The organism is Aureimonas sp. Leaf454, from assembly GCF_001424685.1.
GTDB lineage: Bacteria > Pseudomonadota > Alphaproteobacteria > Rhizobiales > Rhizobiaceae > Plantimonas.
The window spans coordinates 339,452-395,552 of the sequence record NZ_LMQT01000019.1 but is presented as its reverse complement, the minus strand read 5'-3'; the positions used below and the strand labels follow the sequence as shown (position 1 = coordinate 395,552).

Sequence of the window (56,101 nt, the reverse complement as noted above, 5' to 3'; positions counted from 1 at the left end):
GATCGAGCTGGTCGGCGATTACTTCGACGATTGCTACGCCGCCGCCAAGGCCTATGCCGCCTCGTCGGGCGCGCAGATGGTGCCGCCCTTCGACCACGAGGACATCATCGAGGGTCAGGCGACGGTCGGCCGCGAGATCGAGCGCGAGCTCGGCATGGCGCCGGACATGCTGGTCATGCCGGTGGGCGGCGGGGGCCTCGCCTCCGGCGTCACGCGCTATTTCGCGGCGCGCGGCGAACCGATGCCCGACATCCGCCTCGTCGAGCCGCTCGGCGCCCCGAGCCTCCACACGAGCCTGTCGCGCGGCGAACTGGTGCGCCTCCCGCAGATGGAAGGCTTCGTCGACGGCGCTGCGGTCGCGGAGATCGGCACGATCCCCTTCGAGACGCTGAAGCGCTTTTCGCCGGACAAGGTCGTGCTGTCGCCGGAGGGCCGGCTCTGCAAGACCATGCTGGAGATGCTGAATATCGAGGGGATCGTGCTGGAGCCGGCCGGCGCGCTCGCCATCGACGCGCTGAACGCGCTCGCCGATGAGATCCGCGGCAAGACGGTGGCGCTCGTCGTGTCCGGCTCGAACTTCGATTTCGAGCGGTTGCCGGATGTGAAGGAACGGGCGCTGCGCTTCGAGGGTCTGAAGAAATACTTCATCCTGCGCCTCGCCCAGCGGCCGGGCGCCCTTCGCGACTTCCTCGACCTCCTCGGACCGGAGGACGACGTCGCGCGCTTCGAATATCTGAAGAAGTCGGCGCGCGATTTCGGCTCGATCCTGCTCGGCATCGAAACCAAGAAACCGGAGAGCTTCGTCGCCTTGTTCGAGCGTTTCGAGGCGGCCGGCATCGCCTATCAGGACATCACGGAGAACCGCATCATGGCCGATCTCCTCATCTGATCGCCTGATTTAGCGTCGTCGGGCGAGCGTTCGGATGGAGCGCTCGCCGTCAGATCTCACCGTCGTAGCCGGCGACGCCGCTGTCCAGCAGACGTCGAAGCAGCGCGAAACCGACGCGAACCTCCTCGACGCCGCCGGACGAGAAGGCGACGCGGGCCCGATGATAGGTCCGCTCGATCCGGTCCGCCTTGAACTCGTCCTCGTCGTCGATGATGGCCCCCTCGCGCAACGCCGCGTTCTTGAACGTGCCGGACAGCCAGGGCGAGGGGAGTTTCAGCCATAGGAACGGCACGTGGGGATGCGACGTGAAGTCGTAGCCTTCGAACATCTCCCGCGCCATCGCCTCGCGTCGCGCGACCTCGGCGCGGCTTTGACGCTCGATCTCGCGCGCTTGCCCGGAGACGACGAGGCGCGCGCCGGCCTCGGCGAGGATGAAGGAAAGGCCACCCGTCATCATCTTGTGCGTCGTTCGGATCCGTTTCGCGTAGTGCGCGGGGCAAGCGACCCAACCGCCGCGCAGGCCCGCCGCCACCGACTTGGATAGACCGCCGACGACGAAGGTGCGCTCCGGAGCGAACTCGGCCAGGAGGGGAGTCGGGTCGCCGGAGGCCGCGCCGTAGAGATCGTCCTCGATCAGCCAGACCTCGTACCGTCGTGCGATCTCCGCGATCGCGCGACGGCGCTCCTCGGTGAGGATCGCGAGAGTGGGATTGTGCACGGTCGGCATGAGGAAGGCGACCTTGGGATGCTGCTGCGCGCAGACCCGTTCGAAATCCTCGACCGACATGCCGTGCTCGTCCGTGTCGACGAGGACCGTCCGGCGGCCGAGCAGCCGGGTGCTTCGCGCGAACTGGCTGTAGGTCAGCGTTTCCACCACGACGCGGTCGCCGGGACCCGCCAGCGCCAGAACGACGGCCAGCGCGCCCGCCAGCGCGCCCTGTGTCGGAACGATCGTCTCGGCCGACGGCTGAAAGCCGCAGCGCGACAGCCAGGCGGAGCCCGCTTCCAGCCATCGCGGCGGCGTCACCCGCGAATAGCTTGCGATCTCGTGCGGATGGTCGTGCGCGACGGACGCGAAGAGCCCGCCCATGATCGCAGCCTGTCCCACATCGGGCGCGGCGGTCGTGTCGAAGCGCAGCTTGTCGGCCGGGACTTCGGGGAACCGTGTGCCGTCGAGGCTGGCCGAGAACGGATCCGCCGTGGGACCCGGCTCCCCGTCGGATCGCCGCAGGACATAGGTGCCGCGCCCCACCTCGCCGGCGACGAGGCCGCGCTCGCGAAGCATCGCATAGGCTCGTCCGATTGTGCCGATTGTCACCTTCAGGTCGAACGCGAGATCCCGCTGCGGCGGAAGCTTCGCGTCGGCGGCCAGGGTGCCATCGGCGATGGCGCCTTCGATCGCGTCCGCCAGACGTCGATAAAAGGGGCTGTTGCCCGGCGCCAATTGAGGAAGCCAATTTGTCATCGTCACAATGAATAGCCTGCCGTCGAAGCTACGTCAATTGTACCCCTATTACTGTGGAATATCTAGAATTGGATGGGTACAATGTGGGACAATCGAGGTGACTGGGACGCGGCGCATGTGGCTTCGGGGCGGGGCACGTTCGAAGACCGCCTCTTTGCCAATCTGTCCTCTTTGGCCCGTTCGGCGGGGCAACTCGCGGCGATGATCGCCCATCGCAGCGATCTCTACTGGAGTCGTCAGGACCTCCGAGGCCTTTCCGACGAGCATCTGCGCGACATCGGCGTTACGCGACGCCAAGCGGAGATCGAGGCGTCAAGGCCCTTCTTTCCCGAGTGAGGGACGGTCAGCCGTCCGTTGGCAGCGTTTCGATCCAGTCGACGATACGCTGCGCGAGCTCGTCGGTCGTCTGCGGCGAGAGGATGCGGCCGGCCAGCGTGTGGTTCGCGGGGTCGCCGGTCGTGGGAACCTGAAGCACCTGTCGCGGTCCGCCCCAGCGGGCGGCAACGGTTTCGGTCGCGGCAGGATCGACGACGCGATCAGACGGCGAGTAGAGGAAGAAAGCTGACGTGGAGACGCTTTCGAACCGGGCATGGACGGCTCTGCGAACGAGCGCCGCCATCGGGAGGAGCGCTGCGGTCGGATAGCTCGTCGTCCAGTTGGCCGCCTGCTCGGCATTGGTCGGCGCGAAGCTGTAGGTCTCGTCGGTCAGCCAGGGTAGGATGTCGCGAGCGAAGGGCAGATCCAGCACGAAGGCGTGCTCCTGGAGAAGCCCGAAGTTCGGCGAGATCATCACCAGTCCGGCGATTCCGGTCTCAAGGTCCGGAAGCGTCGCGCCGAGCGCCGCGAGAGTCGCCCCGGTCGAGTTCGACACGATGACGACGCGCTCGCCGATCTGGCGTCCGATGGCAATGGCCTCGGCGAGATCGTTGATCCAGTCGTTGACGCTGGCTTCCTGCATGGCGACGGCGTTCCGGCCATGGCCGCTCAGCCGCGTGAAGTAGAGGTTCGCGCCGAGCTTCGCCGCCACCTCGTCCGGCAGTGGGCGCATCTCCTCGCGCGTCGCCGAGAAACCGTGGATGTAGACGATCGCAAACGGTGTCTTGGCGCGCGAGGCGGGATAGGCCCAGACGATGGATTTCGCCGCATCCGCTCGGAGGTTCGGAATGTCGGCTTCCGTCCGCGCGAGATAGGCATCGGGATCGCGGCCGATCGCGGCGGCGTCGAACCGGACCGTGAGGTCGACAGGCTCGCGCGGTCCGAACAACCAGGCGCCGCCTGCGGCGACGACGAGGAGGACGACCAGCGCGAGAATGAGACGAAGGATCAAGACGCGCATCCCGTTGCTGCAGCTGTGACTGCGGCTTAGCCGCTTTTACCGCATCGCGACAGGCCCGAGGACGCTGCGAAGGACGGTCATCTCTGCTCGATCGCCGGAGTCGTGACGCTGCGCGAGCCGACGACCTCGAATCCCGCACTCTTGTAGAGCGGCAGCGCGGCGGGATGATCGAGCGTGTTCGTCTCGAGGGTGACGACCCGCGCTCCCGTCGCAAACGCCGCATCGACCGCCTGGCCGAGAAGGTAGCGCGCCAGTCCGGCCCCCTGGAAGTCGGGCAGCAGGCCGAAATGCACGATGCGCGTCTGCCCGGCCCGCCGCGCCGAGTCCAGCTCGAACCAGCCCGCCGGCGCTCCCCCGATCCAGAGCACGTGAACGTCGATGCCGGGATGATGAAGCTCGCTCTTCAACGCCTCGTCCGCGAGGTGTCGCGACGTCCAGTGGTGCGTCCGACCGACCTCCTCGTAGAGATACCGGTAGAAGGAAAGCGGGATCTTGTGAACGGGCCGCACCAGGACATCGGTGAAGAAGGTGGGCGGCTGGAGCGGGCGGTCCGACGGTCTCGTGAGCTCCAGATAGGTGACGACCGTTTCGATGAGGCGCACGATCTTCACGGGGCCGTCCGGTGCGCGCCCGTTTCCACCGGCGTGTCGCTCGCCGAGCCCCATTCGGTCCAGGACCCGTCATAGAGGCGCACATCGGGGGAGCCGAGGCGATCGAGGGCGAGATTGATCACGGCGGCGGTGATGCCGGAGCCGCAGCTCGTGACCATCGGAGCCTTCGGATCGAGGCCGGCGGCGGCGAAGGCCGCGCGCAGCGCGTCCGGCGATTTCAGACGGCCGCCTTGGGTCAACTCTCCGATCGGAAGGGACCGGGCGCCGGGCATGTGACCGCCCCGGACCCCGGGACGCGGTTCCGCCTCCTCGCCGGAAAAGCGCGCGGAAGGGCGTGCATCCGCGATCGGCAGCGAGCCGCTGGCGACGATGTCGCGCATGGCGTCGAGATCGACGACCGCATCGGGATCGAACAAGGGCACGAAGCGCTGGCGCGGGCGTTGCCGGCTGCCGCTTTCGACGGGAAGGCCCGCGCCCGTCCAGGCCGGCAGCCCGCCGTCGAGCACCCGCACGTCCCGTGCGCCGAAGGTCTTCAGGAGCCACCACGCACGCGGTGCGGAAAACAGGCCGAGCCCGTCATAGACGACGATCGTGTCGCCCTCGGTCATTCCCAGGCTCCCGGCATAGGCGGCGAAATCCATGGAATCGGGCAGCGTGTGCGGTAGAGGCGCGTCCTGGGCCGACGCCGCCTCGTGGTCGAAGAAGACGGCGCCCGGAATGTGCGCGGCTTCGTATTCGGCGCGCGGATCGCGCTTCTGCTGCGGCAGGTACCAGGACGCGTCGACGACGACGAGCCCCGGTCGCCCGAGGAGAAAGGAAAGCGCTTCGGGCGTGATCATCGTGTCGGGCATGGGCTCTGTCTCTGGCGTTCGAAACGTCTGGAGTCTCTGGAAGGAGCGGGTCGGTCAGGCGGGCAGGGGGCCGAAACGAAGGCGGAAGCGGCGGTTGGATTTGCCCTTCTTCTCGATCTTGCCGACGTGGATCTCGCCGACCTCCGAGGTTTCGAGCACATGCGTGCCGCCGCAGGGCTGCGCGTCGATGGCGCTGTCCGCCCCGATCGTGACCAGCCGGATGCGGCCGCTGCCGCGCGGCGGCTTGACGTTGGCGGACTTCACGAGGCCGGGATTCTCATCGAGTTCGGCATCGGTGATCCAGCGCGTGGCGACCGGGTGATTGTTCGCCACGAGCGCCATCAGCGCCGCCGTGACGGCCGCCTTGTCGGCGTCGGCATCGGGTATGTCGAAGTCGATCCGGCTCTCCTCTTCTCCCACCGCCGCGCCGGTCACCGGGAACGGACAGACGACGGTGAGGAGGTGGCAGGCGGTGTGCATGCGCATGAGCCTGTAGCGGCGTGACCAGTCGACATGGAGGACGAGCGTCTCGCCGGGCGAGGGGAGATCGGCGCCGTCCTCGGCGACGAGGTGGATCGCGCTCTTGTCCGGCGCATGCACCGTGTCGAGGATGCGGATCTGCCGCCCGCCGCTTGTCTCGACGAACCCCGTGTCGCCGGGCTGGCCGCCGCCCGAGGCAAAGAAGTTGCAGCGGTCGACGACGAGCTTTCCACCGTCCTCGACCCGCAGGAGCTTGGCTTCGAGGGTCGAAAGATAGGCATCGTCGAGATAGAGCGCTTCGGTCTCGCTCATGCTGCGTCCGGCGCGATGAAGGGAATGTCGAAGCTCGGCTCGCGACCGATCCAGCTCGGGGAGGGAAGGCCCTTGGTGGCGAGGAAGGCGGGATTGAAGAGCTTCGACTGGTAGCGGTTTCCGTAATCGCAGAGGATGGTGACGATCGTGTGCCCCGGTCCCATCTCCCGCGCCATGCGCATGGCGCCCGCGATGTTGATGCCGGAGGATCCACCGAGGCAGAGGCCCTCGCGCGCCGTCAGGTCGAAGACGATCGGCAGGGCCTCCTCGTCGGGGATCTGATAGGCGAAGTCCGGCGTGAAGCCTTCGAGATTGGCGGTGATCCGCCCCTGGCCGATGCCCTCGGTGATCGACGATCCGTCCGATTCCAGAACGCCGCGCGTGTAGAAGCTGTAGAGGGCCGCGCCCATCGGATCGGCAATGCCGATCTTGATGTGGCCGGACCGGCGCTTGAGGCCCATGGCCGTCCCGGCCAGCGTGCCCCCGGTGCCGACCGCGCAGATGAAGCCGTCGATCTCGCCGCCCGTCGAGTGCCAGATCTCCTCGGCGGTCGTGACGACATGGCCTTCGCGATTGGCGGTGTTGTCGAACTGGTTGGCCCAGATGGCGCCCGCGGGATGCGTGCGACCGAGCTGTTCGGCGAGGCGGCCCGAGAGCTTCACGTAATTGTTGGGGTTCTTGTAGGGCACCGCCGGGACTTCCACGAGTTCGGCGCCCATCAGCCGCAGGGCGTCCTTCTTCTCCTCGGCCTGGGTTTCCGGAATGACGATGACGGTGCGGTAGCCGAGCGCGTTGGCGACGAGCGACAGACCGATGCCGGTATTGCCGGCGGTCCCCTCGACGATCAGACCGCCGGGCTCCAGAAGGCCCTTTTCCTCGGCATCCCGTATGATGAAGAGCCCGGCGCGATCCTTCACGGACTGGCCGGGATTGAGGAATTCGGCCTTCCCGTAGATTTCGCAGCCGGTCTCCTCGGAAGCCCGGTTCAGCCGGATGAGCGGCGTGTTGCCGATGGCGTCGAGCACATTGTTGTATCGGGGCATGAAGGAGTTCGGCCTGATGCGAGGAGAGAAGAACTGGAACCTATGGCCGGTTCGGTGGCAAGGCAAGAATGCGCATGCGACCTTGTCTCGGATCGCTTCGCAAATCTCGGCGGTTCGGCTAACCGTTTCTTTTCATTGCGATGAGGTGCATCCGGTTCGCCGGAGCGCTCGGCGCCGGGCGCGATTGCCGCTGCCGCCGGCCCGACGGCGCCTCGATCAGCCTCGCCGCGTCGGAACCAGCGGGTCGCGCTCAGCCCGGATCGGGTCGTGACGCCCGATAGACGGCCAGCGCGCGCTCCCGGGCTTCTCCATGATCGACGATCGGCTTCGGATAGGTTTCGCCAAGGGTGATGCCCGCCTTCCTCAAGGCGGCCGAGCCGGCCAGCCAGGGCGTGTGGATGTCCTTGTCGGAGAGCTCGGCGAGTTCGGGCAGATACCGCCGGATATAGGCGCCCCGGGCGTCGAACTTCTGTCCCTGCGTGATCGGGTTGAAGATGCGGAAGAAGGGCTGCGCGTCGGCCCCGGAACCCGCGATCCACTGCCATTGCGCGGTGTTGCTGGCGATGTCGCCGTCGACCAGCGTGTCCCAGAACCAGTGCTCTCCCTCGCGCCAATCGATGAGGAGATCCTTGGTCAAGAACGAGCCGACGATCATGCGCATGCGATTGTGCATCCAGCCGGTCTGCCAAAGCTGGCGCATGGCGGCGTCGACGATGGGATAGCCGGTCCGTCCGCGCTGCCAGGCCCGAAGCTGGCTCTTCGTTCCCTGCCACTCGAAGCCGTCGAATCGTGGATTGATGTTATCCCGGTCGATCGCTCCGACATGGTGGAGGACGTGGTAGTTGAAGTCTCGCCAGATCAGTTCGCGGCGGAAGGTCTCGATGGCTTTGGGCGGTACGCGGTTGTGGCGCGCGGCCTCCTCCGCAAGGTGCCACAGCCGGTAGGGCGAGACCTCGCCGAAGCGCAGGCGCGGCGACATGCGCGTGGTGCCGTCCTCCGCCGGAATTTCCCGGCTCTCGTCGTATCCGCGAAGGCTCGACTGGCAGAAATCCTCGAAACGCGACCGCGCGACCGCCTCGCCCGGTTGCCAGTCCCGCGCGATCCCGCCGGACCAGTCCGGCCGGGTGGGAAGAAGCGACCAGGCCGCGAGATCGTCGGACGCGGGAAGACCGCCCTTCGGCGCGACGAGCGAGGCGGGCGGGTCGATCGGATCCCGCGGCTCGCCGTTGCCGCGCAGCGTCTTCATGAAGGGCGTGTAGACTTTGTAGAAGCCGCCGGTCTTGGTTTTCACCGCGGCGGGATCGTGCAGGATGTTGGCCTGGAAGCTCTCGACGGCGATCGTTCCGAGCGCCGTCGCCACGGCATCGTCGGTCTCGACGGCGGGCCGATGATAGCGGCGGTTGTAGAAGAGCGATGCCGCGCCCGTCTCGCGAACGAGGTCCGGAACGATCGTCCGGGGATCGCCGCGCTTCAGAACGAGGTCCGAGCCGAGGTCCCGCAGCGAGGCGCGGAACGCTTCGAGCGAGTGGTGAAGCCACCAGCGATGGGCGCCGCCGAGCGGCCGCCCGCCTCCACCCTCCTCGAGGACGAAGACGGGGATGACGGGCTGTCCGGTCTCGGCGGCATGGGCGAGGGCCGGGTTGTCGTCGAGTCGCAGATCGTCGCGCAGCCACACGACGATCGGACCGGGTCCCGTCGCCGAAACGGTCTTGGCCATGGAGAACCATCCTCGAAGACGAGGCACCATCGACCTCGGGATCCCGGATATGGCACGTCGAGAGGGGAAGTCGACGGTCCAGAGCGTCGCGTCCGCGGCGAGACGCAGCGAGGCCGCTCGCTGCCGTGTTGCGCGGTTCCTCTATGGGTGAACGACTATGGGCGAACGACGAGAATCCCTGTACCCTGAAGGATAACGGATGGTGAATGTCGTCGAAGCGCTCCGGGCAGGAACGATGGTTTCGGGCACAGAACACCTGAGAAGCATGGAAAGGTTCGAAATGACGGCAGGTGTCGAGGTGAACGCGGTCGACTTGGACAGCACGTGGTCGCTTCGCGGCTCGAACGACGCGACGAGGGACGGACCGAGGGACAACCAGAACCCCGCACCGGCTGCGCAGGCCTGGCCGGCATCGGCGCCGTCGCGCGATTGGACGGCGGCCCTTGCGCTCGTGCAGGAGGCGGCGGAGGCGATCCGGCTCGGCGAGGAGCGGATCGAGGAGCTTCGCCGCGAGGCGGACGAACAGGCCGAACAGCACCATGCCGACCTGAAGGCCTTGCATGCACAGCTCGTCGGTGCGCAACGGGAAATCGAAGCGGCCAACCATCGGGCACGCGCAGCGGAGCAGAAGGCACGCGAGGCCATCGAGTGGCTGTCCAAGCTGGACGATGCCATCCGCACGCATTTCGGCAGCATCGACCGCTCCAGCGGGTCATGACCTCGACCGTGTCGGCCGAGGATCGCGAGCGTGCCGGCGGCGAGGCGTCGGCCGACGACGGGGCGGATCCCGCCACTGGCCCATCGGGTGAGACGATGCCGTCAGCCGACGGCTGGCCGGACACCGCCCCCGACCGAGGGGTCTTCGATGGCGCGGGCGCCATCCGTCTCATCGAGAAGGCCGCCTTCACGCTCCGCGACTACGAGACCAAGTTCGTTGCGATCGAGCAGGACACGCGAGCCTTCATCCTTCGGGTGAAGGAGGAACAGCAGCGAACGGCGATGCGCGTCGGCATTCTCGAACAGGCGATGCTCGAGGCTCAGAAGCGGGCGGATAGCGCGGAGATGGCGCTGGCGGTCGCGATGTCGACCATCGCGGATCTCCATGCGGAGGGAGCCGGATTGGGGCGCGCGCCGAGCGAGGCGAAGCCTGTCGCCGATCGCTCCGCGGCCGACGGTCAAAGGACCGCCTGGCTGTCGGGTCATGAGCGGTCTTGAACGGTTCCGGGCGGGCCAATCGGTTCCCGAGCCCCGCATAGGTTGAATCTTCTTTTCCGTTCGGCCGAACTTTGCTAAGGTATGGTGGTATTTCAGCCGATCTTGCTGATCGTTAGCATTGTATCGTGGCAGAAGCCTGCGAAGGCCGAGTGGAACACCGCCATGCGTGACGTCGCCGAGAACCCTGACACGGTCAAGAGAATCTCAGACGTCGATCGCGAGGTGGGGGCTCGAGTCAAGGCGATGCGCACGCATCTGCGCATGTCGCAGTCGAGTCTCGCGGAAAAGATCGGGGTCACCTTTCAACAGGTTCAGAAGTACGAGAAGGGCACCAACCGGGTCGGAGCCAGTCGACTGCAACTCATCGCGGATGCGCTCGGCGTCAGCGTCTCGTCCTTCTTCGGTAGCGCGTCGGATACGGCCGGCGTCGATCTCAGCGAATATGTCCGGATCTCCGACCCCGCCCTGCGGATGCAGGTCTTGAAGCTCGTCGAAGCCTTCGAGCAGCGAAAATCGCCGGACTCCTCCGCGCGCTGAGCGGCGACCGCATCCAGCCCATGGGATCCGCTCGGCGCGAGGCGATCCTTGCGAGAACCACGTGATGCCCTGTTGCGGCTCCCGGTGGGGCGCTCGGCGCTGCGGCGCGCAGCTGATTCCGAGTTGGATTTTCCAAGGGATGCTGTAGAGGCGTTTTCATGCCGATCGCTGAAAACGTCCACCGCCTCCGCGTGACCGACGGTCTCACCGTCGAGGAACTGGCCGATGCCGCCCGCCTGTCGCCGTCGCTCGTCGCATCGATCGAGAACGGCCGCCGATCCGTTCCCCAGAAGGCGATCCGTGCTTTGGCATCCCATTTCGGCGTGAGCGTCGAGGCTCTCCTGCGCTGACGCCGCGAGCGTCCGTCAGGACGCAGATGATCCCGTGCGCGTCGACCGGTTGACGAATCGCAGAACCGGATCGAAGGCGGCCGCGAACGCAATACCCAACCCGCTTCCGGCCATCTTCATCGCGAGGTCGATCATGCGTCCATGGCGGCCCGGGACGAGATGCTGCGCGCCTTCCAGGGCGACGGCGCAGACGACGAGGCCCAATCCGACGGCGAGGAGATGGCGTGGATAGGCGAGGCCGAGGAGCAGCCCGGCGACGCAGAAGGCTCCGACATGCTCGATCTGAAGTCCGGCGATGTGCGGACGAAGGCCGATGGGAGACAGAGTCGCGAAGGCGATGCCGGCAAGGCAGAGAATGCCGACGGCGCGAAAGGCAGGGCGGGACGGTTTGAAGGACCTCATTCTCGCATCTTGCGGGGTGAATCTTGTCCAAAGCATGTGCACTGCGTGCGACCTCTGCTGCGCTGCACAACGAAACCTATGGGCCCCGGCCGGTTCCCTGGGACGAAAATGCATCACGCTTCGGCCGATTGCAGGCCACTGACAGCATGCAATGCCGCGCAAGGTTGACTTCGCACGGAGCGGCGTCCTCGAACTCTGCCGGGCAGGCGCCGAGCGCGCGGCTGGCAGGAGAGGTCATGAACCAGCACACCGACGTCGCATCGAACCGTCCCATTCTCGCAGGACCCGAGCGCCGCAATCTCAACGTCCAATGGCTGCGGGCAGCGGCGGCCCTCTTCGTCGTTCTCTACCACGCCTCGCACTATCTCTCCGCGACCTTCGGAGACGATCGTTTCATCCGCATCTTCGACGGTAAGTTCGGCCTCCTCGGCGTCGCCATCTTCTTCGCGATCACCGGCGCGCTCATGGCGGACCTCTTCCGCCGGACGGAGCCGACGCTCTTTCTCGCGCATCGTCTGGTGCGGATCTACCCGCTCTACATTCTCGTCTATCTCGTGGTGACGACGCTTCGGCGGGGCGAGCCGCATTTCGACATCAGGGCGGTGTCGCTGGCCCTCGTCGGTTCCAGGGCTCAGTTCGAACTCGGCATCGAGTGGACGCTGATCATCGAGATCTTCTTCTACGTCGTCCTGTTTATCCTGGCGGTCATGCGCGGCGCGCGCTGGCTGGAAGCCTTCGCCCTCGTCTGGCTCGCGGCCATCGGCGTCGCCGTGCTCGTCGAACCGGCCCAGATGGCGCAGACCTTGCTGCCGACCGTCCTGCAGGTCTTCTTCCTTCCGGGGAATGCGGCCTTCGCGGGTGGGCTGCTCATTCCCGCCATCCTGAAGCGTGGGGGTTTCCCGCCGGCCCTCGCCGCCGTCGCCTTCGGTTTCGGCGCGGTCAGCATGTCGGTCGATCTGGCCTATGGTCGGCTTCTCGGCGCGGTCGCGGCCGTGATCATCGTCGGCGCCGCCTTCGGCCACGTCCCGTCGCGCGGTGAGCCGACGCGGATCGAGCGGGGCTTCGCCAAGCTCGGCGACTGGAGCTATGCCCTCTATCTCTGTCACGTGCCGATGATCTGGCTCGTCTACGCCCATCTCGAAGGCTCGACGCCGTTCCTGTGGCTGGCCGCCGTCTCATCCGCCGTGCTGATTTCGATTCCGGTCGGGATGCTCGACGTCGCCCTCTATCGCCGTTTGCGCGCGGCGACGAACCGCTCGACGATGGCGGTGCGTGCGCGGTTGATCGGCGCCTACCTGATCGCCTACGCGGTCGTGGCCGTTCTCTTCGTCTTCAAGCAGGGATGACGACGCTGCCTCGGCGTGGCGTCGCGAAAGGCGCCGCGCCGGCGAACGCAGTGTCGGCTTTGTCCGGTTTGTCCGGGTGGAATCATCTCGCTTGTTCGCAAGCGGCGCAGAAAGGCGCATCGCGGTGCGGTTCGGCATGACGAACCCACTTCATCGCGGGAGACATGATGGTTTTGGAAAGGGAAAAAGGGCGCCTCGACGGTCTTTGGCGTCGCTGCGCGTGCGGGCGAAAGCCCGGAGGAACACGATCGATGCGCGTTCCAGGTCGGTCAAGCACCAGATGAGGTCGCAGACGGCGACATCGGCTCCGGAACTTTTGAAGCAATATGAAGGAGCCGAAATGGCTCCCCGAGTAGGCGTTAAGCCTATGATATTGCTGTCTATAACGGCAGCCTAGCCCATAGACTTCGGGCTTTTCGTTGCCCATATTGTCCATAACGGCCGTATTGGACGGCTTTAGGTTATGGACAGCGTTAGGCACCATCTTGGCCCGTCACAAGCTAACCGACACACGCATCAAGGCCCGCACGGAAGCCGGCATCATCGGCGATGGCGACGGCTTGTTCCTCAGGATCAAAGGGACAGGTACGAAGTCGTGGGTGTTCGTCTGGCGTAAAGACGGCAAACGCCACGAGCTTGGATTCGGCGCCTACGCCAGCGGAACCCGGCACGTAACATTGGCGCGCGCTCGGCTGCTCGCCGACGAAGCCCGGGCCATCCTTGGTACCGGTGGCGACCCAAAGACGGAGATGTCGCATCGCAAGGCGGTGGTGAAGCAAGTGACATTCGGTCGTGTCGCCGATGAGTACATCGAGACGATGGCGCCTAAGTGGAAGGGGGGCAAAACCAAAGTGGCCTTCGAACGCTTCGCGAATCAGTATGCGGCCGCGCTTCGTGAGATGCCGGTTTCATCGATCGCAACCGAAGACATCGTGACCGTCCTGCGGCCGCTGTGGACCGAGAAGCCTGAAACAGGCCGGAAGGTTCGCGAGCGAATAAAATCCGTTCTCGACCACGCCAAGGCACGCGGTCTGCGATCAGGTGACAACCCGGCGGAGTGGAAAGGCCACCTCGACCAAATCCTCCCTTCTATGGAGAAGCTGACGAAGGGCCACCACCCGGCCATGCCGTACGCGGACGTGCCGGCCTTCGTCGCGAAAATTCGGAGAGCGTCCGGTGTTGGTGCGCGGGCCGTCGAGTTCACGATCCTGACGGCCGCACGTGCGGGCGAGACCCGGCATGCCGTTTGGTCCGAGATCGACTTAGACGAGGAGGTTTGGACGGTTCCCGCCGCGCGCATGAAGGCAGGGAAGATGCACCGTGTGCCGCTGTCCGCGCGAGCCGTGGCGATCCTTCGCGAGATGCAAAAGGTGGCGGTGAACGATCTCGTGTTCCCCGGACAGCGGGAAGATCGGCCGGTGTCGGACATGACATTTGGCAAGGTGCTCAAGACCCACGGGGCAGGGGATTTCACTGTGCACGGCTTTCGATCGTCATTCCGAGATTGGGCAGGGAATGAGACGGACACGCCCCGTGAGGTAGCTGAGGCCGCCCTTGCACATTCCGTCGGCGACTCCGTCGAGCTCGCCTATCGTCGTGGCGATGCCCTGGCGAAACGACGAAAGCTTATGGATTTGTGGGATGCGCACTGCGAGGGAGGCCACTAATGGCGCCGCTGCCGAAGATCGATAAGGACGCAACCGCCATCACGAGCATGCAGTCGCAAGGCCGCTACGATGAGGCCATGGCTCGTCTGCTCGACCTTCTAAGAGGAGGTACCGCAAGCCCGGCGGTTCAGGCCATCGCAGCCGAAATGTTAGAACCGAAGGCCAAGGGAGTGCGACGTGGACCGAAGGCCAAGCTCCCATTTAAATGGCTGGAAATGGGCGAAGCGTACCGGATCATGCGGCTCGAGGGAAAAACTGACACAGAGGCTAGAGGCGCAATGGAGGATCGCTACCCACGAGGAGGGCGGACGATCGACACGATCATCGCCTTCTACAACTCGGCCCTTCACGACTACCAAGACCTGCAAGCGGCATCACTACGCGACGAGTCCCGCAAATAATTCGGAAACAGTCGCGAAGACTTCATAGCCAAAATGTTCATATTGGGCGTCACCCCAAACGGAGTGACCCTATGCAAAATCAGAACGACAACACGCCTCGGCTCGTCTCGTTAAACGATGCGGCCAAGCTAACAAGCCTGTCGCGGACGATGATAAATCGGTATCGCGGTGAAGGTCGCTTCCCCGTTGCCGTCACGCTCGGCGAACGCCGAATCGCTTTCGTGCGATCAGAGGTCGTCGCTTGGATCGAGGAGAGGATCGCGGGTAGGGCCGCGGCGTGAGTGTCGTCCATGAACTCCTTCCCCCAATTACGTCATGTACGTGGTGGGGTGTCGCGGTTCACGAAGCTGGCCATGCGGTCGCGTACACCCATGCGGCGCTCGCGATTCACGGCAATTCTTATGGTTGCCGAAGCGTCCACATTCGTCCCGGCATGTCGCCACATTGGCTAGATGACCGTGGCCGACCTCAAGTAGGCGCCGGTGCCTGTCAGACGACGAACCTATTCGACATCGGCATGTCTCAACATGGGCGGTTGCCACCCCGCGAATTCCGGCCCGGCCTACGCCGCGTCGCCGATTGGGAGATCATCGGTTGCCTTGCCGGACCCCTAGCCGAGCTTGACAGGCAAGGCCTTGTCGGGCCGGTGACCGACCGCGAAGTCATCGTGGAAGACGCCGGTGGTGGCGAGGACTTAGAAAAGGTCGACATCCTTCTAGAAGATCTCAAGGCGCTCGGGCGGCGGAACCCCGGTATTAAGCGACACATGCGCCTTGCATGGCGGCTTGTGGAATCCAGTGCCGAGGCAATCGAGGCATTGGCCGAGCGACTGCAAACCCAGCACCACCTTGAACAGCAAGAGGTGTGGGAAACGATTCGGCCGCATATAGCCGCCGCATAAAAAAGCCCGCACCACCGATAGGGGCCGCGGGCTTCCCTTTTTCATCAGACTACCTTCCCACGATAACTGGAGGAACGCCAATGCGCGTCCTGTATGCCCACAAGCTCGATGAAACGCAGCGCGACGGCCACGTGTGCTTATGCACGGTCGACGTCGAACTCAACGAACACGTTCGGCTCTACGCCCTGCGGCTGCTCCGCATGCGCGACGGCAACCACTTCCTCTTCGCACCGAACGCCGGCAAGCGGCGCACCGCGACGTTCTCACCCGCCATGTCGGCGCGCCTGACTGATCTGGCGCTCGCCGCCTATGACGCGGCCAATGACAACGGCCGCTAAGGACCGGCTGTCCGCCTTCAAGTGGGAGGCGGCGGCCCAAAGCCTTGAAGCCAAGCTGAAGCTGCTTTCGCTTCTGCCCTACCATCCCGGCACCCGGCGGAAGCATACCTTGGTCTTCGGCTTCGTTTTGGATTGGTACCATTCGAAATACGGCGACGCTCTCGCTAGCGTCCGACACATTGTCGCCCACGTGACAGAGCGCGATCCTTTCGGGGGCGGGCTATATGCCGAGGACGTCCACAGCGCCTTGACCGACCTTGTAGCTTGGCAGTTTCTCCAGCAGGAGAAGGGTGCAGGCCGGCGTGCTAGCCGGTACATCCCGAATTGGGAGCTGCTCCGTAGTGTTCGGGAAATCCCGAACGCAAAGGGTGGTGGGTGTAGTGTACTAGAATCCCCGAACGCAGGTGTACTAGAATCCCCGAACGCTACGCCCTTTAGTGTTCATGAATCCCCGAACGAAGATCCATCCACTCCGACCCGGACACTAGATCCGGGGACGGATGTGGATAGAATTGATTCCGCCGTGCCTTCGGCACCACCGGTGGCCGCCGCCCTTGGCGCGGCCCCGGTGGGCGCGTCGGAAGAAGAAAGGTTCACCGTCCTTTTCCGGGCTTATGGGGTGCTGCTCGACTACGACGGTGGAATCACCGCTTTCCGCAAATTGGCGCCGAGCGCCGAGCTCTACGATGACATGCTTCAGGCGGCGGTAGTCTGGCGATCAGCATGGCAGGCCGGCGGGGACGCTAAGAAGGGCCGACGTCAGATCAAGACGTGGATCGAGAAGAGGGACTTCCTCTGTGATCCACCCGAGCGCCGGCCGGAGAAGCCCGCCAAAGCGCCTAAGCCGAAAAAGGCTAGCCGTGCGCCCGTGAACGATAACTCCGTGTCCACGGCCAAGCTCGGCGCTCAGCCGCGGATACCAAGGCAGGTGGTGACGATTGAGCGTGTTGAAGAAGTGCACCTTGAAGATCGGAGCATCTGTCGGTGCGTCTTCGCGCTTGAAAATGGCGAGACCATCACACGTGATTTTTGCGTGGAAGCTGACGACCAGGCAGAGCAGGAAGCGGCTTGCAAGATATTTGATGTCTTCGCTGATGCTGCCGGCGTTGACGTGTCCGAAAGCACAAAGGGATTAAAGGGCGCGCGCTTCACCTACTCAGAGCAAAACGGAACCGGTAAATACGAGGCCTTGGCCGAGGCTGCTTAGACTGCGGAAGTTCCGCAGATGCGCAAATTTGCGGATGTACCGTGGTGGCGAAATTTCCACCTCGCCATACTGGCGGAGAACGCCAGTGACGTTCCGCCAATTGGCGAAAGGTGCAGCTTCCAGACTGGGGAAGTTCCCCAGTATGGCAGAGGTGGCAATATTGCCCTAGCTGCCCGAAGTCGGCCTTTTCGGCGGCGATGGTGCGGGTCTTGCCTTGAGCTAAAGGTGCAACTTTTTTGCACCTTTTCTGTAGGGCGGCCCAGCCTGCTCCCCGTCTTCGCGTCCACCGCCGCGGCAATGGCCACCTGTTCCGACGGGGTGAAGTCCTTGCGGATGTTGTTGGCGTGGGTGAAGCTTCGGTTTTCCATACTGGAATTTGTTCCAGTATCGGCGCACCCCAAGAAAAAAGAACGGCCCCCGACGCGGGAGACGTCGAGGGCCTGTTGAGCGCGACGGCCGGGATGGGAGAACCAACCGTCATGTATATATCAGCACGTCTTACTTAAGGTGTCTAGATATAAAGCATAGGCAAATGGTGCTCATTGTGTGTGCAAAGTGCTCGCTGCGCTGGCAGATAAACTCGCTTCAAACCTTTCCAGATACTATATATAGTGGACGCGTCCGTGCGGGGCGCTAAATCTGGGCGATATAACCATGAACATCATCAAGGCTGGCCCCGCGCCGGCGAACGACAACGCGCGCCATGCCGACAGCTTCGCCAGCCTTGCAGAGCGTCGAGCTTGGCTTGCAACGTTGCCGGCCAAGGCAGAACCGGTTCTGGCGTGGCCGACGCTAGAGCGGCTTCACCACCTTCGTGACAACGAGCAAGCAGTTCGCACCCTTCTGATGTGGCGAGCGCTGAACGACGCCGCTGCGCCTGTGGCCGCGAATGACAACGACCCGGCCGTGTCGGACATGGATGAGGACCTTCGCCGCGAAATCCGGCCGACTATCGGCGAGCTTCAGGCCGCCGTGGCCGATGTCGTATTCGAGGAGCCGAGCGAGAGCCGGCGACAGAGGGCAACCGGGCGGTGGCCGGTTGGCGGCGACATAGAGCGCGATGCCGGCGGACGCATCGTTCGGTTGGGCGCGCTGCGCATAGGCATCGTTGGCCGCGTCAACCGGGGCCGTATCATTGAGTGGGGAAGGACCGCCAAGGGCATGCCGCTAGGCCCGGTTGATCGGCCCGCGGCGCCGAAGGGCAAGGCGAAGCCGAAGCGGACGGCGGAATCCATCGCCTTCTACCTTTCCCGGCGTGGAACGGAATGGCCTGCCGAGTACCAAGGCCCGGCCGAGGCGCGGGTTGTCGAGATTGATAGGTCGCCCGAAGTCGCGAAGACGGCCGCAGAGCTCGCCAAGCATGGCGTAGACGGCGACGTCGACTTCGATACCGCGCGTCGAAACGTTGGCCTTGCCCCCACAGAACGCGGACAGCCTTACGTTCACCCGGCAGCGCGCTGGGTAGGAGGGCTTACCCGGTTCGAAAGCCCGAAACAAAAAGGCAGCGTTGGCGAGCTTGCGGCCGAGGTCGACATGGCGCGCACGTCGGCGCTGCGGTCGGTGAAGCGGTTCCTCACCGCACGGGAGGTCGAGATCCTCGATCTCGCGCTTACCGACGCCACGGCGGCCGAGATCGGCATGGCGGTTGGGTATTCGGCTGAGTACTCACGAAAGCACGGTGGACGCTTGGTAGACGAAGCGATCGACGCTTTCCGTAGAACGCAGATGGCGGGCGACGAGAAACTTGCGGCTTGATTGTCCACTCAAGCGTCCCGTCATCGCGTATACAAATATGAGATTGATTTAGGCTTGCGGAAGCAAGCCTAATGTTGCGCGTCCGTCCAGTCGCGCAACAACGCCGGTGCGCCGCACACGCACCGGCACCTTTTACAGATTGCCCACTGTTTGATTGGTTGCGGTGGGCAATCGCCCGCTGAGCGCGCTCACCCGCGAGCCGGGCGTCAATTTTAGTAAGGCCGTCCCGCCACCGCGGGGCGGTCTTTTCTTTTGCCCGTTCGCCGTCATCGGCGACTAAAGCACCGAAAGGCGAACACCTTGGACGATCCCACCCGGCGCACTCTGCCACCCTATTGGACTGAATATTTTCTGACGCCGGCAGAGGTCGCCGAGATCATCGGCACGCCGAATTCGACGTTCGACAACTGGGCGCGCACTGCGCGGCTGCTCGGCTTCGACACCTTCGGCAAGCGCCTGAAAGGCCGGCGCGTCTATCGTCCGGCCGACCTCTTCGCGGCCGGCTTGATGGCCGCCATGTATCGGCTTGGCCGTCCAATCGGCGCCGACGAAATCACGGCGGCGGTGACGTTCGGTGGTGACGTGCCCCCGGATTTGGGCGACATGCTGCGGATGGACGATCCTAAAGGCGAGGGCGCGGTAAGCGTAGACGCAGGCCTCGTCTACACCGGCGTTCGACACTTCGCGGGAGAGATCTTCGACTTCGGCGTTGGGGACGTACCCGAGGTCGACGTCGGCATACGCATCATCCCGCAAGGATGAGTGGCATTCCGGCCACACCTCCCCCCGGTTAGGTTCTTCCGACCCCCTGCCGAGGCCTTGCGGGCGGGGAGGCCCGATATCCGGCTAGCCACAAGTTGAAAAAGTTCATCTTGCTTCCTAACCGTTGACGGCCGCGGCCCCGGCGTTGACGGCTTTTGGCGTTCTGAACCGCGAAAGTCCCGTGTTTCTCGGCTTTCTACCCGGATTGTTCGGCCCATGGCCAAGTCAACGACAGCTGCGGCTTTGGCCGTTGACGTGTTGATGCCGTTGACGAAGGGCCGCCTTTTCTCACTCCCAACTGAATGGAATAGCCGATGACAACTCATCGTCTACGGGCCGCCCCTTGAGCGGCCTCCAGCGTTTCGTCGTCCGCTCATGTTGCCCGGGCGCCCGTGATGAGGGCGGGAGCCGTGGCTACATCGAGCCGGCAAATACGCCGGAAGGCAGCAGCTTCGGATTTACCGGCCTACCGGCACCGATCGTTGCCGAGGTCGAGCAGCCCGCCGAAGTGGAGTGGCCGATCGCCCTGCATGAAGCAGGACATGCCGTCATCTCGCACCTTCTCGGTCAACGCATCGCCGACGTATCGGCCGTACCACCCGCCCGTGTTCGATATGTGGAAGGGCAGCCGGACGTACTGTCTGCGGTGCAGAAGATTGCGCTCGCGTATTTTGGTGAGATCGGCGAGCAGTCGGACGACCGCCGCTACTGCCCGCTGTCGAAGGATAGCGAGGCCGAGTACCTGGGCCGCATCCAATGCTTCCGGTTCGGCTCATGCGACTTCTGCCGGATGGCAGCTGTTGCGTGGCAAGAGGTCGGCCTCGGCGCCGAATACGCCGATGCCGTGGCCGTACTCCGCGCCGGGCAGACTTTCGCGTTCCAGGTGAAAGAAACGCCGCAGGTCCGCATGGCCATCCACCGCCTTGCCCGCGTCCTCACCGACGAGCGCCAGGTCGACGGCGAACGCGCACACTCCATCATCAATGACCTCCTCGAATTCGGCGCCCTCACGGCGGCCGGAAAGGAACCAAATTGTTCGAATTCTTAAAGAAGCTGAAGCCGAAGGCAGGCTCAGATGAAATCTCGAAAACCCGGGATGGCATCGAACTCGACGCCCTACGGGCCGCCCACGAAGCGGCGACGGCGGAGCGCGTTGATCGTCTGCTTGCCGGCGCCGAGGACGCCGAAATCCTCGCGATTGAGACGCGCATAGAAGCCGCGCGCATCGCTGTGGATCGCGCTGAAGTTGTGATTGCCGACCTCGACCGGCGGTATGCCGAGGCCGCCGAGGCCGAGCGTATGCGGGCGGAACAGGCGAAATTTGACGCCATTGTCGAGAAGATCGAGTCAGCGCGGGCCGAGTGGGACGCCGAATATGCCACCCATGCGACGGCCCTTGCAAAGCTGTGTGAGAAGATGAAGGCGGCAGACTTCAGTTATAATGACACCCTTAGGCACGTGATGATGGGCATGTACGTGTGCGACACAAGTCGGTGGAAAGATAACTACGACCGATCATGGGCTGCCGTTACCCTCCCGGCGGTGGAAGGCTTCCCGGGTTGGGGTTCTTACTATGACACCGTCGCCGAAAACAAAGCTTATCATGCGAGCATGCAGTCATGAGCACCGCTTCGATCAAGGTTGCCGCCCCTAAGTTCGGACGCGCCGCTGAAGTTCGCGCGGCCTCCTTCAACGAAGCCGACAATTCCGTTGAGGTGATTTGGACCACGGGCGCTTCGGTACGCCGTCGCGACTTCCGGTCGGGCACCTATTACAATGAAATCCTAGAGGTGACACCGGAGGCGGTGCGGCTTGATCGGCTAAATGCCGGTGCGCCTTTGCTCGACACCCACGACGACTTTTCCTTGTCCTCAGTGATTGGCTCCGTGATCCCCGGTTCGGCACGGGTCGAAGGCGGCAAGGGCTACGCCCGTGTTGCGCTTTCACCGGCACCCGGCGATGCCGATGTGGTCGCCAAGATCCGCGGGGGCATCATCCGCAACATTTCGGTTGGCTACTCGATTCACAAGGTGATCCGCGAGGCCAAGGAAGACGGCGCCGACGAGGATTGGCGGGTGGTGGACTGGGAGCCGCTAGAGATCAGCGCCGTCCCGGTGCCAGCCGATGCAGGCTCCCAAATTCGAACCGTCCAAGATCAAGAGACGGTCGTGGAGATCGTGACGGTGGATACCCCGTCCACGTTTACGGACCGACGGGCCCGGATGGAGGCGCGCCAGCGCGCTATGGCGACTACGGCACCCGTCGTGCATCGCGAAGAACCGTCCGAACGCGTCTTCCGTGCCGTGACGTCGCTGGTCGAAGGCGGAAAGATGAACCGGAACTTTGAAGCAGCCATGCTCGCCGGCCGGGCCGCGGCCGAAGGGCAGACGGATGCCATGACGGCGTCGTTGGACGGCTGGAACCGGGCGTGGGACCTACCCGGCGACTGCCGCGGCGCCGCTTCGGCGGTAGCCTTCATGCTGGTCGCGCTAGCGACCTAACCCCCACACACCCCATCAATGCCGGCCGCCGCGGGTTTGCGCCCGCGGTGCGTCGGCGCATGTCCGAAAGCTGCCCATGGGCCTCACTGTCAAAATCAAAGGCGATGGCATCGATCGAATGCAAAAGGCGATGAAGGCGCTTGGTGATGCCAAGGGACGCCGCGCCTACCAAATGGCCGTCAACGACGCCGGCAACAAAGCGAAGACGGCTACCAGCCGCGCCTTGGCGAAGCAGTCCGGCTTGAAGGTTGGCGTCACCAAGCGGGCCTTGAAGCCCACCGCCGCTTCCGGTGGCGACTTGAACTACACCTTGAAGGGTGAAGGCGGGAACATCGCCGTCAAATACTTCGCGCCGAAGGAGACGGATTCAGGCGTCAGCGCGAACCCGTGGGGCAAGCGCGCCACGTATGCCAACGCCTTCATGTCGGGCGGCGAATGGCCGGGCGGACGAAAAGGCTTCATCGGCCGCGGCCACGCATTCTACAAGGCCGGCGGAAGCCGCCTGCCCATCAAACGGGCCAAGTCCGGCGTCGTCATTCCGGACGAAATGGTGAAGGGCGTTACCGTCAAGACGTTCGAAGACATCGGCCTGTCTGCCTTGGACGAACGCGTGCTGCACCAAATCCAGCGGGCCTCGAAGGGCCTCATTTCATAGGACGGACCCATGTCGGATTTCGAAACTGCCGAAGTTGAAGGTCGGGAAGAACAACTGGAGCGTATGCGGGCGATGTCATTCGAGGAAGTAGTGGCGGACCCCGCGGCGCACGCGGTATCCGACACGCCGTCGGATACCGCGCCGGTGACGCCCGCACCCAAGGTGGAAGCCGCACCCGCCGAAGTGCCCGTGCCGCCCTTCGCGCCTTCGGCCGCAACCTACGACCGCGTGCCGGCCGTCACTGTGCCGTTGCTGCACCCCTTCACGGCCGGCGGTGTCCGCGTCCGCACCATCCGCCTGACGCCGCCCCGTTTGGACTACATCGAAGCCCGTGCGGCGGGCCGCATCACCCGCCTTGAAATGGTGGCAGAAATGGCCAGCCTTCCGAAGGATGTCATCGGCGCCATGCGGTGGCCGGACGCCGAGCGCATCCTGTCGTTCGCCGCCGACATCGCACCGGACGTGGCGGCTTAAATGGGCAAGGCATCCTCCACGCTTGTCCTTGGTCTGGATGACAAGGTCAGCGGCCCGGCGAAGGGTATCGAAGGCGTTTTGCTACGCCTTGGCCAACGACAGGGGACCTTTGCCGATGGCATGATGCGGACCACCGGCGCCACGTCCAAGGCGGCATCCGCCCTCGGTCTTTACGCCCGTGGTGCCATGGCCGTCGCCGGTCCGCTTGCCGGTGCCGAAGGTATGCGTCAGACGGTAGTTGCCGCGGCGGATTTCGAGTCCGCAATGACCGGAATCCAAAAGAAGGCGGGCACCACCACCGCACAAACCGCAAAACTTGCTGAGGAAATCAAGGAGCTAGCGACGAACGGCAGTTTGGCCGTCCCCATCGAGGAAATCGCAGCGGCTTACGAACGCGGTGCGGCCGCCGGCATCCCGTTGAACGAGCTAAAGCAGTTCGCTTCCCTTTCCGCCAAGGCAGCAGACTCGTTCGAAATGTCCGCGACGGACGTCGGTAACGCCGCGGCCGGGTTCAAGGTTAGCTTGGGCATCCCCATCAAGGGAATGCAACGCTACTTCGACCTTATCAACGGGCTTGCGGATAGCGGCATCGCGGACGAGTCGGACCTGGTCAATTTTCTCGACCGGGCAGGCGCTTCGCTAAAGCAGTTCGGACTTTCCGCCGAACAAGCGGCCGCCTACGGCGCCACCATGTCGAACTTGAAGATGGCGCCGGACATCGGCGCCAACGCACTCTCGACGTTGACCGGCAAGCTTCTTTCGCCCGGCTCGCCGAAAGCACAAAAGGCGCTTGCCGCCATCGTGGGGAACACGGTTGAATTCACCAAGCTTCTGAAGAAGGACGGCAACGCAGCGGTCCTGCAATTCCTCGATAGCATCAACAAGCTCGACAAGTTCAAAGCCACCGAACTCCTCAACGGCTTCATCGGTGAAGGCTTTGACGACGAAGTGTTGCGGCTGGCCAAGGGCGCGGACGAACTGCGCCGGAACCTCGGATATGCGGCCAACGAAGCGAAGTGGTTCGGCTCGCTCGACACTTCGTACAAGCTGAAGCTTGATGACTTTTGGTCGCAATGGCAACTCGTCAAAAACGCCTTGGAGAAACTGGCGATCGACGGCGGAACCATGGGCATGCCGGCCTTCAAGGCGGCGTTGGATGGCGCCCTCTACCTTGTGGCCGAAGTCGACAAGGGCTTGAAGAAGTTCAAGGCCGAAATCAACATTGACGCCCTGACGAAGGCCACGGATGCCGTGGGTGACTTGGGTGGCGCCATCGGCAAGGTGCTAGCCCTTGGCGGTGAAGGTTCGGCGCTAGAAACCTTCTTCGGCCGTGTCGCTACGTCCGTAAACCTTGTGTCGGATGCGGTTGGTTTGGCGCGTGATGCGGCCGAAGCCATAGGCTTGGTGAAGGAAGATGACACCGCCGCCGAACGGGCGGCGCGCCGTCAACGCGCGGTAGATGGGTACGCCGAATTCACGGGGGAAAGCGGTCCGGGTCCGCTGATCAAACACATTCACGACAACCTCGGCAACGAAACCATGACGCCGGAAAAGCGCGCAGCACTCGACAAGATGCAGCTGCCGAAGGAGCAGCAATACGACCCGGGCGGGACGTTATCGCACCGGGAATGGCTTCAACAGAAGCGTGCGCGGGACATCGAACGGGCAAACGCACGTGCCGAGCAGCTTAGGCAGCAAGTGCAGGAATGGGCGGCCCCGAAGCTAGCCGCGCTGCCAAGGCCGGCGGCGCAGGGACCGTCCCCGGTCGCAGCACTGGCACCCGCCGTGGCCATCCCCACCCCAAGGCCGGACATCGCTGGGCCCGTAAAGGCGGAAAGCGATGCGGCGGCCCTTGCGGCCGAGCAGGCCGGGGCGCGCATCACCGAAGCCTTCAATGTCACCGCGACACCAAAGGTGGACGCTTCCAGCATCGATGCGCTCATTGCAAAAGCCCGCACCGCCAAGGCGGTTCTGACAGACTTAGGGGCAACCGCGAACAGCGTTTCGGCAGCCGCTAGCGGCAAGGTCGGCCGCGTCACTGCCGGCGCACAATCGTCCATGAACGACACCTTTTCCGACATCGAACGCTAAGGAACCACTATGGCCTGGACCGTAGACTGGCGCGTTACCATCGACGGTAACGACGTCTCCAACAACATGCGCGCCTACCTGATGGACATCACCGTGTCCGATAAGGATGGGGCCGCGTCCGACACGTGCTCGCTGAAGTTCGATGACACCGGTGGGCAGCTTCTTTTGCCCGAACCGGGCGCGGCCGTCGTCGTCTACCTAGACGGGGCCCAGGTGTTCGAAGGCGTCGTGGATTCGACGCCTTGGGAGCTAACGCGCGGCGGTGGGCGAACCTTGGGCGTAAACGCCAAGGGCGACGACCACCGCGGCAAGACCAAGGAACGCCAGGCGTGGCACATGGACGAAGCCACGTTGAAGGACGTCATGGAAACGGCGGCAAAGAAGGCCGGCCTTCAGGGCGTTGTCATGGACCCCGAACTTGGCGCCATAAAACGGGATTATTGGGCGTTGGACAACGTATCATTCAACCACTTTGGGGCCGACATGGCGGCCCGCTTCGGCGCGACGTTCAAGATACGGGGCAAGCGCGCCGTGTTCGTCAAACGGGGTGCGGGCACCACGGGCACCGGCGACGCGATGCCTACCATTACCGCGTCTATTCCGGGGAACGTCATTTCGGTGAGCGTGGACCCCGCCCAAGGAAAGCGCCGCTATAAGAAGTCGACGGTCCGCTATTTCGACCGCGATTCGGCGACGTTCAAATCCGAAAGCGTCGACATTGACTTGGACGATGTGGACGTGACGAACACGAGCCGCGAACTAGCCGCGAATGCGGATGACGCCAAGCGCCACGCGGCGGGCCGCAAGTCCGATAGCGAACGCGATTCCGGCACCGGTTCCGTCGAAATGGACCTGTCACCCGAAGCGCAAGCCGAGGGCACCCTTGTTCTGACGGGTGCCCGCCCGGGCATTGACGGCACCTACCGCATCGTGTCCGTCACCCACAAAGCAAGCCGCTCTAGCGGTGCGACGACGACCCTGGAGATCAAACAGCCGCAAGGAGACGCGGGCAAGACGGCCGAACCCCCGCCAACGTGCCGGTGCCTACGTCCGCGCCGCGCTAACAAAGCAGTGCCAGAAGCACGGCTACTTGGCCGATAACGAAGGCCGGCACCAAGGCGTAGGCGATTGCGGGGCCATGGCCGGCTTGGCGGGCCGTTTTCCATGTCGTGGCGAGGTCTGTAATCAATCTCATGCGGACTTAATGCACCGCGGCGGGAATGGTCCGCGATCCTTACAATTTGAATTCAACACGGCGGCGTGACGCGCCGGCACACGCCCGCACGCGCGGGCACAACAAGGAGAATACCCATGGCCCTTTCCGGTCTTCATGTCGTCTGCGGTGTTGCGGGCAGTCCTGCCGAACTCGGCGGCCACGCCATCGACCTCCCCCTGATGTCCTACGTTCTTCACTGGTCCGAAACGCTTGCCACCGCCGGCCCCACGACGAAGGCCGTGCCCGTCGGTGCATCGCGCTCGGCCTTCCGAGTTCGGTGTTCCGTTGACGCATACGTGGCCGTCGGCAAGACGCCCGATGCCGTGAATGGTCCGCGGTTTTATGTGCCTGCGAATGACGACTACGACGTCATGGCGCCGGCGGAAGCGAAGGTCGCTTGGGTGGCGGCGTAGGGTGAAGGGCGGCCCCGCTTCGGCGGGGGCGGTCTCGGCTCGGCAGACACAACAAGGATATTTGTTGCAGACGCACTAGGCGAGCTCACGTTGAATTTGCATGATGCAGCTCGACCCGGGAGCGTTTATGCCTTTTCGCGAAGAACTGCCGCCTCAATGTCCGCCTGTGGAGGCAGCAGAAATGACTATACCTTCGGCGTGGCGATTGGTGCACTCACCCCAACCGACGATTGACGCTTTTAGCTCACATGCTGCACTCGGTAAGGCGCGGATACCGAATGTTAGTGAGTGCGATCATGCTTCTTGCTCACTCTTCATCGAGCGTGAACGGGTGCAACGGCTTGCGCGACTTCCAAAGCTTCGCCAGGGAGCTCACCTAGCAGAACTTACAATTCCGGTCACGGCTGGGCAATGTTTAGTGAACGAAACCTCTAGTCACGTCCACTTATGGATGTATCGCGACTTCGATCCCGTCGCGCACATCATTGCTGTGACCGAAGTCTGATGGCGAAACTTAAGAGAAAGGCCATCTTTCAGGCTACTCTCATCTATTTAGATGAGCCGCAGTTAATATTCCTGAAGGCAAAGGGCGTGAACGTCATTGCGGTTGCAGTTCCTAGTGACGATGCTGGCCAAGCTCGATTTCTAGCCGTCACTGCGACTCCGCGAAACTTCGAGAGCTATATGGAGGGCAATACCGATCTACGCTTCCTGTTTACGTTTCCTCGTCAGCGGTCTCTGTACTACTTCGATCTGATGAAGATGGTTGGCGGCGAAGTGACCATGCTGCCACATGAGGGACCCGTCCCGGAGGCTGACCTGCCATCGCCTAGACTCTTCTCGTCCGAGCATACGGAGGAATTCGAACTGCCGCCTAGGGCTGAGGACGAGCAGAAACTTATCATTGATGGTGAGTGGGATATGCCCGAGTTTGGAAGTTTCTACGGGCAGTATGCTGACATTTATTATTTTGTCGCTGCAACAAAAAAGTGGGAAGATCCAGCGCACGATCCCGGCCGAAAAGCAAACATCGCCGCGACCTTTCGTGATAAACCCTACCAGGGTGGATCAAGCTACAAGCATTTCTATAACGAACTCATCTACCAAGCTCCTCGCGACGAGCGCGCTGGCTTGGAAAGCATCGCATACGCATCACCTGGCATCGTCAAGCTATCTGGTAAAGAGGAGTTGTTCGATGAGGTTCGTGAACTAGTCGATCATTACCTCGATAATCGTGGACTAGCCGTCAAAGCCTACCAAGATCTGTATAACTATCTCTCAAGGGCAAAGCTTCTAACATTAAGTGGAGATCGTTTCCAGGCAGATAATCCCGCAGCCGCATTCATCGGAGCGCAAACCCAAACGTTGTCTGATGCGATGAATTTCCCATCGCTGGCTGCGGTAAAGGAATTGGTGGGAGGAAACGCCCTCGTAGCGGCTAAGCTTCTACTGTCGCTCTTCCGAAGGGTTGAGGAAGCGTCGACCTACTTTGCACAAGGTCGCATGACGTACACAGATTGACGATTGCGGTAAGTTACGGATCGCCCACTCTCGACAACCCGTCCCGGCTCGGCATAGCTCTCGTCTAACACCGGGTTGTGGTGATGCGGTTAGGTCTGTGGTGGGCCGTTTGAAACCGCTAAGTGGTGAATGAAGGGTGCCCCTGTGGTGGTGGGCACCCTTCGCCTTTTCTAGGGTTAAGCTGAAAGGCGGGATGCCGCGGCTTGATCGTCACGACGACTTATCTGCAGGCCGTGGGCCACGGCGCCGCTTTTCGATAGTCGGCACCAACGGTTCACCCCTCTTCATTCGCAGTGCCATATCCATAGCAAGCTTCTGCCAGTCCGGTGCCGGACCGGCGGGCGGGTGCGGTGTCATCCTGCGAGGCTCCGCAGGCGGCACGACGCACCGTTCCATCATCGCTTTGATGTGGTTCAAGGTTGTGTAGTCCTTATTGGCGACGCGCAAGATAGTAAGCCGCCCTTTCCGCGCTTCGCACCGAAGTCCGCTAAGCGTCATGCCGCCATGCGGAAAGGCGATGGGGATGATGTCCTTCAAGCGAATAGGCGTATCGGGGTCCATCGCGTCACAACCTAGCTAAAAAGAGCGTTGGCCTTTACGATGCGACCTTCCGGCGACAAGCGAAACCACACGGACTTGAGCCATCCGACGTCTATGAGCACCAGGCCTTTATCGTACAAGATCCTAAGGCACTCGAGATCGGAGCGTCCGAGCGTGTCTGCTTTCAAGCCGACGCTATCTTGTGTGGGTCCGTCATCAAGCCGGATAAGCATCTCAACTTGTTCCGGAGAAAGGAACATCATATGGACGGTATCACGATAGCCGCTTGGTCGGCTGTAACGTCCGCAATTTCCTTACGATGGCTTTCGACTTGAGAAGCACTTAACCCCGCCATCGCACGCCAAGCTACTTCCGAGTTCTTGAGCCGTTCACGTACATTCGCAAGAACGGCTTTTCCGGCATCGGTGCCACACGCATCCGCCTGCAGTAGATACAACCTCGTTCGGGCATCGAGAATTTCGATTTTGGTTCCTTGGGTCATTCCGTATAGGTAGGGTATCAAGGGTCGCCCGTAACAACTAAATCAGTAGCCCCGCCTGTTTAACCCGAGTCCCGCGAAACCCACCCGTTTGGCGGCAACCCTGCCGGCAGAAAAGCCGTCCAGCCAAGCTAAGCGCAAACGCGTTCGGTCATGCGCATACGGGCATCCGACCGCCGTCTTTTCCCGGTGATAGCCCGCCGCGGCACCTTCGGCGAATGCCGCTTTAAGCGCTTCATCACCCGTCCGAAAGTACGCTTCCACGTCCCACTTCATGAACCTTCCCCGACGCGACAGCGGACGGCCGACCCCGTCCAATCGTAGCCAATAGCACGGCCGTGAACGGTAGCACGTGGACGGTGGTGCCGCTCTCGTCCTTTACTTCGAAGGTAGTAGTGGCGTCGATGACTTCGCCGGCCCTTAAGCGCTCGGCGAGAATTTCACGTGCGCCCGCTTCGGCTTCTAAACAAACTTGACCGAGGCTTGCAAATTCTGTGCCTTCATCATCGGGTACAACCCCTTCGGATGTTAGCACGTTGAAGTAGTAGCGCATTTCGGACTCTGCGTTAGGTGTTTCCACCTACGGTTTGCATTCGCCCGCTAGTGCCCGCAATGTCAGAAGCGTACACACAAAACCTAAAAGTCGTTAGTTTGCAATGCGATGGCCGGCTATCCTTTCGAACGGTCAGCCACTTCGATTAAGCCGCCCGGGCGACGTCCGCGGCTAATCCCGATCCCGTAGGCGAACGCCGGGGCCGTTGCCATTGCGGTCAATGAACATGACGCCGGCCGTCTCCAGTGCGGTGCGGATGGCAGCAATAGTGCGGCACCGAATCAGCCGTCCTTCGGGAGAAATCCACTTTCCCTGAGATGAGCTGCCAGCAGCCGTTCCACGTACTGAGCCATCGTTCGGTCGTCCGCTTTCGCCGCTGCGTCTAATGCCTCCTTCAGGGAAGGCTCTACGCGTAGTGATATCGCGGCTGTTTTCGCCATCGAGCTACCTTGTGTGCAAGTGTGTGACAATGTGTGTTGACGCAATGCATGGCATGTGCGACGTCTGCATACATCATCACACAAGGCTCGCTGCCTTGCAACAAGGAGCTACCCTCATGGTTAAGACATCCTGCACCACCCACGTCGCCACGAACCTTGCGATGAAGGCAGGCCGCATCCTAGCGGCCCACACCTTCGCCGATGAAGCCGGCGACAGGGAACGCCGGGACACGCTTCGGTGTCGTGTGCGTGCCATGGAATCGGAAGCCACGTGGCATCGTGCCGGATCGCCCGAAGCGGCCTTCCTTCAAATAGGGGTCGCCCGCGGCATCGTGGACCGGATGCCGGATGTCGAAGAACGCGAGGCGCTAAACCGCGTCTTGGCTTCGGTGGCCGGTCTGCTGGAGGCAAGCACGGGTGTGACGCGCGAGTCGGCCGGGTTGGCGTTCTACGGGACGGCCGAAACGGATGCCGAGCTTTGGGTCTAGGATTACGGCAGGCAGGCGAGGGTAGCCTATTCAAGTCCCACTCTAGGACTCAACGCTGTCGCTGCGGTTCTTACGGGTATGGCTAGCGTTAGGTCCCGCATCTCATCGATGCCGAAAACCTAACGATTTCAATAGCATAGGAGCCGAAATGGCTCCCCGAGTAGGACTCGAACCTACGACCTAGCGATTAACAGTCGCGCGCTCTACCAACTGAGCTATCGGGGAAAGGCACGTCTCTCGTGCGCCGCTGCCTATAGCAAAGCCTTTTGCGGTTTGCCAAGCGTATTTCGAGCGATTTGTCGTTTTTCCTCATTTCGCGGCGTCGGTCTCGACTTTCAGCCTCGATGGAGCGTTCCCACCTGCAGGGGACATCGATCGATATCGCGAGGAGTTTGAACCGATGGACCAAGAACGACCGAACGGCTGGTTCCGCCTGAGGGGCCGCATGCTGGAAGTCTTCGGGCGCCGGGTCGAGCTCCCCCGGTCCCGCTACAAGCGCATGGTGATCGGCGGCCTGTTCATCCTGGGGGGATGCCTGTCCATCCTGCCGATCTTCGGGATCTGGATGCTGCCGCTCGGGCTGCTCATTCTCTCGATCGATATCGCGCTGGTGCGCCGTTGGCGTCGCAGGAGCGAGGTCCGGTGGAGCCGCTGGTGGACCGAGCGGCGGCTGGCACGCGCCGAGAGACTGGCGGCGCGCGAACTGGCCGCTCGCGGTCCGGACCACCCGTGACGGCGCTGCCGATGAACGAGATCGGGTTCCGGCGTGCCTCGAACAGGCTGGGGGAAAGCCGATGCGGGCAACCCACGAAGGGATGAAGAAAGGATGAACGCCCACGCTCCGCATGTCCGCGCTGCATAGGTTCTATGCAGCATCTGCGCTACTGTTAGGCAGGCTCTGCATCTATATCAGGCACATCAAATTCACGGAAAGTGCCAACCATGTTCTCCCGCCTCGCTCAGCGTTTCAGCGCCTATCGCTCCCACCGCCAGACCGTCGATCTTCTGTCGCGCATGGAAGACTATCAGCTCCGCGACATCGGCCTCGATCGCGGCGACATCGACATGATCGCCAAGCGCGGTCGTCTCGCGTCCTAAGGCGCTCTCAACTTCCACGCACTGCACGAGGGCGCCTGACGAGGGCGCCCTTTTTGTTGCGCGGCGTTCACCCTCTTCCGGTCGCTCGGTCGCTCGGTCGCTCACTCGTTCCGCGAAGCTGGTGATGCTTTCTTCGCCATGCTCCTTCGCGGCTCGGCAAGCATGCGGCACGATAGGGAAAAGCAGGGCGACACTTCTTCAGCACCTGGCAATCGATCGAACCGCATCATCCGTCTCAGAGGCAAGCTCAACGGGGGGGGGAATGACATGGAACATACAATCGTTTCTGAAGTCGAGGTCGATCAGTTCGCAGCCGCGAAGATGGGTGACTTCCGACATCCCGCCAGCATTCTGGCTCGACTGGGCATCGAATACGAATACGAGGTCGAGACCGCCGATGGTGCTCTTGCGATCTTCCATCGCTGCATCAACGTTCCCGCCGCTCTGCCCGCCTACGTAACGGCGCGCGCCTGAGCCACGCGGGCGGCTTGGAACCGATTCATCTCCGCCCTAGTTGCGGGCCTTCCGCAAGCAAGGAGAGAGCCGTGTCCAACACCGATTCCGGGCCCTACGAAGAAGGCAAGATCGCCGCTTCCGAAGGCAAGCGGATTTCCGCCAACCCCTATGAGAAAGACACCGACGAATTCGATCTCTGGCGCGAAGGCTTCAAGTCCGACGAGGACGAGGAGACCGACGACGAGATGTCCGACGACTGATCCGGCGCCCGCCGAACGAGATCGGCCGGGCCGTCCTTCCCTGTCCGGTCTTCCTGCGGCCGGGCGGGGCAGGGGGCTCGACGGCGCGGAGAACCCTTTTCAAAAGGCGGGATCTGCCGGAAGCCGACACCGAAGAAGACGATCGGGTGCGTCGTCCCAACGTCCGGTGACGTCGCTTCAGGATGGGCCGGGATTCTTTTTCAGAATGCCCCGCCCAGCACCCTTGCGAAGTTCCAACCTTCTCAGTACGTAGTGCCGCTCATGAGGCCTCGTGGCGGAGTGGTTACGCAGAGGACTGCAAATCCTTGCATCCCGGTTCGATTCCGGGCGAGGCCTCCACTCAACTCTTGAAAAAATCTGGGACGTGCGCAGGTCGGCGTCGCTCCGCCGTGACGATTGCGCCAGCGCGACATCGAGCGGCCCGCGCCTTGCGCCTTGTCGTCAGGGTGGATCGACGCCCGTCTCGTCGCGGCTCAAAGCATCGAGCACGGCTTCCGGCGCGACGTCGTTCATCGTCTCCGCGATATCTGCGTCGACATCGGTCGTGATGCCCAGGTGGTCGCGGATCGCGACCACCATCTCCGTCAGCTTGGTCAGTTCGTGCTCCGTCAGAAGGCTGATCTGAAGGTCGAGATCCGCCCGCTTGTCCTGGGCGGCCGCCGTCCGGTTCTGGCTGATGAGAACGAAGGTCGAGAGGAAGATCGCTTCGACGGAGGCGACCATGGCGAGGACGACGAAGGAGGGATCGAACGGCTCGACGATCGGCAGGATGCCGAGATTGACCGCGATCCAGGTGCCGTAGAGGGCGAGGTGAAGATAGACGAAACGCATGCTGCCGGTGAAGGCCGTGATCGCCTGCGCGACCTTCTCCTCGCGGCTGGCGGAGGCCATCTCGGTCTCGCGGCGGCGTCTCAGCACCTCGATGTTGCGCTGGAGAGAGCCGGACAATCCGTCGGGACCGGGTGGTGATACGGTGGGGGTGGCCACGTCGTCGCTCCATCGGTTTCGGCAGGGGAAGCGCGTCGATCCTGCCGGCTTGTAAGCGCGGGACCTCCGGCAAGGTTTCGCCCCGACGGGTCGATCCTGCGCAGACGGCTGACGATCCCGATGGCCCGGCAGCGTCGGGCCTTCGCCGGGAGATGTCGGCGATCTCGATCGAGCGGATCCGCTGGGTTTTGGAGGACGATGAGCGAGGGCGTCCTTGCACGGCGAAGACGCGAAGACTAAGGGACGGACAATCGCTCAGGAAAACCGGATTTCCCGCCATGGATTTCGACGCCGCTCGCATCAAGATGGTCGACAATCAGATCCGCACGACGGATGTGACGGACTGGGCGATCCTGAAGGCTTTTCTCGATGTTCCCCGCGAACGATTCGTGCCCGAGGAGCGCAGACCGCTCGCCTATATCGACGGCGACGTGCCGCTCGGCGGCGGTCGCTATCTCATGGAAGCCTCTCCTTTCGCCAAGCTTCTGCAGCTCGTGGCGATCCGTCCGGGCGACCGGGTTCTCGATGTGGGCGCCACGACCGGCTATTCCGCAGCGATCCTGTGCCGGCTCGCCGCCAGCGTCGTCGCGCTAGAAAGCGACGCGGCTTTGGCAGCGATCGCGCGCGACGTCCTGCCGACGGTCGGCGGAGCATCCTGCCGCGTCGTCGAGGGGCCCTTGGCCGAGGGACATGCGGCGGGCGCACCCTACGACGTGATCGTCGTCGAGGGCGCGGTGGATGACATTCCACAGAAACTGTTCGATCAACTGGCGGATGGCGGACGACTGATCGCCGTCGAAGGGCGCGGCAATGCGGCGGCGGCCCGACTGCACATCAAGGAAGAAAAGACGATCTCGCAGCGATTCGGCTTCAATTGCAGCATCCAGCCGCTCGCCGAATTTCGCCGATCGAGTGAATTTGTCTTTTGATGTAGTCCTTCCAGCCACACCCAAGCGCACGATGTGATGATAAGGTCACGCAGGATCGGCCGCCCCTGCGGTGTTCACCTTGGGGAAGGGCCGGTGCGGTAGCGTTAACCGAAACCGTCCGTCGGATGGGAGAGGGCTCGTTACACCGTAGGTGGAGATCGTCTTGCGTCAAACTGTCTGGATCGGAGCGGTCCTCGCCGCGTCCACGTTTTTCGCCAGCTGGGTGCCCGTTCAGGCGGAGACCCTGTCTGGCGCCTTGGCTCGCGCTTACCGCAACAACCACAATCTCAACGTCGCGCGCGCGCAACTCCGGGCGACCGACGAAAACGTGCCGCAGGCGAAATCGGCCCTGCGCCCCTTCATCAGCGGCACCGGCACCACCTCCGCCACGCGCTCGCGCTCGACCCGCGGCGACAATCTTCCGACGGTCAAGAGCCGCTCCGATTCCATGGGCGTCGGCATCACCATCAACCAGACGCTGTTCGATGGGTTCCAGACGCCGAACAATATTCGTGCCGCCGAGGCTCAGGTGAAGGCCGCGCAGAAGAACCTGGCCAACACCGAGCAGAACACCCTTCTCGACGCGACGTCCGCCTACATGAACGTCCTGCGCGATCGCCAGATCGCGGATCTGCGCCGGCAGAACCTCTCCTTCCTTCAGGAGCAGGTCCGTGCCGCCCGCGCGCGTTTCGATGTCGGCGAGGGCACGCGGACGGACGTCGCGCAGGCCGAGTCGGAGCAGGCTCTATCCACGGCGCTTCTGAATTCGGCCCTCGCGCAGGTCGCGACCAGCGAGGCGACCTATTTCCAGATCATCGGCGATGCGCCGAAGGATCTCGCGCCCGGCCGCCAGCCGAAGGGTATCATTCCCGGTTCGATCACGTCCGCGCTGTCGATCTCCCAGAAGGAGCATCCCGCGATCCTCGCGACGATCTACGCGGTCGATGCGGCGGCCTTCCAGGTGAAGTCCGCGGAGGGCACCCTTCTTCCCAATCTCAGCGTCAGTGGCACCGTGCAGAACGAGTACGGTCTGACCGACACCGATCCGAACACGCTGCCCGGCGTCGACGTCAACACGCAGAACGACCTCGCCGCGCGGGTCGGCGCGACGCTGACGATTCCGATCTACGAGGGCGGATTGCGGTCCTCGCAGATCCGGCAGGCCAAGGAGGTCCTCGGCCAGCGCCAGATCGAGGTCGACAGCATGCGCGATCAGGTCCGCGCGGCCGTCGCGACCGCATGGGCCGAGCTTCAGGCCGCCCGCGCCAACGTTTCCGGCTACAGCGCACAGGTCGCGGCGGCCCGCCTCGCGCTCAACGGCGTGATCGAGGAGCGCAACGTCGGACAGCGCACGACGCTCGACGTCCTCAATGCCCAGGCGGACGTGATCTCGGCGCAGATCCTGCTCGTCGGCTCGCAGCGCGACGAGGTCGTCGCCGGCTACGCTCTCTCCTCCGCCGTCGGACGCCTGTCCGCTTCGCAGCTCGGCCTCAGCGTGGCCGTCTACGAGCCAAAGGAGCACTACAATGCCGTCAAGGACAAGTGGTACGGCCTGCGCACGCCGGACGGGCGCTGAGGCCCGATCTTCTCTGGTGAAACTCGACTTCTGCGACGCGTAAGGGATTCATAAACGAACCGACTGCCGCTAGGCTTAAGCTGTGATTCGACTGCCTGAATCGGGTCGGTCGTCCCGTGCGGAAAGCCTCGCCATGAGCCAAGCCAGCCCTTCCAAGGAGCCATCGATGGACGAGATCCTTGCCTCGATCCGTCGGATCATCGAGAGCGGTGACGATCGCTCGGCTCCCGTGCCTCCGATCGCCGCCGGCAACCGGCCCGGCAATGACGTTGCCAAGGGCGTGGCGCAGACGCCCTCGGCGTCGGCCGCACGCCCGGCAAGCTTCGCGCTGCCGCCGTCGGCCGCGCGAATCGTCCCGCTGACGGAGCGCATCGCGGCCGCGCGCGCAGTGGACGTGGAGGAGGGGCGTTGGCTCCCGGCGGTCGAGCCCGCCAATCGGGCCGCCGATGAGACGGCGCAGCCGCCGGCTCTTCGCCGGCCTCCGGCCGAGAACGATCCGACCGAGACCGCGGAGGCCGAGGCGGCATCCTCGTCCCTTCCGGAGCCGATCGTTGCTCGCGATCGCTGGACCCGCGAATGGGACGACGTCGAAACCTGGCCGGTGTTGCGCGACGAACCTCGCGGCGAGAGAGCCGCGCCGGAGACGACCGAACCTCTCGCAGCCGCTCAACATCGTGCAGCGGCCGCATCGTCCGAGGCGGCCGAAGAGCCTTCGCTCGCCACAACGGCTGCTGCACCGGACCCTGCCGTCGCCGCCGTCACTGCCGTCGAGGAGGATGGCGACGAAGACGATTTCGCGATGGATTTCGACGAGGCGGATTTCGTCGAGGCCCTCGATCGCAACGCGTCCGTTCTCGGCCTTCGCGAGTCCGAGGCGTCGGAGCCTGCGGGCCCCGTGCCGGCGGGCCCCGTGCAGCAAGACCTCGTCGCACCCGCGAGCTCCCCCGCATCGCTTGCTCCGCCATCGCCTGTTCCCGCTTCGTGGCCATCCGTGTCGCCGGTTTTGGTCGCTTCGGCGCCGCTGTCCGCCGCGTCTGCTGTTGAGGACACCGGTCGTGTCGAAACCGCTGTGCCGACGCCGTCCGAACCGGCCTCCGTCATGCAGGAGGCGTCCGCCCTCATGTCCGCTCAAGCGGGCGCCCAGGTCGCGGCAGCCTTCGACGATCTGGCGCGCGCGATCCGCGACGGGCAGATGAAGTCGATGGAGGACATGGCCCGCGAGATGCTGCGGCCCATGTTGCAGGACTGGCTGGACGACAATCTGCCCCGGCTCGTCGAGCGGCTGGTGCGCGAGGAGATCGAGCGCGTCTCCCGAGGTGGGCGCCGCTGACGCATCGCGCATCGCGTCCGCCGCCGGGTGCGGGTTGAATCGCATCCCACCGGAGCCGGCTTCGGCAGCTCTGGTGGGATGCGTCGAGAGCGCATTCCGCACCCGGATTCGTTGACAGGTCGGAAAGCTTGGGCGTAACCGATGCGGCACCTTTACCGGACCGCCATCGGACGCTTTCATGATCGAGAAGACCTACGACGCTGCCGCCATCGAGCCGCGGATCGCCGAACGTTGGGACGCCGCGGATGCCTTTCGCGCCGGTGCAGGCGCCAAGGATGGAGCCGAGCCCTTCTCGATCGTCATCCCGCCCCCGAACGTCACGGGGTCGCTGCACATCGGTCACGCCCTGAACAACACGCTGCAGGACGTGCTCGTGCGCTTCGAGCGCATGCGCGGCAAGAACGTCCTCTGGCAGCCCGGCATGGACCATGCCGGCATCGCCACGCAGATGGTCGTCGAGCGGCAATTGCGCGAGCGACAGGAGCCGGGTCGCCGCGACATGGGCCGTGATGCCTTCGTCGAGCGCGTCTGGCAGTGGAAGGAAGAGTCCGGCGGCACGATCCTCTCGCAGCTGCGCCGGCTCGGCGCGTCCTGCGACTGGTCGCGCGAGCGCTTCACGATGGACGAGGGCCTGTCCCGCGCCGTCCGCGACGTGTTCGTGGCCATGTATCGCAAGGGCCTGATCTACAAGGACAAGCGCCTGGTCTCCTGGGACCCGGTCCTCCAAACGGCGATCTCCGACATCGAGGTCGAGCAGCGGGAGATCAAGGGTCACCTCTGGCACTTCCGCTATCCCGTCGAGGGCGAGACCTTCGATCCCGAGAACCCCGCGACCTTCGTGACCGTCGCGACGACTCGACCCGAGACGATGCTGGGCGATACCGGCGTGGCGGTGAATCCGGAGGACGAGCGTTACCGCTCTCTCGTCGGTCGCAAGCTGCGCCTGCCGCTCGTCGGTCGCTTGATCCCCGTCGTCGCGGACGACTATGCCGATCCGGAGGCCGGCTCCGGCGCCGTCAAGATCACGCCGGCCCACGACGTTAACGACTTCGAGGTCGGCCGGCGGCACGATCTGCCGAAGATCAACATCCTGACGGTGGAAGCCAACGTCACGATCGCCGGCAACGAGGACTTCCTCGATGGTCTCGTGGTCTCCGAAGAGCTCGAATCGACCATCGCGGCGCTGCACGGCCTTCCGCGCTTCGCGGCGCGCGCGAAGATCGTGGAGATGATGGAGGCCAGCGGCTACCTCGCCAAGGTCGAGGATCACACGCACATGGTCCCGCATGGCGACCGCGGCGGCGTGCCGATCGAGCCGTTCCTGACAGACCAGTGGTATGTCGACGCCAAGACCCTCGCCGAACCGGCCATCGCCAGCGTTCGCGAGGGCCGCACGAAGTTCGTTCCCGAAAACTGGGAGAAGACCTATTTCGCCTGGATGGAGAACATCCAGCCCTGGTGCATCTCCCGCCAGCTCTGGTGGGGCCATCGCATACCCGCCTGGTACGGGCCGGACGGGCAGGTCTTCGTCGCGGCAAGCGAGGAGGAAGCCGTCGCAGAGGCGCTGGCGCATTACGTCGTGAACGGTACGATCGACGACGAGAGGGCCCGTCGTCTGGCCGAAGATCCCGAGGCGCGCGAGGGCTTCCTGACGCGCGACGAAGACGTTCTCGACACCTGGTTCTCTTCCGGCCTCTGGCCGTTCTCCACGCTCGGCTGGCCGGACAAGACGCCCGAGCTCGAGACCTACTATCCGACCAGCGTCGTCATTTCGGGTTTCGACATCATCTTCTTCTGGGTCGCCAGGATGATGATGATGGGCCTCTTCTGCATGGAGAAGGAGCCGTTCGGCACCGTCTATCTCCACGCTCTCGTTCGCGACAAGAACGGGGCCAAGATGTCGAAGTCGAAGGGCAACGTCATCGATCCCCTCGACCTCATCGAGGAGTTCGGCGCCGATGCCCTGCGCTTCACGCTGGCGATCATGGCGGCGCAGGGACGCGACGTGAAGCTCGATCCCCAGCGGATCGCGGGCTATCGCAACTTCGGCACCAAGCTTTGGAACGCCACGCGCTTCGCGGAGATGAACGCCGCCCGCCACGGCGAGGACGTCGATCCCTTGTCGCTCGGCCTTCAGCTGAACCGCTGGCTCCTCACCGAGCTTTCGCGCACGATCGCCGAGACGACGGCGGCCCTCGAGGCCTATCGCTTCAACGATGCGTCCGCTGCGATCTACCGGTTCGTCTGGAACACGTTCTGCGACTGGTATCTGGAACTCTCCAAGCCGGTCATGATGGGCGAGGACGAGGCGGCCAAGGAGGAGACGCGTCGCGTCACCGGCTATACGCTGGATCGGATCTTCGCCCTTCTCCATCCCTTCATGCCGTTCCTGACCGAAGAGCTCTGGGCGACGACCGCGCCCGAAGGGACCGAACGTCCCCGGCTTCTCTGTCATACGTCCTGGCCCGATCTCGGCTTCGAGGACGGTGCCGCCGCCGACGACATCAACTGGCTGATCGCGGTGGTCAGCGAGATCCGGTCGGTCCGCTCGGAGATGAACGTTCCGCCGGCCGCCGAGGCGGTGCTTCAGGTCGTGCAGCCCGATGCCGGGCTGACCGAACGATTGACCCGCCACAGCCCGTCTCTTCGCCGCCTCGCGCGCCTGGCTTCCATCGAGGCCGTGGAGACATCCACCCGCCAGTCGGCGCGGGTCGTCGTCGGGGCGAACGTCTTCGCCATTCCGCTCGGCGGAATGATCGACATCGAAGCGGAGCGTGCGCGTCTGACCAGGGCGAAGGCGAAGGCCGACGGCGAGGTGGGGCGGATCGACAAGAAGCTGTCGAATGAGAAGTTCGTCGCCAATGCCCCGGAAGAGGTGGTTGCCGAGGAGCGGGAGAAGCAGGCGGGCTACCGCTTGGAAGCGGAGCGACTGGCCAACGCCCTCACGCAGCTCGACGCTTAGCCGGCTCCGGACTGTCACATTTCGGACACGGTTGCATCGCGATCTCGCCGATTTCGAGTTTCGAAAAGTGGTCGGGGCGGCGGCTTCCCAGGAGGTCGCCGCCGTTTTCATATTGTTAAATCAGTACCTTAGCATGCAGCGTAACTCCGGGCTCCGATCATGCGGCGGCGAATCCCTGCCGGAGCGTGACCTCTCGGTGATGTTCAAGAACCCGCCTTTGTCTTACGTTTGCGTCAAATGAGCCGAACAGAGCTCATCGGCCGTGTCGGCCAGCATCGTTGGGGGTAGACATCATGCGCATTCATGGGCTCGTTCTGGCCGGCACCGCTCTCGTTTCACTCGGCATGTCCGTTCCGGCGCTCGCCGGCGGCTTCCAGCGCAGCGTCGCCGACACCGACGTGCTCTTCGAAACCGGCAGCTTCGCGACCCGGCTCGGCGCGACCTATGTTCAGCCCAATCGCGGCTTCGAGACCATTGCCGGGGTCGGCGGCAGCTTCGGCGACTACACCGGCACCTATGGTCTTCCTTCGGCCGCCGTCTACTACGGGTCCGACATGTTCGGCTGCGCCGGCACCTATGTCGAATCCTTCGCGGCTGAAGCCGATTACGACCAGTCCCCCGGCGGCGCGTTGCCGCGGCAGGCCTCTTCGCAGCTCAACGGCCAGCCCATCGGCGTTTCGAACGTCGCGCGACTCAACGTCAACGCGGCGACGACGGCGAGCACCTCGCGCACGATCAACACCGAGTTCGATTCCGAAGAGCTGGGCGCGACCTGTCGCGCCAGCTATTCCACCGAGACGATGCGCTTCAGCCTTCTCGGCGGCCTGTTCATCGAGGATTTCGAGTTCAACGGCGCCAGCTACGGCGAGCGCAACCTGAACCCGCTCTTCAGCCAGTCCGCGCAGGGTCAGCAGCTCCTGGCCGGTGCTCTGGCAGGGTCTCCGGTCGGTTCGCGCCTCGTTCTTCCGACGCAGGTCCAGGCGAATTCGGAAGGCGATTACAAGGTCGGTTTCCGCATTGGCGCGGCTTTCGAAATGCCGGAAATCGCCCTTCGGGTGCAGGCGCTCTACCGCTCCGAGATCAAGCACGACGACATCGCCGGCAACGGCTCGGTTTCCGTCATCAACACGGCCTATGTCGTGACGCCCGACGGAACCCAACGCTCGATCCCGCTGCCGCAGATCGCCGCTCTGGTGAACGGCACGCTGGCCCAGCAGGGCCTGACGCCCGGAACCGTGATTCCCGTCGCCTCCTATCTGAACGAGGCGACCAGCCCGCAATATCTTCAGATCAACGGGCAAACCGGCATCGCGCCCGGCACGCTCCTCCTCGGCTCGTTCCGCTGGACGGATTGGAGCACCAACGGCTCGGTGATCTCCACGATCTCCAGCACGCAGACGGGAACCTCCTCCAGCTACGCCCCCTACAACTGGCGTGACGGCTACACCGCCTCCCTCGGCATCGGACGCGCCTTCAACGACAAGATCTCGGGTGCCGTCTCCCTCGGCTACGACCGAGGCGTGTCGACCGGCTCGGAGACCACCTATACCGACCTCTACACCGTGTCCGCCGGCGTCTCCTTCAAGCCGGCCGCTTGGAGCGAGTTCCGCTTCGGCGGTCTCGTCGGCTTCTGGAACGACGGCTCGCAGTCGATCGCGAACGGCGCCTACTTCAACGGCACCGTCGGCGACGACATGGTGTACGGCGCGAATGCTTCGATCAAGCTGACCTTCTGATTCCACGCGCCGGGGGCGCAGGATCTTAGGTGATGAACGAAAGCCCTTCGACCACCCGTCGAAGGGCTTTCGCCGTTCCGGACCAAGGCGCGGTACTCCGTCTGTCACGAGTTTTGTTGGCTTTCGGCAACACTATGGCAATCGTGCACCTGCTATTCTGTTCCGGGTGGAATATGCCCCTAAGCCGCCATAAACGACGCTCACCCAAGCGTGGCCGAGGCTCGGGAGACGGCTCGTCGGATCAGGTAGCCGATCGGCCATGAAGGATTGGGATGAACGTGTGCGAGAACGCGGAGATGAGCATGCCGGACCGCCGCAGGGCGGATCGCGAGCGTGTGTCGCGCGTCGCTCCCCGCGCGCTTGATCCGATTGCTCTCCCGGCCCTCCGGTCCGTGCGCGCCCGCGTGTCTCCGGCGCGGAGTTCCCGCTTTCATGGTTAGCCTCAAGCCTTTTCTGTCGGCCTTCGTCATGTCGGGTTCGCTGCTGGCATCCGGAATGCCGGTCTTCGCGTTGGATCCGACGACGGTCGTTCCGTTCGAGCGGGGTCCGGGCGAATTGTTCAGCCTTGGATTTAAGGCCTACAAACGCGGAGAGAAGCTCGAAGCCTTCGAAGCCCTCCGTTATGCCGCCGAGAAGGGCCATGCCGGTGCCCGTTGGAAGCTCGGGCAGATGTATGCTCAGGGTGACGGGGTTCCCGAGAACGATTTCGAGGCGTTCAAGATCTTCGAGGAGATCATCTCCGAAGACGAAGACGATTCGGCGTCGTCACCGAACGCCGCCTATGTCGCGAGCTCCGTGGTGGCGCTCGGCGATTACATGCGAACCGGAATTCCAGGTACGCCGGTCTCGGCCAATTTGCCGCAGGCCCGTCAGCTCTACTTCCATGCCGCCTCCATCTTCGGCGATTCGAAGGCGCAGTTCGAACTCGGGCGCATGCTCTTGAACGGAGAGGGCGGCCGACCCAATCCCCGTCAGGCCGCGCGATGGCTGAAGCTCTCCGCGGAAAAGGGCAACACGGGCGCGCAGGCTCTTCTCGGCTATCTCCTCTTCGACGGCGAGAAGATCAAGCTGCAGGCGCAGCCGGTGCGCGGCCTCGCCATGCTGACGCTCGCCCTGCGTCACGCATCGGAAAAGGAGCAGTCCTGGATTCGCCCGCTGCAGGAGGAGGCTTTCTCCCTGGCGACGGAAGGCGATCGCCGCACCGCGCTCGCCTATGCGGAAGAGCGGATGAGCGACGTCGCCAAGAACTGACGTCCGCTCGGCTTCGAGAGAACCCCGGAAAAGCCCGCGACTCGTCTCATGCGCACAAGCAGGTCAGTTCGCGAGTTCGACCAGCACCGGAACGTGGTCCGAGGGCTTTTCCCAACCGCGCACATGCTGGTCGACGCCGACCGACATCATCCGCTCGGCCGCCTCGGGCGATAGGAGAAGATGGTCGATGCGGATCCCGTTGTTTTTCTGCCAGGCGCCGGCCTGATAGTCCCAGAACGTGAAGGTTTGGTCGTCGGTGGTCGAACGGACGGCATCGACGAGGCCGAGACCCTTCAGACGCCGATAGACCTGCCGGCTTTCCGGCTGGAAGAGGGCGTCCCCGGCCCAGGCGGCCGGTGATTTCGCGTCGAGGGGTTCGGGGATGATGTTGTAGTCTCCCGCGAGCACGAGATCGCACTCGTCCCGGAGGCGACGCGTCGCGTGGGCCTCGAGCCGTGCCATCCAGCCGAGCTTGTAGGGAAACTTCTCGGTTCCCAGCGGATTGCCGTTCGGCAGGTAGATCGAAGCGACGCGCAACACGCGCGGTCCGATCTTCCACACGCCTTCGATGAAACGCGCCTGTTCGTCGCCATCGTCGCCCGGCAGGCCCCGGCTGACCTCGGCCGGCGGCATCTTCGACAGGAGCGCCACCCCGTTGAAGCCCTTCTGACCATGCGTCTCGACATGATAGCCGAGCGCCTCGATCGCCGCGCGGGGAAAGCCCTCGTCCTGGCTCTTGATCTCCTGCAAGCAGGCGATGTCGGGCTTGCGCCCTTCGAGCCAGCTGAGAAGAACGTCCAGCCGAGCCTTGATTCCGTTGATGTTCCAGGTCGCGATGATCATCCCGCGTCGATCAGACCGAGAAGCTCGTTCCGCAGCCGCAGGCAGCAACCGCGTTGGGGTTTCGGATCTGGAAGGACTGGCCCATGAGGTCGTCCACGAAGTCGATGACGGCGCCGTCCATGTAGACGAGCGACATCGGGTCGATGAACACCGTCGCTCCGTACCGCTCGATCACGACGTCGTCGCTCTGGCTCTCATCCGTCAGGTCGTACTTGTAGGAGAAGCCCGAGCAGCCGCCGCCCTCGACCGAGATGCGCAATGCGCGGCCCGGTTCGCCCTTGGCCACGATGGCGGCGATGCGCCGGGCCGCCGCCTCCGATACGACGACCGGCGCGGGGCTGGCGGAAAGGGAGTGGGTGGCGGGAATGGCTTCGCTCATGATCTCGACGCGGCGGAGCCTGCAACCCCGGCCGCTCTCCTTGTTGAAGCATCGTCCTCTAGGTATGCAGCCGGGACGGTTCGGTCAATGCGGCCGGCACCGGTCGAACGGCCGCTCCGCTCGGACCGCGAGCATTTGCTCGGGCGAAGGGCCAAGGGGAACGCGATGACGCAACTGCCGGCGATCGGTTTCGGCCTCGGCGAACGCGCGCCCTATGCGACGCATCCCTCGCTGTCCCGGGGCCGGCTGTTTCCCGAGCCGTCCAGCCCGACCCGCACGCCGTTCCAGCGCGACCGCGACCGGATCGTGCACTCCACCGCCTTTCGGCGGTTGAAGCACAAGACGCAGGTCTTCCTGGCCTATGAGGGCGATCACTTTCGAACCCGCCTCACGCACACGATCGAGGTCTCGCAGATCGCGCGAGCGTTCGCCCGGGCCTTCCGGCTCGACGAGGACCTGACCGAGGCGGTCGCCCTCGTTCACGATTTCGGCCACACGCCCTTCGGCCATGCGGGGGAACGGGCGCTCCACGACTGCATGGCCGACCATGGCGGCTTCGATCACAATGCGCAGTCCCTGCGCATCGTGACCGCGCTGGAACGGCGCTACGCGGATTTCGACGGGCTGAACCTGTCGTTCGAAACCCTCGAAGGGCTCGTCAAGCACAATGGCCCGCTGACAGGGCCGGACGCGCCTGCGGGCTTGATCGTACCCCGTCCGATTCTCGATTTCGACGCCGCCTTTCCGCTCGATCTCGCCACGCAGACGAGCCTCGAGGCCCAATCCGCCGCGATCTCCGACGACATCGCCTACGACACACACGACCTCGACGACGGCATGCGCGCGGGATTGATCGACGTCGAGGATCTGGCGGGGCTGTCGCTGGCCGGCGATATTCTTCGCGAGGTTCGTCGCGCCTATCCGACGCTCGATCGCGCCCGGCTCGTCCACGAGATCATGCGGCGTCACATCACCCGCATGGTCGAGGACGTGATCGTGACGACCGCGGGCGAGCTGGACCGGCTGCATCCGCAGACGGCGGACGAGGCGAGGGCGGGACGGCGTCCGCTCGTCGCCTTCTCGCCGGCGATGCAGGCGGCCGAAGCCGAGACGAAGCGCTTCCTCTTCGCCCGCGTCTACCGGGACCCGTCCGTGACGCGCGTCATGGACCGTGCCGAGACCATCGTGCGCGATCTCTTCGCCCGCTTCTTCGCCGATCCCGGCGAAATGACCGAGGAGTGGCGCGGCGACGGACGTCTGTCCGACGAGGCGCGCCGCGCCCGCCGCGTCGCCGACTACCTCTCTGGAATGACCGACAGCTATGCTCTCGCCGAACACCGGCGGCTGTTTGACGCGACACCGGATTTGCGTTAGGCGCGCCGCTTGGCCGGTATCGGATCGAGGGTCCGGCAGCCCCGTCGGCCGGCCGCCTCCAATGGAATTTCAGCCATGAACATCTTCGCCGATTTCGAGCAGCGCATCCGGACGATCGTCGAGGCCGATCTTTCGCGCCGCGGGGCGGAGGGCGTCGACCTCTCGCGCATCACGGTCGAGCCGCCGCGCGATCCGACGCATGGCGATCTCGCCTCGAACGCCGCGATGGTTCTCGCCAAGCCGCTCGGAGTGAAGCCGCGCGAGCTCGCCGTCTCGCTGTCGGCCAAGCTTGCCGACGATCCCGATGTCGCGAGCGTCGAGATCGCGGGACCCGGCTTCATCAACCTGCGCCTCGCGCCCGCCTTCTGGACGAGCCATCTCGGCGAGATCCTGCGGCAGGGCCGCGACTACGGACGCGGGGCGGCGACGGGCCGGAAGGTCAATGTCGAATATGTCTCCGCCAATCCGACGGGACCCATGCATGTCGGCCATTGCCGAGGCGCGGTGGTCGGCGACACGATCGCCAATCTCATGGCCTTTGCCGGGGACTCGGTCGTCAAGGAATACTACGTCAACGATGCCGGCGCGCAGATCGGCGTCCTCGCACGCTCGGCGTATCTGCGCTACCGGGAAGCGCTCGGCGAGGAGATCGGCGAGATCCCGGCCGGCCTCTATCCCGGCGACTACCTGAAGCCGGTCGGCGAACGGCTCGCGGCCGCGCATGGCGATCGCCTGCTCGCGCTGGACGAGGCGGCGTGGATGCCGATCGTCCGTGACGCCTCGATCGACGCGATGATGGACATGATCCGCGAGGATCTGAAGCGGCTCGGCATCGAGCACGAAGTCTTCTTCTCCGAGCGGGACCTCCATCGGGCGGACGGCGAGGGCGCGAGCCGGATCGAGACCGCGATCGAGGACCTTCGTGAACGCGGCTTCGTTTATCAGGGCGCGCTTCCCCCGCCGAAAGGGCAGGCCCCCGAGGATTGGGAAGACCGCGAACAGACTCTGCTGCGCTCCACCGATGTCGGAGACGACATGGATCGTCCGCTCGTGAAGTCCGACGGCACCTACACCTACTTCGCGGCCGACGTCGCCTACTTCGCCGACAAGTTCGCGCGCGGCTTCTCCGAAATGGTCTTCGTGCTCGGCGCCGACCATGGCGGCTACGTGAAGCGGCTCGAGGCGGTGGCGAAGGCCATTTCGGGCGGCGCCGCGCGGGCCGATGTCGTCCTGTGTCAACTCGTCAAGCTTTACCGGGACGGCGAACCCTTCAAGATGTCGAAGCGCTCGGGCGACTTCGTGACCCTGGCCGATGTCGTGGAGGAGGTGGGGCGTGATCCCGTCCGCTTCATGATGCTGTTCCGCAAGAGCGACGCGCCGCTCGACTTCGACTTCAAGAAAGTGACCGAACAGTCCAAGGACAATCCGGTTTTCTACGTCCAGTACGCGCATGCGCGGGCCCGCTCCGTCGTGCGGCAGGCGGCCGAGGCGAACATCGTGCCGAACGGTTCCCCCGACCTGACGCTCCTTGCCGACGAGGGCGAACTCGCCTTGGTGCGCAAGCTCGCCGAGTACCCGCGCCTTGTCCAAGCGGCGGCCGACCACCGCGAGCCGCACCGGATCGCCTTCTACCTGTACGACCTCGCGCAAGCTTTCCATGCTCAATACAATCGGGGTCGCGATTTGCCGGGCTTACGTTTTGTTAACCCTGTTGAGGCAGAAATCAGCCTTGCGAGACTGGCATTGGTCGAAGCCATCGCCTCCGTCGTCGCCTCCGGCCTTGCGCTCATGGGCGTCGATGCACCGGAGGAAATGCGATGACGGATCACGCTTTGGTCAATTTCGTCTCCTAACGATTCCAGGCCTGTCCGGGCTTGGCTCGAGTTGAGACCAGGCGTGCGAGAGCGGAGTTGAAGGTGATGGGCGACATGAAGGCTCAGGCTCGCGGCACCAGTGCGGCCGTGGACTCCGACTTGACGGATCCTTTCGCCGACCTCGCCGACATCTTCGAATCCGAGGTTGGTCGCATGAGCCTCGGCCTTGACGCCGACCTCGACACCGCGTTCGCGGCCGAATTCGCCGAGACGCTCGCCGACGATGTCGCCGCCATGAGCGCGGTGCCGGCGGGGAGCCTTGCCCACAGGCCCGCCAACAGCGCGCAGCAGAGCTGGGCGCCGCCGCGTCCCGTGCGTCTGGCCGATCCGGTCGACGAGCGGAGCGCTTACGGCACGGCTTCGATGGGAGGCGGGCAGCGCGCGGCTCTCGGTCTCCAGGCCGATCTGGCCGAGGCGCTTCGGGGCCTCTCGTCGCCCGCCAATCCCCGCCAGTCGATTCTCGTCGAAACGCAGTCCTTCGCGCCGGAGCGTGTCGTGGACGAGCGGGTCGAGGACCAGTCTGGACCCGAGCTCGATGCCTTCGACGAACTGATCGCCAGCGAACTCGCCGTCATGCAGCGTCACGACGACGTCCGCGACCTGCAGTCCGCTTCGACGGGGAAGGCGCATCGGCCGCTTCCCTCCGGCGTCGACTACACCGTCGCCTTCGAGGACGGCGACACGACCGGCAGCTACGACGATCCCGATGGCGATGACGCCCATTCGCACCGCCGCAGGCCGTTCCTGTCGCGTTCGATCGTGATGCTGGGCGGCAGCGTCGCGGCTCTAGCGCTCGTCGGCGTGATTGGCTTCGCGCTTTGGACGCCCGGTGAGGGCTCGAACCTCGTCGCCTCCGGCGAGCCGCTTCTCATCAAGGCGGACACGACACCCTTCAAGACCGTGCCGAAGGACCCAGGCGGCCGGTCGATCCCCAATCAGAACAAGGCCGTCTACGACCGCGTCGCGGCGCCCGCCGCACAATTGGCGCCACAGCAGCAGGCACTCCTGACCCAGTCCGAGGAACCGCTCGAACTGCCGCCGACGGATGACGGCACGCCCGGCGTCTACGATGACAGTCTGCCTGGCGTCGATCTCGTCGACAACGAGGGTCTCGGCCTGAAGAGCGAGGCGCGCATGGACGCGTCAGACGCCGCTCCGGTGCCGGTTCTTCAGCCGCGCAAGGTGCGCACCATGGTGGTGCGGCCGGACGGAACGCTGGTGCCGAGCGAGATGCAGGCCGTCGAAACCGCCGCTGCCTCGACCGCCCCGATCGTCGCGGGCTCGTCGGCTCCCGCCGCCCCCTCGGCCCTGATCGAGGTCGCCTCGGTCGAGCCGAGGCCGGACACTTCCGCCGCGCCGCAGCCGGTGGCCGAGGCGGATCTCGCCCCCTCCGTCGCTCCCGAGCCCGTCGTGGCTGCGCCGGAGCCGGTCGCGTCCACCGCGCCGGAGCCTGCCACGGACGTCGCGCCGCCACCGGCGACGCTTCCCGTCGAGCCTGCGGCCGACACCGCGTCCGCGATCCCGCCGGCCGCCGATCCGATGGAGGTCGCGGCCATCGCTCCTCCGGCACCGGTCGCACCGATGCCGACGGGTGGATATTTCGTGCAGATCTCGTCGCAGCCCTCCGAGGCACTCGCGCAGAAATCGCTCCAGAGCCTCGGTGCGCGCTATTCCGGCGTCATCGAAGGGCGTGCGGTCGGCATCCAGTCCGCGGAGATCCCGGGCAAGGGCACGTTCTACCGCGTCCGCATCGCCGCGGCGTCCAAGACGGAGGCCGCAAGCCTGTGCAACCGTTTGAAGGCCGCCGGCGGCAACTGCTTCGTGGCGCGCTGAGCGCGGCGGCAGCCCTTCTCCTGAAAGGCTCCGAGCCGTCGGCCCTCCGGCCGCCCGACCGGGCGAGGGACCCCGCGCGGCCGGACAGCCGCTCCCGGTTGAGCGCGGAGACGTCGATGACGATGGGTTGCAAGGCTTGGATCGCCGGTTGTTCCGGCACGAGCCTCACCGAGGACGAGCGCCGATTCTTCGCGGACGAACGTCCCTGGGGCTTCATCCTGTTCGGCCGCAACATCCACTCGGCCGAACAGTTGAGCGATCTCGTCGCCGCACTGAAGGACGTGGGAGGGCGCGAACGCGTGCCGGTCTTCGTCGATCAGGAGGGAGGTCGGGTCCAGCGTCTTCGCCCGCCGCTGGCACCCTCCTATCCGCCAAGCGCGACGCTCGGGCGCATTCACGACGCCGATCCGCGCAAGGGCGAGCGAGCCGCCTGGCTCCAGGGGCGTCTTCTGGCGCATGATCTCATGGGCTACGGCATCAATGCCGACTGCCTTCCCTGCCTGGACCTGCCGGTGGAAGGCGCTCATTCGGTGATCGGCGACCGCGCCTACGGCACCGACCCCGTTGTCGTCGCGACGCTCGGACGCGCCGCCGCGGACGGCCTCGTCGCGGGCGGGGTCCTGCCGGTGATGAAGCACATGCCGGGCCATGGTCGCGGCAATGCCGACAGCCATCTCGAACTGCCCGTGGTGGACGCGCATCGCTCGACGCTGGCCGAACGCGATTTCGCCCCCTTCGTCGCGCTGAAGACGCTTCCGGCCGCCATGACCGCGCATCTCCTCTTCACCGACATCGATCCGACCTTTCCCGCCACGCTGTCGCCGATCGTCATCGAGAGCGTCATTCGTCACGAGATCGGCTTCGACGGACTCCTGATGACCGACGACATGTCGATGAAGGCTCTGCGCGGCGACATCGGCGACCTCGCGCGGCAGGCGATCTCCGCGGGCTGCGACGTCGCCCTCCATTGCAACGGCGACATGGCGGAGATGCGCAAGGTGGCGAGCGCCGTCCAGCCGTTGCGCGACGAAGCGTTGCGCCGCGCGCTTCATGCCGAGGCCTTCCTCGCGCCGCACAGGCCTTCGCTCGACGAAGCGGGTCTGCGCGCCGAATTCGACGAACTGGTTGCTCGCGTCGCCTGAAACCGCTAGCCCCACGCGAGCGATCGGCATCGGGGACGACATGGCAGGCAAGGCCATCGAGAGAAGCACCGGCGGAGAAACGCGCGCCGGCGGCGAACGGACGAGCGCCGGCGTCAGCTTCGCCGCCAGCCTCGACTTCGACGACATCCGTCTCTCCTTCGGCGAACTCGACGTGCTGAAAGGCGTGACCTTGGCGGCTGCGCCCGGCGAGATCCTCTGCCTGCTCGGCCCGTCCGGCTCCGGCAAGACCTCTCTCCTGCGGATCGCGGCGGGCATCGAGCGGCAGACGAGCGGCCGTGTCGTGCTCGGCGGCCGGGAGGTCTCCGGCAACACGGTCTTCGTGCCGCCGGAGAAGCGTGGCGTCGGCCTGATGTTCCAGGACTTCGCGCTCTTTCCGCACATGACGATCCTCGACAATGTCCGCTTCGGCCTCACCGCCCTCGCGCGGGACCAGGGGCGGCGGGAAGCGATGAACGCGCTGGAGCGCGTCGGCCTCGGCAAGAGCGCCGGCCAGTATCCGCACGCGCTGTCGGGCGGCGAGCAGCAGCGCGTGGCGCTCGCCAGGGCCCTGACGCCCCGTCCCTCCGTCCTCTTGATGGACGAGCCTTTTTCCGGTCTCGACAGTCGCCTCAAGGACGTCGTGCGCACCGACACGCTGCAGATCCTGCGCGAAAGTCGCGCGACGGCGATCGTGGTCACGCACGATGCCGAGGAGGCGATGCGGATGGGCGACCGGATCGCTCTCCTTCGCAGCGGCCGCCTGGTTCAGACGGGGAGCGCCGAAGAGCTTTACCGAAGGCCCGCCGATCTCTTCACCGCCGGCTTCTTTTCCGAGCTGAACGTCTTCGAGGGCGAGGTCCGCGGCGGGCGCGTCGTGACGCCGCTCGGCGTCGTCGCAAGCTCGCCACGATCCGACGCTACGCCCATGACCGTCGCGCTGCGTCTGACGGGTCTTCTCGTCGGAACGGATGGAACGGGGATCGAGGCGCGCGTGATCGGACGTCGGTTCCTGGGCTCGGTCGACCTCCTGACGGTCGCCGTCGCCGGGATCGACCGGCCGTTGCGCGCCAGACTGCGGGCGGGACAGCTTCCGACGGGGGCTCGGGAGGTGTTCGTGTCCGTTGATCTGCAGGACGTTATCGTGTTTGAAGGAAGCCAGGGGACCGCCTGAGGTTCGTGAGCCGAACGGACGCGCGAGAGCGCCGACCGGCTCGCGGTGACCGGACGGCATGAGCATGAACCGGGAAGCTTGGCGCTTTCCGTGGCAGACAGAGCCCGCGAGGCACTCCCGGGTTTCGTGGCATAAGGAGTAAGGCATTGGGTAGCTTCAGCATCTGGCACTGGCTCATCGTCCTCGCGGTCGTGCTCCTTCTCTTCGGGCGCGGTAAGATCCCCGAGTTGATGGGCGACGTCGCCAAGGGCATCAAGAACTTCAAGAAGGGCATGAGCGACGACGAGGCGACGACGGCGCAGGAGCGCCGCACGCTGGATCATCGCGAGGGCGACATCGTCTCTCACGATCCCAACAAGGTCGAGAAGACGATCGTCTGAGCCGAAGGGCTGACAGGACAAGGCGGGCCCCGGTCCGCCTTGCTTCGTTCCACCGGCCGTCGACGATCCTGTGATCGGCCGCCCGATGTATGGGTGAGGCGATGCCCGTCGGTTCGGCCGGGCGCGCTCTGGCGTAGCTTATCCCGAACGGGAAGTTCCAAATGTTCGATATTGGTTGGTCCGAACTCCTCGTCATCGGCGTCGTGCTGATCGTCGTGGTCGGTCCCAAGGACCTGCCGCGCATGCTCCGCACCTTCGGTCGCACGACGACGCATCTGCGCCGCATGGCCGGAGATTTTCGCAAGCAATTCGACGAGGCCCTGCGGGAGGCCGAGATGGACGATGTTCGCGACACCGTGAACGATCTGAAATCGCTCAACCCAGCCAGTGAGATTCGCAAGGCCATGAACCCGATGCGGGCCGTCGGCGACGAGATCCGGTCTTCGCTGATGGCCGCGACGCGTGCCCCAGAGCCGAAGGTTCCCTCCGCGACGGCCCCCGCGACCCCGGCCGATCCGCCGGTTGCGGCCGTCGCCGAGGCGCAGCCCCTGGCCGGCGCGACGGCCGCGCCACCGATCCTGCCGGAGCCGGCGATGGCCGGAGCCGGGCTCAACGGAGCCCATCGCGAAGGAGACACGAAGTGAGCCGCGCCGGTGCCGACGAGGTGGAGGCGTCGTCCGCCCCGCTGATCGAACATCTGATCGAACTGCGCACGCGCCTGATCTGGGCGCTCGCCGGGTTCTTTCTGGCGTTTCTCGTCTGCTTCTTCTTCGCCAAGGAGCTCTTCAATCTGCTTGTCGTGCCCTACCAGACGGCCGTCGTCTGGGCCGGCATCTCGGATCGGCAGGTCGAGCTGATCTACACGGCGCCGCAGGAGTTCTTCTTCACGCAGGTGAAGATCGCGGCCTTCGGTGGCTTCTTCCTGGCCTTCCCGATCATCGCCATCCAGGTCTATAAGTTCGTCGCCCCCGGCCTCTACAAGACCGAGCGCGCGGCCTTCATTCCGTTCCTGGTCGCGACGCCGCTCCTGTTCCTGCTCGGCGCGGCGCTGGTGTATTTCTTCTTCACGCCCATGGTGATGTGGTTCTTCCTCTCGATGGAGCAGTCGGGAACCGTGCCGGGGCAGGCGGCGATCCAGCTTCTGCCGCGCGTTTCGGAATACCTGTCGCTGATCATGGGGCTGATCTTCGCCTTCGGCATGGTCTTCCAGCTGCCGGTCGTGACATCGCTCCTGGTGCGCGCCGGCATGGTGACGACGGAGGGCCTGATCGCCAAGCGCAAATGGGCGATCGTCCTGGCCTTCATCGCGGCCGCGATCCTCACGCCGCCCGACCCGATGTCCCAGATCGGCCTTGCGATCCCGACCATCCTTCTCTACGAGGTCTCGATCATGACGGCGCGGATGATCGAACGCAAACGGGCCGCACAGCTTGCCGAAAGCGACGCCTCGGCCGACTCCGCCTGAGAGCGGACGGTGGGTCTTCCGGGCGACAGCTGGCCGAGGGACTGCGCCGCGATCCGGCGGTGATCCGACTTCATGCGATACGCGAAGTCGGGACGCCGGACGAGCGCGCTGCAGATCGCGCGGGCCGGCCGGTCTCCCGGCGCCCGTCGTTCCCTAGATCCGGATCGTCCCTTGCATCCGCTGTTTGGAAACGGGGACGTTCATGCTCGACATCAAGTGGATACGCGAAAATCCGGAATCCTTTGACGAAGGGATGCGTCGCCGGGGCGCAGCCTTCTCGTCGGCCGAGCTCGTGGCTCTCGACGAAGACCGGCGCGCCCATGTGAAGCGCCTTCAGGATCTGCAGAGCCGCCGGAACGAGGCGTCCAAGGAGATCGGCAAGGCCAAGGCATCGGGCGATGCGACGCGGGCGGATGCCGTCATCGCCGAAGTCGCCGAGATCAAGGCGGAGATCCAGGCGGGCGAGGAGACCGAGCGCCAGCTCGACCAGCGCATCGCCGAACTCATGGCGATCATCCCGAACGTTCCCCATGCGGATGTTCCCCTCGGCGCCGACGAGACGGGCAATGTGGAACTGCGCCGCGTCGGCACGCCCCCGTCCTTCGATTTCAAGCCGAAGGAGCATTTCGAGATCGGCGAGGCCCTAGGCTTCATGGATTTCGAGCAGGCCGGCAGGATGTCGGGCTCCCGTTTCACCATCCTGAAAGGACCCCTGGCCCGGCTGGAGCGGGCGCTCGGTCAGTTCATGCTCGACCTCCACACCACCGAACACGGCTACCAGGAGGTCGTCGCTCCGATCCTCGTCAAGGATGCGGCGCTTTTCGGGACCAATCAGCTGCCCAAGTTCGAGGAGGATCTCTTCAAGACGACGGACGGGCGATACCTCATCCCGACCTCCGAGGTGCCGCTGACCAATCTCGCCCGCGAAACCGTGATCGAGGCGGAGAGCCTGCCCTGGCGCTTTTCGGCGCTGACTCCCTGCTTCCGTTCGGAAGCGGGTTCAGCCGGACGAGACACGCGCGGCATGCTGCGCCAGCACCAGTTCTACAAGGTCGAGATGGTCTCGATCACCAGCGAGGAAACCTCGCTCGCCGAGCACGAGCGGATGACCGCCCATGCCGAGGAGGTTTTGAAGCGCCTGGGTCTTGCCTTCCGCACGATGGTTCTGTGCGCCGGCGACATGGGTTTTGGCGCGCGCAAGACGCATGATCTCGAAGTCTGGCTGCCGGGGCAGGGCACCTATCGCGAGATTTCCAGCGTGTCCGTCTGCGGCGATTTCCAGGCCCGGCGGATGGGCGCGCGCTACAAGGCGGCGGGCGAGAAGCAGACGCGCTTCGTTCACACGCTGAACGGCTCCGGCGTCGCCGTCGGCCGCTGCCTCATCGCCGTCCTGGAGAACTACCAGAACGAGGACGGCAGCGTGACGGTGCCCGATGCGCTGCGGCCCTACATGGGTGGCCTTGCCCGGATCGAGAAGGCGGCCTGAACCGATGCGCATCCTTCTCACCAACGACGACGGCATCCACGCGCCCGGCCTCGCGGTCCTCGAACGCATAGCCCGCGTCCTGTCCGACGACGTATGGGTGGTCGCGCCCGAGACGGACCAGAGCGGATTGTCGCATTCGCTGACTCTCTCCTCGCCGCTTCGTCTGCGCGAGATCGAGGCTCGCCGCTTCGCCTTGTCGGGCACGCCGACGGATTGCGTCATCATGGGCGTGAAGCGCGTCATGCCGGAACTGCCGGACCTCGTCCTGTCCGGTATCAATGCGGGGCAGAACATCTGCGAGGACGTCGGCTATTCCGGAACCGTGGCGGGTGCGATGGAGGGCACGATGCTCGGCATCCGCTCGATCGCCCTCAGCCAGGCCTTCACGCCGAACAGCGATCGCGAGGCCCTGTGGGAAACCGCCGAGCATCACGGTCCGGAGGTCGTGCGCAAGCTGATGACGGTCGAGATGCCGGAGGGCGTTCTCTTCAACGTGAACTTCCCGCCCGTCGCGCCGGGCTCCGTCGCGGGTATCGAAGTCACGCGGCAGGGTAAGCTCGACTACAATCTCGGCTTCGAGGAACGGCGCGACG

56 protein-coding genes, 2 tRNA genes and 2 pseudogenes (2 of these 60 cut by a window edge) are annotated in these 56,101 nt (G+C 64.4%); 46 read left to right on the top strand and 14 right to left on the bottom strand.

Annotation, left to right across the window (positions count from 1 at the left end):
* Positions 1-889 carry the 3' portion of a threonine ammonia-lyase IlvA gene (ilvA, locus tag ASG43_RS13305; RefSeq protein WP_056505662.1) on the top strand. 368 nt of this gene lie to the left of the window's left edge, so the window shows 889 of its 1,257 coding nt (coding positions 369-1,257); its start codon lies off the left edge, out of view; it ends in the stop codon at positions 887-889.
* 49 nt (positions 890-938) lie between these two features.
* On the opposite strand, the gene ASG43_RS13300 is transcribed toward ilvA, so the two are convergent.
* Positions 939-2,354 carry a PLP-dependent aminotransferase family protein gene (locus tag ASG43_RS13300; RefSeq protein ID WP_056505659.1) on the bottom strand — a complete coding sequence of 472 codons (1,416 nt, stop codon included), beginning with the start codon at positions 2,352-2,354 and terminating at the stop codon, positions 939-941.
* Positions 2,355-2,435: 81 nt separating this feature from the next.
* Between ASG43_RS13300 and ASG43_RS23155 the strand changes: the two genes are divergently transcribed.
* Complete coding sequence (locus ASG43_RS23155; RefSeq protein ID WP_056505657.1) at positions 2,436-2,690, top strand: hypothetical protein; 255 nt, start codon at positions 2,436-2,438, stop codon at positions 2,688-2,690.
* A gap of 7 nt (positions 2,691-2,697) precedes the next feature.
* Here ASG43_RS23155 and ASG43_RS13290 read toward each other — a convergent pair whose 3' ends face one another.
* From ASG43_RS13290 to ASG43_RS13265, 6 genes are all read right to left on the bottom strand, one after another.
* Positions 2,698-3,690, bottom strand: coding sequence for an alpha/beta fold hydrolase (locus tag ASG43_RS13290; RefSeq protein WP_056505654.1), 993 nt, complete (start codon positions 3,688-3,690; stop codon positions 2,698-2,700).
* A 77-nt stretch (positions 3,691-3,767) separates the two neighbouring features.
* A complete protein-coding gene (locus ASG43_RS13285) occupies positions 3,768-4,301 on the bottom strand; it encodes a GNAT family N-acetyltransferase (protein WP_244488087.1) in 534 nt (177 codons plus the stop codon).
* A complete protein-coding gene (gene sseA / locus ASG43_RS13280) occupies positions 4,298-5,152 on the bottom strand; it encodes a 3-mercaptopyruvate sulfurtransferase (RefSeq protein WP_056505652.1) in 855 nt (284 codons plus the stop codon). Before sseA ends, ASG43_RS13285 begins: the two co-directional genes overlap by 4 nt.
* Positions 5,153-5,206: 54 nt before the next feature.
* Positions 5,207-5,944 carry an alanyl-tRNA editing protein gene (locus tag ASG43_RS13275; RefSeq protein WP_056505649.1) on the bottom strand — a complete coding sequence of 246 codons (738 nt, stop codon included), beginning with the start codon at positions 5,942-5,944 and terminating at the stop codon, positions 5,207-5,209.
* The gene (locus ASG43_RS13270) at positions 5,941-6,987 is read right to left on the bottom strand and encodes a cysteine synthase A (protein ID WP_056505646.1); all 1,047 of its coding nucleotides are present in this window, start codon (positions 6,985-6,987) and stop codon (positions 5,941-5,943) included. The genes ASG43_RS13275 and ASG43_RS13270 overlap by 4 nt, the downstream gene beginning before the upstream one ends.
* 250 nt (positions 6,988-7,237) lie before the next feature.
* A complete protein-coding gene (locus ASG43_RS13265; RefSeq protein ID WP_056505643.1) occupies positions 7,238-8,704 on the bottom strand; it encodes a deoxyribodipyrimidine photo-lyase in 1,467 nt (488 codons plus the stop codon).
* A gap of 280 nt (positions 8,705-8,984) precedes the next feature.
* Between ASG43_RS13265 and ASG43_RS13260 the strand changes: the two genes are divergently transcribed.
* The 4 genes from ASG43_RS13260 to ASG43_RS13245 all read left to right on the top strand — a co-directional run bounded on the left by ASG43_RS13260 (position 8,985) and on the right by ASG43_RS13245 (position 10,806).
* Complete coding sequence (locus tag ASG43_RS13260) at positions 8,985-9,422, top strand: hypothetical protein (RefSeq protein WP_156386687.1); 438 nt, start codon at positions 8,985-8,987, stop codon at positions 9,420-9,422.
* Positions 9,419-9,919 carry a hypothetical protein gene (locus ASG43_RS13255; protein WP_056505637.1) on the top strand — a complete coding sequence of 167 codons (501 nt, stop codon included), beginning with the start codon at positions 9,419-9,421 and terminating at the stop codon, positions 9,917-9,919. Before ASG43_RS13260 ends, ASG43_RS13255 begins: the two co-directional genes overlap by 4 nt.
* A 162-nt stretch (positions 9,920-10,081) precedes the next feature.
* On the top strand, positions 10,082-10,456 hold the full coding sequence (locus ASG43_RS13250) for a helix-turn-helix transcriptional regulator (RefSeq protein WP_082490897.1): 375 nt from the start codon (positions 10,082-10,084) through the stop codon (positions 10,454-10,456).
* A gap of 158 nt (positions 10,457-10,614) precedes the next feature.
* Positions 10,615-10,806: a helix-turn-helix transcriptional regulator gene (locus tag ASG43_RS13245; RefSeq protein ID WP_056505632.1), complete on the top strand. Its 192-nt coding sequence runs from the start codon at positions 10,615-10,617 to the stop codon at positions 10,804-10,806.
* 15 nt (positions 10,807-10,821) lie between these two features.
* Here ASG43_RS13245 and ASG43_RS13240 read toward each other — a convergent pair whose 3' ends face one another.
* Complete coding sequence (locus ASG43_RS13240; RefSeq protein WP_082490880.1) at positions 10,822-11,208, bottom strand: hypothetical protein; 387 nt, start codon at positions 11,206-11,208, stop codon at positions 10,822-10,824.
* Positions 11,209-11,444: 236 nt separating this feature from the next.
* Between ASG43_RS13240 and ASG43_RS13235 the strand changes: the two genes are divergently transcribed.
* The 18 genes from ASG43_RS13235 to ASG43_RS13155 all read left to right on the top strand — a co-directional run bounded on the left by ASG43_RS13235 (position 11,445) and on the right by ASG43_RS13155 (position 28,456).
* Positions 11,445-12,554, top strand: coding sequence for an acyltransferase (locus tag ASG43_RS13235; RefSeq protein WP_056505629.1), 1,110 nt, complete (start codon positions 11,445-11,447; stop codon positions 12,552-12,554).
* A 485-nt stretch (positions 12,555-13,039) separates the two neighbouring features.
* Positions 13,040-14,221, top strand: a complete 1,182-nt coding sequence (locus ASG43_RS13230; RefSeq protein WP_056505626.1) for an integrase arm-type DNA-binding domain-containing protein — start codon at positions 13,040-13,042, stop codon at positions 14,219-14,221.
* Positions 14,221-14,622 (top strand): hypothetical protein, encoded by a 402-nt coding sequence (locus ASG43_RS13225; RefSeq protein ID WP_056505623.1) that lies wholly within the window; start codon positions 14,221-14,223, stop codon positions 14,620-14,622. The genes ASG43_RS13230 and ASG43_RS13225 overlap by 1 nt, the downstream gene beginning before the upstream one ends.
* A gap of 71 nt (positions 14,623-14,693) precedes the next feature.
* The gene (locus ASG43_RS23750) at positions 14,694-14,903 is read left to right on the top strand and encodes an AlpA family phage regulatory protein (protein WP_082490878.1); all 210 of its coding nucleotides are present in this window, start codon (positions 14,694-14,696) and stop codon (positions 14,901-14,903) included.
* Positions 14,904-15,268: 365 nt separating this feature from the next.
* Positions 15,269-15,523 carry a hypothetical protein gene (locus ASG43_RS13220; protein WP_156386686.1) on the top strand — a complete coding sequence of 85 codons (255 nt, stop codon included), beginning with the start codon at positions 15,269-15,271 and terminating at the stop codon, positions 15,521-15,523.
* Positions 15,524-15,603: 80 nt separating this feature from the next.
* Positions 15,604-15,861, top strand: coding sequence for a hypothetical protein (locus ASG43_RS13215; protein ID WP_056505617.1), 258 nt, complete (start codon positions 15,604-15,606; stop codon positions 15,859-15,861).
* A 502-nt stretch (positions 15,862-16,363) separates the two neighbouring features.
* Positions 16,364-17,068, top strand: coding sequence for a hypothetical protein (locus ASG43_RS13210; RefSeq protein ID WP_156386685.1), 705 nt, complete (start codon positions 16,364-16,366; stop codon positions 17,066-17,068).
* Between the two features lie 654 nt (positions 17,069-17,722).
* Positions 17,723-18,823 (top strand): hypothetical protein, encoded by a 1,101-nt coding sequence (locus tag ASG43_RS13205; RefSeq protein ID WP_056505611.1) that lies wholly within the window; start codon positions 17,723-17,725, stop codon positions 18,821-18,823.
* 300 nt (positions 18,824-19,123) lie between these two features.
* The gene (locus tag ASG43_RS13200) at positions 19,124-19,585 is read left to right on the top strand and encodes a DNA-binding protein (RefSeq protein WP_056505609.1); all 462 of its coding nucleotides are present in this window, start codon (positions 19,124-19,126) and stop codon (positions 19,583-19,585) included.
* Between the two features lie 343 nt (positions 19,586-19,928).
* The gene (locus ASG43_RS22815) at positions 19,929-20,633 is read left to right on the top strand and encodes a hypothetical protein (RefSeq protein WP_156386684.1); all 705 of its coding nucleotides are present in this window, start codon (positions 19,929-19,931) and stop codon (positions 20,631-20,633) included.
* Complete coding sequence (locus tag ASG43_RS13190) at positions 20,618-21,208, top strand: hypothetical protein (protein WP_056505603.1); 591 nt, start codon at positions 20,618-20,620, stop codon at positions 21,206-21,208. The genes ASG43_RS22815 and ASG43_RS13190 overlap by 16 nt, the downstream gene beginning before the upstream one ends.
* Positions 21,205-22,086 (top strand): HK97 family phage prohead protease, encoded by an 882-nt coding sequence (locus tag ASG43_RS13185; RefSeq protein ID WP_056505598.1) that lies wholly within the window; start codon positions 21,205-21,207, stop codon positions 22,084-22,086. The genes ASG43_RS13190 and ASG43_RS13185 overlap by 4 nt, the downstream gene beginning before the upstream one ends.
* A gap of 76 nt (positions 22,087-22,162) precedes the next feature.
* Positions 22,163-22,741 (top strand): hypothetical protein, encoded by a 579-nt coding sequence (locus ASG43_RS13180; protein WP_056505595.1) that lies wholly within the window; start codon positions 22,163-22,165, stop codon positions 22,739-22,741.
* A gap of 9 nt (positions 22,742-22,750) precedes the next feature.
* Entirely contained in the window at positions 22,751-23,215 is a 465-nt protein-coding gene (locus ASG43_RS13175; protein WP_056505591.1) for a hypothetical protein, read from the top strand.
* Positions 23,216-25,306, top strand: coding sequence for a phage tail tape measure protein (locus ASG43_RS13170; protein ID WP_056505588.1), 2,091 nt, complete (start codon positions 23,216-23,218; stop codon positions 25,304-25,306).
* Positions 25,307-25,315: 9 nt separating this feature from the next.
* Positions 25,316-26,407: a hypothetical protein gene (locus ASG43_RS13165; RefSeq protein WP_056505586.1), complete on the top strand. Its 1,092-nt coding sequence runs from the start codon at positions 25,316-25,318 to the stop codon at positions 26,405-26,407.
* A 210-nt stretch (positions 26,408-26,617) separates the two neighbouring features.
* On the top strand, positions 26,618-26,935 hold the full coding sequence (locus tag ASG43_RS13160) for a hypothetical protein (protein WP_056505583.1): 318 nt from the start codon (positions 26,618-26,620) through the stop codon (positions 26,933-26,935).
* A 504-nt stretch (positions 26,936-27,439) separates the two neighbouring features.
* A complete protein-coding gene (locus tag ASG43_RS13155) occupies positions 27,440-28,456 on the top strand; it encodes a hypothetical protein (protein ID WP_056505579.1) in 1,017 nt (338 codons plus the stop codon).
* Between the two features lie 1,277 nt (positions 28,457-29,733).
* On the opposite strand, the gene ASG43_RS22810 is transcribed toward ASG43_RS13155, so the two are convergent.
* Together ASG43_RS22810 and ASG43_RS23570 are read right to left on the bottom strand one after the other, a co-directional pair.
* Positions 29,734-30,048, bottom strand: coding sequence for a hypothetical protein (locus ASG43_RS22810; protein WP_156386683.1), 315 nt, complete (start codon positions 30,046-30,048; stop codon positions 29,734-29,736).
* 171 nt (positions 30,049-30,219) lie between these two features.
* Positions 30,220-30,321 (bottom strand): annotated as a pseudogene (locus tag ASG43_RS23570) (transcriptional regulator); the annotation flags it as partial.
* 283 nt (positions 30,322-30,604) lie between these two features.
* Between ASG43_RS23570 and ASG43_RS13145 the strand changes: the two are divergent.
* Complete coding sequence (locus tag ASG43_RS13145; RefSeq protein WP_056505574.1) at positions 30,605-30,976, top strand: hypothetical protein; 372 nt, start codon at positions 30,605-30,607, stop codon at positions 30,974-30,976.
* Between the two features lie 149 nt (positions 30,977-31,125).
* Here ASG43_RS13145 and ASG43_RS13140 read toward each other — a convergent pair.
* Positions 31,126-31,201: transfer RNA gene (locus ASG43_RS13140), tRNA-Asn, on the bottom strand.
* 175 nt (positions 31,202-31,376) lie between these two features.
* On the opposite strand from ASG43_RS13140, the gene ASG43_RS13135 reads away from it, so the two are divergent.
* The 5 genes from ASG43_RS13135 (at position 31,377) to ASG43_RS13125 (ending at position 33,129) form a co-directional block, all read left to right on the top strand.
* Positions 31,377-31,709 (top strand): hypothetical protein, encoded by a 333-nt coding sequence (locus tag ASG43_RS13135; protein ID WP_082490877.1) that lies wholly within the window; start codon positions 31,377-31,379, stop codon positions 31,707-31,709.
* A gap of 209 nt (positions 31,710-31,918) precedes the next feature.
* Positions 31,919-32,074, top strand: coding sequence for a DUF1127 domain-containing protein (locus tag ASG43_RS22225; protein ID WP_082490876.1), 156 nt, complete (start codon positions 31,919-31,921; stop codon positions 32,072-32,074).
* A gap of 267 nt (positions 32,075-32,341) precedes the next feature.
* Entirely contained in the window at positions 32,342-32,548 is a 207-nt protein-coding gene (locus ASG43_RS13130; protein WP_056505571.1) for a hypothetical protein, read from the top strand.
* 71 nt (positions 32,549-32,619) lie between these two features.
* On the top strand, positions 32,620-32,790 hold the full coding sequence (locus tag ASG43_RS22805) for a hypothetical protein (protein ID WP_156386682.1): 171 nt from the start codon (positions 32,620-32,622) through the stop codon (positions 32,788-32,790).
* A gap of 265 nt (positions 32,791-33,055) precedes the next feature.
* Positions 33,056-33,129, top strand: a tRNA-Cys gene (locus ASG43_RS13125).
* Between the two features lie 102 nt (positions 33,130-33,231).
* Here the strand turns inward: ASG43_RS13125 and ASG43_RS13120 are convergent.
* Positions 33,232-33,777, bottom strand: coding sequence for a DUF1003 domain-containing protein (locus ASG43_RS13120; RefSeq protein WP_056505569.1), 546 nt, complete (start codon positions 33,775-33,777; stop codon positions 33,232-33,234).
* Between the two features lie 278 nt (positions 33,778-34,055).
* Here ASG43_RS13120 and ASG43_RS13115 point away from each other — a divergent pair, with 278 nt between their 5' ends.
* From ASG43_RS13115 to ASG43_RS13090, 6 genes are all read left to right on the top strand, one after another.
* The gene (locus tag ASG43_RS13115; protein WP_056505566.1) at positions 34,056-34,706 is read left to right on the top strand and encodes a protein-L-isoaspartate O-methyltransferase; all 651 of its coding nucleotides are present in this window, start codon (positions 34,056-34,058) and stop codon (positions 34,704-34,706) included.
* Positions 34,707-34,869: 163 nt separating this feature from the next.
* Complete coding sequence (locus ASG43_RS13110; protein ID WP_082490895.1) at positions 34,870-36,282, top strand: TolC family outer membrane protein; 1,413 nt, start codon at positions 34,870-34,872, stop codon at positions 36,280-36,282.
* Positions 36,283-36,448: 166 nt separating this feature from the next.
* On the top strand, positions 36,449-37,612 hold the full coding sequence (locus ASG43_RS23565; protein WP_056505563.1) for a DUF2497 domain-containing protein: 1,164 nt from the start codon (positions 36,449-36,451) through the stop codon (positions 37,610-37,612).
* A gap of 178 nt (positions 37,613-37,790) precedes the next feature.
* Positions 37,791-40,574, top strand: a complete 2,784-nt coding sequence (locus tag ASG43_RS13100) for a valine--tRNA ligase (protein ID WP_056505560.1) — start codon at positions 37,791-37,793, stop codon at positions 40,572-40,574.
* A gap of 293 nt (positions 40,575-40,867) precedes the next feature.
* Positions 40,868-42,310 (top strand): hypothetical protein, encoded by a 1,443-nt coding sequence (locus tag ASG43_RS13095; RefSeq protein ID WP_056505557.1) that lies wholly within the window; start codon positions 40,868-40,870, stop codon positions 42,308-42,310.
* Between the two features lie 432 nt (positions 42,311-42,742).
* Positions 42,743-43,561 (top strand): tetratricopeptide repeat protein, encoded by an 819-nt coding sequence (locus ASG43_RS13090; protein ID WP_056505553.1) that lies wholly within the window; start codon positions 42,743-42,745, stop codon positions 43,559-43,561.
* 63 nt (positions 43,562-43,624) lie between these two features.
* On the opposite strand, the gene xth is transcribed toward ASG43_RS13090, so the two are convergent.
* Together xth and erpA are read right to left on the bottom strand one after the other, a co-directional pair.
* Positions 43,625-44,404: an exodeoxyribonuclease III gene (gene xth, locus ASG43_RS13085; RefSeq protein WP_056505550.1), complete on the bottom strand. Its 780-nt coding sequence runs from the start codon at positions 44,402-44,404 to the stop codon at positions 43,625-43,627.
* 10 nt (positions 44,405-44,414) lie between these two features.
* Entirely contained in the window at positions 44,415-44,783 is a 369-nt protein-coding gene (erpA, locus tag ASG43_RS13080) for an iron-sulfur cluster insertion protein ErpA (RefSeq protein WP_056505547.1), read from the bottom strand.
* A 165-nt stretch (positions 44,784-44,948) separates the two neighbouring features.
* Between erpA and ASG43_RS13075 the strand changes: the two genes are divergently transcribed.
* The 10 genes and pseudogenes from ASG43_RS13075 to surE form a co-directional block, all read left to right on the top strand.
* The gene (locus ASG43_RS13075) at positions 44,949-46,157 is read left to right on the top strand and encodes a deoxyguanosinetriphosphate triphosphohydrolase (protein WP_056505869.1); all 1,209 of its coding nucleotides are present in this window, start codon (positions 44,949-44,951) and stop codon (positions 46,155-46,157) included.
* Positions 46,158-46,232: 75 nt separating this feature from the next.
* Positions 46,233-47,978 (top strand): arginine--tRNA ligase, encoded by a 1,746-nt coding sequence (gene argS, locus ASG43_RS13070; protein ID WP_056505546.1) that lies wholly within the window; start codon positions 46,233-46,235, stop codon positions 47,976-47,978.
* 206 nt (positions 47,979-48,184) lie between these two features.
* Positions 48,185-49,864: an SPOR domain-containing protein gene (locus ASG43_RS13065; RefSeq protein WP_162244723.1), complete on the top strand. Its 1,680-nt coding sequence runs from the start codon at positions 48,185-48,187 to the stop codon at positions 49,862-49,864.
* Between the two features lie 122 nt (positions 49,865-49,986).
* A complete protein-coding gene (gene nagZ / locus ASG43_RS13060; RefSeq protein ID WP_056505868.1) occupies positions 49,987-51,006 on the top strand; it encodes a beta-N-acetylhexosaminidase in 1,020 nt (339 codons plus the stop codon).
* A 40-nt stretch (positions 51,007-51,046) separates the two neighbouring features.
* A complete protein-coding gene (locus ASG43_RS13055; RefSeq protein ID WP_082490875.1) occupies positions 51,047-52,177 on the top strand; it encodes an ABC transporter ATP-binding protein in 1,131 nt (376 codons plus the stop codon).
* 146 nt (positions 52,178-52,323) lie between these two features.
* The gene (locus ASG43_RS13050; RefSeq protein ID WP_056505541.1) at positions 52,324-52,557 is read left to right on the top strand and encodes a twin-arginine translocase TatA/TatE family subunit; all 234 of its coding nucleotides are present in this window, start codon (positions 52,324-52,326) and stop codon (positions 52,555-52,557) included.
* 161 nt (positions 52,558-52,718) lie between these two features.
* Positions 52,719-53,063: pseudogene (tatB, locus tag ASG43_RS13045) on the top strand (Sec-independent protein translocase protein TatB); the annotation flags it as partial.
* Positions 53,064-53,197: 134 nt separating this feature from the next.
* Positions 53,198-54,022, top strand: a complete 825-nt coding sequence (gene tatC / locus ASG43_RS13040; protein WP_056505538.1) for a twin-arginine translocase subunit TatC — start codon at positions 53,198-53,200, stop codon at positions 54,020-54,022.
* Positions 54,023-54,224: 202 nt separating this feature from the next.
* Positions 54,225-55,508, top strand: a complete 1,284-nt coding sequence (gene serS, locus ASG43_RS13035) for a serine--tRNA ligase (protein WP_056505535.1) — start codon at positions 54,225-54,227, stop codon at positions 55,506-55,508.
* Positions 55,509-55,512: 4 nt separating this feature from the next.
* A protein-coding gene (gene surE / locus ASG43_RS13030) for a 5'/3'-nucleotidase SurE (protein ID WP_056505533.1) crosses the window boundary here: on the top strand, positions 55,513-56,101 show its 5' portion. 167 nt of this gene lie beyond the right edge of the window; only the first 589 of its 756 coding nucleotides appear in the window; the start codon lies at positions 55,513-55,515; its stop codon lies off the right edge, out of view.

Bases quoted from the DNA above. Each gene is read 5' to 3' on its own strand.
- ASG43_RS13300 (WP_056505659.1), bottom strand. From the start codon at position 2,354: ATGACAAATTGGCTTCCTCAATTGGCGCCGGGCAACAGCCCCTTTTAT.
- ASG43_RS23155 (WP_056505657.1), top strand. From the start codon at position 2,436: ATGTGGGACAATCGAGGTGACTGGGACGCGGCGCATGTGGCTTCGGGG.
- ASG43_RS13290 (WP_056505654.1), bottom strand. From the start codon at position 3,690: ATGCGCGTCTTGATCCTTCGTCTCATTCTCGCGCTGGTCGTCCTCCTC.
- sseA (WP_056505652.1), bottom strand. From the start codon at position 5,152: ATGCCCGACACGATGATCACGCCCGAAGCGCTTTCCTTTCTCCTCGGG.
- ASG43_RS13275 (WP_056505649.1), bottom strand. From the start codon at position 5,944: ATGAGCGAGACCGAAGCGCTCTATCTCGACGATGCCTATCTTTCGACC.
- ASG43_RS13270 (WP_056505646.1), bottom strand. From the start codon at position 6,987: ATGCCCCGATACAACAATGTGCTCGACGCCATCGGCAACACGCCGCTC.
- ASG43_RS13265 (WP_056505643.1), bottom strand. From the start codon at position 8,704: ATGGCCAAGACCGTTTCGGCGACGGGACCCGGTCCGATCGTCGTGTGG.
- ASG43_RS13260 (WP_156386687.1), top strand. From the start codon at position 8,985: ATGACGGCAGGTGTCGAGGTGAACGCGGTCGACTTGGACAGCACGTGG.
- ASG43_RS13255 (WP_056505637.1), top strand. From the start codon at position 9,419: ATGACCTCGACCGTGTCGGCCGAGGATCGCGAGCGTGCCGGCGGCGAG.
- ASG43_RS13250 (WP_082490897.1), top strand. From the start codon at position 10,082: ATGCGTGACGTCGCCGAGAACCCTGACACGGTCAAGAGAATCTCAGAC.
- ASG43_RS13245 (WP_056505632.1), top strand. From the start codon at position 10,615: ATGCCGATCGCTGAAAACGTCCACCGCCTCCGCGTGACCGACGGTCTC.
- ASG43_RS13240 (WP_082490880.1), bottom strand. From the start codon at position 11,208: ATGAGGTCCTTCAAACCGTCCCGCCCTGCCTTTCGCGCCGTCGGCATT.
- ASG43_RS13235 (WP_056505629.1), top strand. From the start codon at position 11,445: ATGAACCAGCACACCGACGTCGCATCGAACCGTCCCATTCTCGCAGGA.
- ASG43_RS13225 (WP_056505623.1), top strand. From the start codon at position 14,221: ATGGCGCCGCTGCCGAAGATCGATAAGGACGCAACCGCCATCACGAGC.
- ASG43_RS23750 (WP_082490878.1), top strand. From the start codon at position 14,694: ATGCAAAATCAGAACGACAACACGCCTCGGCTCGTCTCGTTAAACGAT.
- ASG43_RS13215 (WP_056505617.1), top strand. From the start codon at position 15,604: ATGCGCGTCCTGTATGCCCACAAGCTCGATGAAACGCAGCGCGACGGC.
- ASG43_RS13205 (WP_056505611.1), top strand. From the start codon at position 17,723: ATGAACATCATCAAGGCTGGCCCCGCGCCGGCGAACGACAACGCGCGC.
- ASG43_RS13185 (WP_056505598.1), top strand. From the start codon at position 21,205: ATGAGCACCGCTTCGATCAAGGTTGCCGCCCCTAAGTTCGGACGCGCC.
- ASG43_RS13180 (WP_056505595.1), top strand. From the start codon at position 22,163: ATGGGCCTCACTGTCAAAATCAAAGGCGATGGCATCGATCGAATGCAA.
- ASG43_RS13175 (WP_056505591.1), top strand. From the start codon at position 22,751: ATGTCGGATTTCGAAACTGCCGAAGTTGAAGGTCGGGAAGAACAACTG.
- ASG43_RS13170 (WP_056505588.1), top strand. From the start codon at position 23,216: ATGGGCAAGGCATCCTCCACGCTTGTCCTTGGTCTGGATGACAAGGTC.
- ASG43_RS13165 (WP_056505586.1), top strand. From the start codon at position 25,316: ATGGCCTGGACCGTAGACTGGCGCGTTACCATCGACGGTAACGACGTC.
- ASG43_RS13160 (WP_056505583.1), top strand. From the start codon at position 26,618: ATGGCCCTTTCCGGTCTTCATGTCGTCTGCGGTGTTGCGGGCAGTCCT.
- ASG43_RS13155 (WP_056505579.1), top strand. From the start codon at position 27,440: ATGGCGAAACTTAAGAGAAAGGCCATCTTTCAGGCTACTCTCATCTAT.
- ASG43_RS22810 (WP_156386683.1), bottom strand. From the start codon at position 30,048: ATGCGCTACTACTTCAACGTGCTAACATCCGAAGGGGTTGTACCCGAT.
- ASG43_RS13145 (WP_056505574.1), top strand. From the start codon at position 30,605: ATGGTTAAGACATCCTGCACCACCCACGTCGCCACGAACCTTGCGATG.
- ASG43_RS13135 (WP_082490877.1), top strand. From the start codon at position 31,377: ATGGACCAAGAACGACCGAACGGCTGGTTCCGCCTGAGGGGCCGCATG.
- ASG43_RS22225 (WP_082490876.1), top strand. From the start codon at position 31,919: ATGTTCTCCCGCCTCGCTCAGCGTTTCAGCGCCTATCGCTCCCACCGC.
- ASG43_RS13130 (WP_056505571.1), top strand. From the start codon at position 32,342: ATGGAACATACAATCGTTTCTGAAGTCGAGGTCGATCAGTTCGCAGCC.
- ASG43_RS13115 (WP_056505566.1), top strand. From the start codon at position 34,056: ATGGATTTCGACGCCGCTCGCATCAAGATGGTCGACAATCAGATCCGC.
- ASG43_RS23565 (WP_056505563.1), top strand. From the start codon at position 36,449: ATGGACGAGATCCTTGCCTCGATCCGTCGGATCATCGAGAGCGGTGAC.
- ASG43_RS13100 (WP_056505560.1), top strand. From the start codon at position 37,791: ATGATCGAGAAGACCTACGACGCTGCCGCCATCGAGCCGCGGATCGCC.
- ASG43_RS13095 (WP_056505557.1), top strand. From the start codon at position 40,868: ATGCGCATTCATGGGCTCGTTCTGGCCGGCACCGCTCTCGTTTCACTC.
- ASG43_RS13090 (WP_056505553.1), top strand. From the start codon at position 42,743: ATGGTTAGCCTCAAGCCTTTTCTGTCGGCCTTCGTCATGTCGGGTTCG.
- xth (WP_056505550.1), bottom strand. From the start codon at position 44,404: ATGATCATCGCGACCTGGAACATCAACGGAATCAAGGCTCGGCTGGAC.
- erpA (WP_056505547.1), bottom strand. From the start codon at position 44,783: ATGAGCGAAGCCATTCCCGCCACCCACTCCCTTTCCGCCAGCCCCGCG.
- ASG43_RS13075 (WP_056505869.1), top strand. From the start codon at position 44,949: ATGACGCAACTGCCGGCGATCGGTTTCGGCCTCGGCGAACGCGCGCCC.
- argS (WP_056505546.1), top strand. From the start codon at position 46,233: ATGAACATCTTCGCCGATTTCGAGCAGCGCATCCGGACGATCGTCGAG.
- ASG43_RS13065 (WP_162244723.1), top strand. From the start codon at position 48,185: ATGAGCCTCGGCCTTGACGCCGACCTCGACACCGCGTTCGCGGCCGAA.
- nagZ (WP_056505868.1), top strand. From the start codon at position 49,987: ATGGGTTGCAAGGCTTGGATCGCCGGTTGTTCCGGCACGAGCCTCACC.
- ASG43_RS13055 (WP_082490875.1), top strand. From the start codon at position 51,047: ATGGCAGGCAAGGCCATCGAGAGAAGCACCGGCGGAGAAACGCGCGCC.
- serS (WP_056505535.1), top strand. From the start codon at position 54,225: ATGCTCGACATCAAGTGGATACGCGAAAATCCGGAATCCTTTGACGAA.